Here is a 48918-nt window from a genome sequence, read left to right as displayed (position 1 = left end):
AGGAAGATCTTGGTCGATCCCCCTGAATAGCAGAGGCCCTTCGCATCCCGCCCACGCTTGACACCGCCGCTGGGCTCTTAACTTCGTGGCATTGGTCGAGCATCTGCCGATGGCAGTAGCCCTCCGGCTGCCCGCCCCGGCCCTCGATCCACGCCGGAACCGGCAGCAGCTCGCGCATCGCCGCCCACTCGGTGTCCGTCATGTCGGAAGGATACTTCGGCCTCCTGTACGGGCGATCCGCGGCGTTCCCGAACCGGTGCGCGAGACAGTCACACGACAGCGGCAGCGAGTTGGACTCCGCCGCTACCGGAACGCAAGACTGCAGCACAGGGCCTCCTGTTGCTCAATTGGATTCGACACCCATGAGCTGTGCAGGAGGCCCTGCCCTCATGCCCGGACATCCGGAAGATCGCCCGACCGAGTCGCCACACTCGGGCCGATGCTCACCATGAAGGCCGTGCGGGGCGGGGCGTACGCCCCGCCCCGCACGGCCGGATGGCCGACGACGTGCTGCGCCTGCCGTCGATCCACCATGAGCGGCACCTACGGCGTCGCCGCCGTGAAGGAGGCGGAGTCGAACTGGTTGATCGCCGACTGGGTGACGTCGTGGGACGTGGAGAAGATGCCCGCGTCCTGCTTCGCCGCCGCCGAGGCCAGCGTCACGGGCTGACCGATCGGGACGTAGTTGGCGCCGTCGTAGGAGTACGAGGCGCTGAACGAGGTGCCTGACCGGGTGAGCTTCACCCAGACGGGGCGGTAGATGTCGACGGAGGCGCGGGCGTCGGTGTCCAGGTACCCGTCGCCGTTGGCGTCCCACTCGAACACGACGCCGTTGCGGGCGGTGACCGCGACGACGGCGTACCCGGCCGAACTGCCCGCCTTGGTCATGTCGTTGCGGACCATGACCCCGGACTTGGCCCAGGCGTTGGCGTCGTTGACCGACACGACCCGGGTGGACACGCTCGAGTCGGCCGTGAACGGGGCAGGCCCGTAGACCGCGCCGAACTGGTCGTCGTGCTGACCGCCGGCGCCCCACACGTCGGCGCCCGCCGCCGCGATCCCGAACGCACCCGCGCTCTGGCCGAAGTACGAGCTGACAGCGGAGCTTCCGGCGGTGCGGAAGGCCGGTGCGACCGGTCCACCGGTCGGGCACCCGGTGAAGCCGAACTGGTTCGCGTTGAGCGAGGTCCGGTACTGCGGTGCGACACCCGCCTGGCAGATCACGTCCCGTGCGCCCGCCGGCCAGTTGGCGCCGGTGATCTTCACGTTGTTGATCAGCTGGTTGTTGTGCGCCGCGGCGTTCGGCGTCGAGGCGCCGCCCGAGTTATACCAGTTGTTCCGGATGACGTTGTCACTGGTGTTGTTGCGGAGGCTGGACGCGTTGGTGAAGAGGAAGGATCCGCCTTGGACCACGTTGTTCTCGTAGGTCATCGAGCGGCTGCCCTCGTCGAGGTAGAGGCCGACTCCCGAGATGTTGAACAGGTAGTTGTCGGAGACCACGCTTCCCGGGCTGGCGGAGAGGTTGTAGACCGATCCGCCGTCGGCGAAGCGCGCCTTCGTGTTGTGCACGAGGTTGCCCTCGACCTGGTTGTCCTTCAGCGTCGTCGGCGTCGTGTACTGGGTGTTCCACTTGTAGTAGCCGCGGTCGACGTAGTCGTTCGAGCCCCCGGCGTCGTTGATGCCCCAGCCGTAGCCGGTGTCGATGCCGTCGTAGGGGACGTTGGAGACCTCGTTGTGCAGGATGCGGGCACCCGTGACGTAGGTGCTGAGGATGCCGCTGTTGTCCTTGTAGTCCACCGACACGCGGTTGATCGTGTTGTCGGATATCAGGACGTCGTGGTTGGTCATCCGCGGATCGCTCGGGTGGTGCGCGTCGGGCAGCACGCCGCCGACCGCGACGCCGTGGCCGCTGTTCTCCGTGAACCGGTTGCCGACCACGTCGATGTCGCCGGCGCCCAGCCCGACCCCGGTCACCGTGGCGTTCGCGTCGTTTCCGATGCCCAGCGCCGACTGGCCGAGGTTGGTGAACGTGTTGCCGGTGAACGAGATGCGGCTGGCCGCGGAGACCTGCACGGCGGCCGGCTCCTGGTACCAGCTGGTGCGCGCCCGCTCGAACATCTCACAGCCGCGGGAGCAGTTGCTGAAGGCGTTGGCGGGGCGGTAGTCGTAGGCGCCCTTGATGAACAGGCCGTTCTGCTGGTCCGCGTACCCGTCGGTGGAGGGGCCGAGCCAGGAGGTTCCGGAGAACTGGATGCCCTTGAAGGCGAGTCCGGTCACCGGCTCGTCGTAGGTCCCGCCGATGCTGATCAGCGACTCCATGCGGGGCAGCTCGATGTCGAGCCGGTTGGGGTCGACCCCGTCCGCCGGCTTGTAGTAGAGCTTCCCGGCGCTCGGGGAGATGTACCACTGGCCGACCTGGGTCAGGAAGCTCAGCGAGTTGTCGAGGTACCAGCTCGGACCGGCCAGGAACGAGTTCTGGACGGTGTCCCAGCCCCAGGTGTTGTTGTCCCACGCGGGCTGCGCCATCGTGATCGCGGTGGGGCTGATGCTCTGGACCGGCGAGTAGCGGTTCGTGAAGTCGCCGAGGGACTCGAACTCGATGCGCCCCTGGTCGGGAAGCGTGGCGAGGTAGCTGAGGGCCGAGTTCTTGATGGTGAGACCGGTCGCGGTGGGAGTGACGTCCGCGTTGGCCAGCCGAATGGCGGCGCGAGGGGCGATCACGCCGTTGACGTAGAGCTGGCGGGTGTCGAGGCCGCTGGGGGTGTCGGCTTCCCAGATGCCCGAGCCCGCCGCGGACTTGGACCAGCCGTTGACCTTCGAGGCGCCGGTGACGACGGGGTGGGCGCCCGGGGCGGCGGTCCACTCGACGGTGTGGTCGCCGCCGTCGTCGTCGGGTCCGAACCGGAGGGGCTCGGCGAGGCGGTAGGTGCCGTCGGCGAGCTGAACCGTCACGTCACCGTGCTTGGTGGCCGGGCCGACAACATGCTGGGCCCGCTCCAGGGAGCACGGCTTCGACTCGCTGCAGTTTCCGGCGTCCTTGCCGTCCGGGGCAGCGAAGTACACCGTCCGGGGCGCGGCTTGCGCCTGCAGGGGAATGAGCGCTGACGCGATGACGGCGCAGGCGCCGAACGCCGCGAGGGCGCCGGCTCTGAGCCTCCGTCGTCTGCTCATCGAGCGGGTCGAGTCTGACGTCGATGTCATGTTCGATCGCTTCCTGTGATAGGGGCGTTGATGCCCGACACAGAGTTAGCATACGTATGATGTTTGCTACAAGATTCGTGTGACGTATGACTTGTAATTCCTCAGGACCGGCTCGTCCGGACCGGGTCCGGGACGAGCCCTGTGACGTGCAGTTCCTCCCACAGCGCCGCCGGGATCTCCGCCCGGTACCGCGCGGCATTGCTGCGCACGTGCTCCTCGGTGCGCATCCCCGTCACCACCGAGACGACGGCGGGATGGCGCAACGGGTACTGGAGGGCGGCCGCGGGGAGCTCCACGCCGTGCCGCTCGCAGACGGCGGCGATGCGGGCGGCACGTTCCACGACGGCCCGCGGCGCCGCCCCGTAGTCGTAGGGCGCCGAGCCGTCCACGGACCTGGTGCTCAGCAGACCGGAGTTGTAGACCGCCGCGGCGACGACACCGACACCGCGGGCGGCGGCGACGGGCAGCAGGTCGTCCAGAGCCGACTGATCGAGAAGGGTGAACCGCCCCGCGACCATCACCACGTCGACGTCGGTCCGCCGCACGAACTCGGCGAGCATCGCCGCCTGGTTCATGCCGGCGCCGACGGCACCGACGACGCCCTGGTCCCGGAGTTCGGCCAGGGCGGAGATCCCGCTCGACGATGCCGCCCCCCAGTGGTCGTCCGGATCGTGCAGATAGGCGATGTCGAGCCGGTCCGCCCCTAGCCGCTCCAGCGACTCCTCCACGGAACGGAGGATCCCGTCGCGACTGAAGTCCCAGACCCGCCGCTTCGCGGCCGGCACGACGAACCCGTCGTCGTCGAGCCGGTGACTCGTCTCCGGGCTGTCCACGAGCAGGCGCCCGGCCTTCGAGGAGAGGATCGCACCTCGCGGGGCGGCCGTGCGGAGGGCGTCCCCCAGGCGGCGTTCGGACAGCCCGAGGCCGTAGTGCGGGGCGGTGTCGAAGTAGCGGATCCCCTCCTCGGCCGCCGCTCTGACGGCGCGCCAGGACTCGTCGTCGGTCGTCTCGGTGAACAGGTTGCCGAACTGGGCGGCGCCCAGGCCCAACTCCGTGAGCTGGTGCCCGGTGCGCAGTCCCCGGGTCGGCAGCGTCGGTTCCATGGATGCGTGGTCGCGTGGCGGTGGATTGCTGGTCACGAGGAGGAGTGTAATCAGGAGAGCATACGTATGATGTTTCCTGTTAGGCTGCGCGGGCTGTGGGCCGGTGCGGCCCACGACATGGCGAGGAGGAGCCGATCGGTATGTTGGCGGCACGTTACACAGGCGCGCGCACAATGGCGGTCGAGGAGCGGGAACCGGCCGACCCGGGTCCGGGCGAGGTCCGGATCGCCGTGGCCTACGTCGGCATCTGCGGCACGGATCTCCACGTGTTCCACGGGGACATGGACGGCCGGGTCGGCGAGTCGGCGACGATCGGACACGAGATGTCGGGCACGATCGTCGCCCTCGGCCCCGGCGTGGAGGGCTGGTCGGTGGGTGATGCGGTGACGGTCATGCCGCTGGCCTGGGACGGCACGTGTCCGGCCTGCCGGGCGGGCAACGAGCACATCTGCCAGAACCTGGACTTCATCGGCATCGACAGCCCCGGAGCCCTCCAGGAGTTCTGGAACGTACCGGCGTCGACACTCGTACGGCTGCCCGCGGGGATCTCGCTGCGGGACGCCGCCCTGGTGGAGCCCGTCGCGGTGGCGGTTCACGACGTACGGCGTTCCGAACTCGGCCCGGGTGACAGGGCGGTCGTCATCGGCGCGGGCCCGATCGGCGTTCTCATCGCCACCGTCGCCTCCGCGTCCGGTGCCGAGGTCGTGATCGCCGAGATCGACCCGACCCGGCGGGCAGCCGCCGAGGAGATGGGGCTGACGACGCTGGACCCCTCGTCGGTCGACCAGGTCGCCTGGGTGGAGGAGTGGACGGACGGCGCCGGAGCGGACGTCGTGTTCGAGGTCTCCGGATCGGCCGGGGCCGTGCTCGGTGCCACCGGCTTGGCGAAGGTCCGCGGCACGCTCGTGGTGGTGGCCATCCACTCGCAACCGCGCCCCGTCGACCTGCACCGCGTGTTCTGGCGGGAGCTGAGGTTGCTCGGTGCGCGCGTCTACCAGCGCCACGATTTCGAGCGCGCCATCGAGCTCCTGGCCGAGGGCGCCATCCCGGCCGAGAAGCTCATCACGGGCATCGTGCCGCTGACCGAGATCCAGTCGGCCTTCGGCGTCCTCGAGGCCGGGCAGGCGATGAAGCTGCTCGTCGAGGTGAGCGCGTCATGAACCCGTTCGACCTGACCGGGCGCCTCGCGGTCGTGACGGGGGCCAAGCGCGGCATCGGGTTCGCCGTCGCCGAGGCCCTGGCCGCCGCCGGTGCCGACATCGTCGGAGTCTCCGCCACCCTCGATCCGGCGTCATCGGCGATCGGCGACCGCGTGCGCCGGCTCGGCCGCGCGTTCTCGGGACACCGCGTCGACTTCGCCGACCGGCAGCAGGTGACCCGGTTCGCCGAGGAACTCGCCACGGGCGAGCGCCCGGTGGACATCCTGGTCAACAACGCGGGGACCATCCGCCGCGCTCCCGCCGCCGAGCACCCCGTGGAATGGTTCGACGAAGTGCTCGAAGTGGACCTCACGAGCACGTTCGTGCTCAGCCAGGTCCTCGGGCGGCGGATGCTGGAGGCGCGGCACGGACGCATCGTCTTCACCGCCTCCCTGCTCTCGTTCCAGGGCGGGATCAACGTGCCCGGCTACGCGGCCGCCAAGTCCGGCGTGGCGGGGCTGATCCGGGCCCTGTCGAACGAGTGGGCCGGACGCGGTGTGACGGTGAACGGCATCGCCCCGGGCTACATCGCGACGGACAACACCCAGGCCCTGCAGGACGACCCCGACCGGTCCCGCGCGATCCTCGAGCGGATACCGGCGGGGCGGTGGGGAACGGCGGAGGACATCGCGGGAGCCGCTGTCTTCCTGGCGTCGGACGCCGCGCGCTACGTCTCCGGAACCGTTCTGCCGGTCGACGGTGGCTGGCTCGGCCGATGAGTGCGGTCTGACGGACGGGCACGTGCCGATCCCCTGGGTACGACGGGACCGGTTCGCGACGCGGGCGTCGGCGACCTCCACGAGGCGGCCGGCCCTCGCGGCACGACCGGTGCACGGACAGCAGCGTTGACACGGGCCCCGGGCTGCCTCGGTGTCGAGGCAGCCCGGGGCAGGACGGGTCGGAGCCGACGGCCCCCGGTCGGCGACCCGTTGCACACCACCAGCCACGAGAGCGTGGTTCCACCGCTCCGGAGGCGCCACGTCACCGGGATCCGCTCGCCCTCTTCGGCGGGGACGCGGGCCGGTTCCCCCGCGCGCAGCGGGTCCCCGGGCAACGCTGCGGTCGGCATCAGGCGGAGGAACGGGCCGGCGGCGCCTGCGCGGACCCGACCACCCAGTGGCCTCGCCGCGGAAGCGCACACAGACCCGGCAATGGCTGAAAGTCGCCGCGTGCCGCCCGCACTTGATACCGCTGTGCGGATCCCGCCCGGCATCCCCCCGTGGCACCGGGCCGCCGGCCGACCCACCCCGGCCGTGGCACCGGCCGGCCCCCACCCGCCCGCCCGAGGGGGACCGCCGAACGCGGTCCGGACGTCCGGGGCCGCGTCGCGGAACACGTGGGGCACCGAATCTCCGGTCGCTCCGGCGGAGTTGAGCTCCACCGCTGTGAGCACGTACGACGTGGCGACAGGGGCTCCCGGGTGCCGGTCGCGCGGCGCCCCCGACCGCCGACGGACCGTGCCTTCACGCCCGCGGGCGACGCCAACCACCCGCACAGGACCGCCGTTCGACGTACCCGTCAAAATCGGAACAACAACGGGCCACCCAAAGTGATGACAAACATCATACGTATGCCCTACAGTCCTGGCGCAGAGTCGTCAACGAAGTCGACAAGACAAGGACATCTCATGGCCGGAATCCACACTGCGGTGCGCTCGCGCCGTAAAACGTCGACCGCCGCCGTCATATGCGCCGCAACGGCGCTCCTCACCCTCGCCGGTTGCGGCGGCGGGGGCACCGCGGCGAACGGCGCGTACGGCTTTCCCGAGGCCAAGCAGGAGGCATCCTCGGAGATCACCGTCTGGGTGGACGCGGACCGGCAGGCCGCCGCGAAGGCGTTCCAGACGGCGAACCCGGACACCAAGATCAAGGTCGTCACCTACGACGGGTCGGCCAACGGGTCCAACTCCTTCCGGACGAAGATGCAGCTCTTCGACCGCGCCGGCAGCGGCTGGCCGGATGTCGTCTTCTCCAGCCAGAACAACGACGCTGCCTGGGCCAGCCAGAAGAGCGGCGGCAAGCAGGCGTTCGCGGCCGTGCTCGACAAGGGCCTGGTCCCGAAGGACACGCTCGGCAACTTCACCGAGGGCTCGCTCAACCCCTGCACGGTGGAAGGACGCGTGTACTGCCTGCGCAACGACCTCGCCCAGGCGGTGCTCTGGTACAACAAGTCCCTGCTGGACCAGTTCGGCTACACCCTCCCGACCACATGGGAGGAGTACCAGGCGCTCGGGGAGAAGGTCGCCAAGGAGCACCCCGGCTACATCGTCGGGACGGCCGGCGACGCCTGGACGCCCGAGGTGTTCATGTGGGGCAGCAAGTGCCAGGCCAATGACGTGACCGGCCCCAAGTCCGTCTCCGTGAAGACCGACTCGACCGAGTGCAAGCGGGCGGCCACGCTGCTCGACACCCTCCGCGGCAACGGGACGGTGCCGGTGGTCAGCGTGTTCACCCCCGAGTTCCTGAAGAAGTACACGGGCAAGGTGCTGATGATGCCGGGTCCGGCCTGGTACGCCGGCGCGATCTTCAACAACCCCCAGTCGCTCAACGTGAAGGCCGGGCAGCTCGGCGTCGCCGCGCCGCTGCCGTGGAAGGGCGAGAGTGGGGCAGCGACGGGCAACGTGGGTGGCGGAACCTGGTTTGTCTCCAGCCACTCGAAGAACCTGAAGGCCGCCGAGAAGTTCGTCCAGTTCGTCACCACGGACGACGCGTACCAGGTCGATGTCGCACCGGGGTACCCGGCGTACGCGCCCGCCGCACAGAAGTGGGTCGCCAAGCAGGAGGCGAGCAAGTACTACGCCACCCCGCTGCAGCCGGTGGTGACCGCGGCGTCGCAGGTCTGGGACGGCTGGGGCTACCCCACGTACAGCCAGGAGGCGATCTGGGCGAAGACCATCACCCCGGGCGTCACGGGCGGCAAGTCGATCGTGGACCTGCTGCCGGACTGGCAGACGGCCATCGCGAACCAGGCCAAGGTCAACGGATACAAGGTGAACTGACATGACCCTGGCTCCTCCGAGTGGCCGGCCGGCCGTCGACGCCTCGGGGCGTCGGCGGCCCGGCCGGGGCGGCGGCCGGGCGGCCGGCCGCGCGTTGGCTCGCAGTCCGATCGGCTATCTCTTCGTCTCGCCCTACGCGTTGCTCACCGTCGTCTTCGGGATCGTGCCGTCGCTCTACGCGCTGTTCCTGGCCTTCACGAACGCCGACGGCGGATTCGCGGGCTTCGACAACTTCACCACGGTCGTCGGGGACTTCCGGTTCTGGCCGGCCGTGTTCCACGTGACCGCCTACCTCGTCATCTGGCTCCTCGGGCTGGTCGTGTTCGTCGTCGGCCTGTCGCTGGTGGTCCACGCCATCGGCGTGCGGTGGGTGAGCACGACCCTGCGCTTCGTCTACTACCTGCCCGGCGCGCTCGCGGGCGCGTCCAGCGTCCTGCTGTGGCTCTTCGTCCTCGATCCGACTGCGAGCCCCGTCAGCGGCCTGCTCAAGGCGATGGGGTTCGAGAGCTTCGTGCAGGTGATCCAGCCCGGCAACCTTCCGGCGATCTTCGCGATCATCGCGTTCTGGACCGGAGCCGGCGGATGGATCCTCATCATGTACGGCGCGCTCAACAACATCAGCACCGAGGTGATCGAGGCCGCACGCATCGACGGTGCGAACGCCTTCCAGATCGCGCTGCGGATCCAGCTTCCGATGCTGCGCAAGTGGGTCGCCTACATGGGCGTCATGTCGCTCGCGGCCGGCACCCAGCTGTTCGTCGAGCCGCAGTTGCTCAGCCAGGCCAGCAACGCGGTGGTCCCCAACGACTACTCGCTCAACCAGCTGGCCTACCAGTACGCCTTCCAGCAGAACGACTTCAACGGCGCGGCCGCGATCTCGCTGATCCTGCTGGTCGTCGCACTCCTGCTGTCCTGGGTGTTCGTGACCCGCGGCGGCCTGTTCGAGAAGGAATGACCATGGCAGCACTCTCCGCCGCACGCCGCCGGCCGAGCCTCAGCGGGTGGAGCGGGCGGTCCATCGCAGGCGTCCTGCTCGCCGTCTTCGTCCTGTTCTTCGCCGTCCCGATCGTCTGGCTGCTGCTGGCGGTGACGAAGTCCTCGAAGACGCTCGTCGTCGCGGACCCGTTCTCGATCGGGTCGTGGTCGGACCTCGTCGCCAACTGGCACCAGTTGTTCGCCTTCCAGGACGGTGCGGTGACGACCTGGATCGGGAACTCCGCGCTGTACGCGATCGGCGCTCTGGTGATCACGGTCCTCGTGAGCATCCCCGCCGGCTACGCGCTCGCGCTCACGGAGTTCAGGTTCCGGCAGGCGCTGCTGGTGCTGACGCTCGTCGTCATGCTGATCCCCAACACCGCACTGGTGCTGCCCATCTTCCTCGAACTGAACAGCGTCGGCCTGATCGGGAGCCCGCTGTCGGTGATCCTGCCCATGTCGTTCTTCCCGTTCGGCGTGTATCTCACCTACATCTACTTCTCGACCAGCATCCCGCGTGACATCCTCGCCGCCGCGCGCATCGACGGCTGCAACGGGTTCCAGGTCTTCTCGCGGGTCGCCCTTCCGCTGGCCGCCCCGATCGTCGCCCTGGTGGCGTTCTTCAGCTTCGTACAGAACTGGAACAACTTCTTCCTCCCGTTCGTGATGCTGCCCTCGAGCGACGGCTATCCGATCCAGGTCGGGCTCACCTCGCTCCTGGCGTCGACCCCGGCTTTCAATCCCAGCTCCGCGGGATCCGACTCCGTCCAGCTGCCCACCTTGGCGCTGGGCACGATCGTGTCGATCCTGCCCGTCCTGGTCGTCTTCCTCTTCTCCCAGCGATTCCTGGTCGCAGGCATGACAGCTGGAGGAACCAAGGAATGACCACTCGCCCCTGCAAGGAGAACCACCGCCGATGAAGATCACCGGGTACCGCAGTCTGAACACCGTTCACGACTGGGGCAGAATCACCGGGGACGTCAACGGTGTCCAGTCCGGCCACACCACGCCGGTCCCCGTCCTCATCATCGAGACCGACAGCGGAATCGAGGGAGTGGGCCTCGGGGCCCACGCCGACATCGCCCGTGTCTTCCCCGCGATCGAGGGCGACGACCCGCGCTCGGTCACGGCGCTCTACGACCGCATGCTCGACTGGGTGTTCAAGGCCGGTCACTCAGGATCCACCTTCGGCACCATCGGGGCGGTCGACATGGCCCTATGGGACATCAAAGCCAAGGCCGCCGACGAGCCGCTCTGGCGGACCCTCGGCGCCCGCGAGCGCTTCGTCCCGGGCTATGCGTCCGGTCTCGAGTACGGCCTGACCGACGAGGAACTCGTCGTCCTCTACGGCCGGTTCGCGGACCGCGGGTTCAAGGCCGGCAAGCTCAAGGGCGGCCGCGACCTCGACCGCGACCTGCCCCGGCTGGAGATCATGCGCGACGTCCTCAGCCGCAACTCCCGCCGGCCGGCGCTCATGTTCGACGCCAACGAGGCGTGGAACCACGCCCAGGCGGCGCGGTACGTCGCGGCCATCGAAGAGCGCATGGACCTCACCTGGGTGGAGGAACCGCTGCGCCGATGGGACGCGGCCGGCATGGCCTCGCTGCGCGGGAAGGTACGCGCGGCGATCGCCAGCGGCGAGAACCTGACCGGGCTGGAGCAGTACCGCCCTCTGCTCGACGCGAACGCGGTCGACATCGTGCAGGTCGGCAACGTGTGGGGGATCACCCACTTCCTCCGCGTCGCGACGCTCGCGCACGCCCACGACCTGCCGGTGAGTCCCGTCGCGTACAACGCGAACCCGGTGGCGCACGCCGCCGCCGCCGTACCGAACCTGCTGACCTTCGAAGTCCAGGACCTTCACTTCCCCGTCGGTCTCGACGTCGACCAGCAGTTCGACGACGGAGGCATCGTCCTGGGCGATCGCCCGGGCATCGGGATCGTCGTCGACGAGTCCCGGATGTCACCGGCCGACGCCGCTCCGCCCCGGCCCGCGGCGACCGGCCCGCACATCCGGCCCGAGCGCGCCGCCCTGCGGCTGGTGGCCGAACCCGACGTGATCGACGACCCGACGCACACCGGAGGCCGAACCCGATGACCCGTCGACCCGAGCGCAGGGCCTTCGTCGTGGGTGTGCGGCCCGACAAGCGCGAGGAGTACCTGGCGCTGCACCGTGCCGTGTGGCCGAGCGTCGAGCGCAAGCTCACCGAGTGCAACGTGCGCAACTACAGCATCTTCATCTTCGGCGACATCCTGTTCGCCTACTACGAGTACGTCGGCGACGACCACGAGGCGGACATGCGGCGGATCGCCGACGACCCGGCGTCGCAGGAATGGTGGACGCACACCGACCCGTGCCAGGTGAGGATCGCGGAGGAGCGTGATCCCGGGGCGCTGTGGCAGCCCGTCGAGGAAGTGTGGCACCTCGCATGAGTGCGGGCATCGACGCCCATGTGCACCTGTGGAACCGGGCCGTGGACCCGCAGGACTGGATCGACCCGGAGACCATGGCGCCGATCGCCCGCGACTTCGGCGCCCCCGATCTGAGCGGGATGCTGGACTCGACCGGTCTCGACGGTGCCGTGGTGGTGCAGTCGAGCAACAGCCTCGACGAGAGCATCCGGCTCGCCGGGCTGGACTCGCCGGCCGTCGCCGGCCTCGTCGCGTGGGTCGACCTCGCGGCGGAGGTCGGACCTCAGCTCGACCGGATCCGCGAGAACGCCGCTGTCCCCGTCGTCGGGGTGCGGCATCTGGTCCACATCGACCCGGACCCTGAGTGGATGACGCGCGAGGAGATCGGTGCGGGCCTCGCCGTCCTCGAGCGGGAGGGCCTCTGCTTCGACCTCGTCGTGCGTGAGTGGCAGCTCCCGCAGGCGACCCGTCTGGCCGCGCGCCACAGCGGCCTCTGCTTCGTGCTCGACCATCTGGGCGGTCCGCCCGGGCCCGGGCAGGACCGGAGCATGTGGGCGGCGCGGCTGCGGGAGCTCGCGCGGCAGCCGAACGTCGTCGCGAAGGTCTCGGGACTCACGTCGGGCCTCGCCCCCGGATCATGGCGCGCGGACGATCTCGCCGCACCGGTGATGATCGCTCTGGGATACTTCGGCGCCGAGCGTCTGCTCTACGGCTCCGACTGGCCGCTGGCCGAACTCGGCGGCGGAGCGGCGCCCTGGAAGTCCGCTCTGGAGACGCTGCTGGGGGGGCTCTCCGCCTCGGAACGCGCACGGGTGTTCGGCGGCAACGCCGCCGACGTCTACTCGCTGTCCTGATCGAGCGCCCGGCCGCGCGCCCTCGGCGCGTGGTCGGGCAGCCGGCGGCGCTCCCACGAGACGTGGATGTGATCGTGCATCGCCTTCTGGGCCGCGGCGACGTCCTTCCTGGAGATGGCATCCAGGATCGCCGCGTGTTCCTGCAGCGTCAGCTCGACCGCGTCAGGGGGGTTGATGCCCTGGTAGCGGCTGGACTCCACGGCCCGCTTGTACAGATGCTTGGCGATGTTCTCCGCCAGCCGGTTGCCGGAGATCTCCATGAGCGCGTAGTGGAACACCACGTCGGCCTGCCGGAAGGAGTCCGTCTCGGACACGCTTTCACGCATCGTGACCAGCGCGTTCTCCAGCCTCCTCAGCCCGTCCGCGCTGCGTGAGGCGGCCACCGCGCCCGCCATCGCCGATTCGAGGCTCGCCCGCACGATCGTCAGCTCGTCGAGGACGCCGAGTGTCGCATCGTTGTCGATCAGCGCGGACAGCACCACCGGATCGAGCATGTTCCAGTAGCCCGGCGCCCGCACCTGGGTGCCGCGACCCTGGGAAACGATCACCAGGCCCTTCTCCTCGAGCCGCTTCACCGATTCACGCAGCACCGTGCGGCTCACGCCGAAGTGCTCGCTGAGCGGACCCTCCGGCGGCAGCAACTCGCCTTCCCTCAACCGGCCTGTCACGATGAGGTCGACGAGTTCGAAGACGACCGCGACGCCCAAGCGGCCGGCGGGCAGGCGTCGCGGGAACAGTCGGGCGGTGGGCTGCGACTCGGCTGGCATACGTATGACCTTATCGCGCAATCAATCCGCGGTCGAAGAGGTCCGTCGGCAACGGGATGCCGAGTCACGGCCTCCCCCAGCGGCCGCCGCAGTCACGGCATTTGCCCGGATCGCCCCGGTCCGCGCGATGACACCCGCCCACGGGGACTCACTCACCACGACGGCGAAGGGGCGCCGGCCGCGGCAGCGGAGGAACGGGCCGCGATCACGGCGTCCGCGACAGGCCCCACGTCTGCAGCGCGAAGGGACGGCCCTTCTCCTCCCCCTCGATCAGCGGCACGTCGAGCAGGCGGAATCCCGCCCTGGTGGCCACCGCGACACTCGCGGCGTTCTCGGCCTCCAGTTCCAGGATCACTTGCCGCACGCCCAGTTGCCCGAAGGCGTACGCGGTCATCACCCGGACCGCCCGCACCGCCAGCCCCTGGCCGCGGTGCGCGGGTCCGATCACATAGCCGACCTCCGCGCCCTCAGGGGCCCGCCGCAGCATCACCTCGCCGAGCGGCGCGCGGCCGTCGGCGGTGACGGCGAGCAGGATCGTCGTGCCGTCGGCCCGCATCTGCCGGTCCCGCTCCAGCCGCGTACGGGCGGCCGCTTCGTCGAAGGGGGAGGCGATCGGCGTCCAGTACGCGATGTCGGGATGGTCGAACAGATCCGGCATCGCGGCCAGGTCCGCTTCCGTCCAGTCGCGCAGGACGAGGCCTTCCCCGGCGAGTTCGATCCTCGAGGGAAAGGGCGACGTCGTGCTGGTCATGGTGCGGATCCTCCCTGGCATGCCGGACGAGGCAGCATAACCGGGGCCGTCCGCCGGCCCGGCGGATTTTCCGCGGGCTCGCGGCCGGTGGCGCCCTGCGTCACCGCATCCGCACTATGTGCACAAAGTGCGCAGATCCGGAGCACAAGGGAACGACTTTATTTCATAAGGGATTTGATCTGATCACAAGATGGTCACTAGGGTCATGCCTCGAACCTCTGTGCAGCGATCACCCAGTCCGGGTGGCGGCAGAGTCCCGCCGATCCGAAGTGGCGTGCGTACGACGGGGGAACGCCGACACTCGGGGCCGGAGAACCGCGGTTTCCGACGCTCGCGGCAGGCGGCTGGAGGAAGAAGGAGCCCGCCCGAGTGGCGTCCCACCGTCGACCCAAGCAGACCAGTCGCACACGTGTCACCGTGCTCACCGCGACCGCCGCCGCGGCCGTGGCGCTCTCCGCCCAGGCCGCCCAGGCCGCGCCCGCCAAGCAGTCCGTCAAGAGCGTCAAGGCCAAGGTGGACGCCCTCTACGAGCAGGCCGAGCAGGCGACCGAGAAACTCAACAGCGCGACGGAGAAGCAGCAGCGGCTGCAGCAGCAGGTCGAGGTCATCCAGGACGAGGTCGCCCGCGAGCAGGGCGAGCTCAACGATCTCCAGGACGACCTGGGCGCCCTCGCCAGCGCCCAGTACCGCAGCGGCGGCATCGACCCGACGTTGCAGCTCTTCCTCTCCGCCGACCCGGACAGCTACCTCGACAAGGCGTCCACCCTGGAAGCCCTGAGCACCAGGCAGGCCGAGGGGCTCCGGCAGATCGCGGAGAAGAAGCGCAGCCTCGACCAGCGGAAGGCGGAGGCGGCGGGCAAGCTCTCCGAGCTCGGCCGGACCCGCGCCGAACTGGGCAAGAAGAAGAAGCAGGTCCAGGGCAGACTGGCCGAGGCGCAGCGGCTGCTCAACTCGCTGACCGCCGCCCAGCGCGCCGCGGTCGCCGCCGCGGACGCCCCCGCCGCCGGTGGCAGCGAGCACGTCGACCTGGGGAACGCCACCCCGGCGTCCGGCCGTGCCGCCGCCGCCCTCGCGGCCGCGGAGACCCGGATCAACATGCCGTACGTCTTCAGCCACTCGGGCCCGACGTCCTTCGACTGCTCGGGGCTCACGATGTGGGCCTACGCCCAGGCCGACGTCAGGCTGCCCCGCACCTCGCAGGATCAGGCCAATGCCGGCACCCGCCTGTCGATGAGTCAGCTCCAGCCCGGTGACCTGGTCCTCTTCTACGGCGACCTGCACCACATCGGCCTCTACGCCGGCAACGGCATGGTCCTGCACGCACCCCACTCCGGCGCGGTCGTCCGCTACGAGTCGATCAACAACATGCCGTTCCAGTTCGGCGTCCGCGTCTGACGGAGTCCGAGGGCCCCGCGCTCACCGAGCCGGGGTCCTCGCGGCCGCAGGATGCCTCCGCGTCACACCGGGGGCGGTGTCGCCGCCTTTGCCTGCTCCAACGGCGCATGGTGGCGAAGCGTCGCGAAGGGCGTCCCGTGGACGGCGAGCGGAACGCCTCCCGCCGAGCGAGGGGACTCCCTCTCCGCCTCGTGGGCGGGGGTGACCTGCCAGCCGGTGTCCGTGGAGACGAGCGACACGGCCGACAGCGGCCGCACATCGAGATGCCAGAAGGTCCTCGCCGGCGCCGAGAGCGCGTGCACGAGCAGGGCGCGGACGACGGCGGGCTCGACGACGGCCAGGGTGGGCCGGGTACCACGCGGCAGTTTGATCAGCCAGTCGGCGGCGCGGTCGCACAGTTGCCGGACGGATTCGCCGCCGTGCGGCGCGGCCTCGGGATCGGTCAGCCACAAGGACAGGCCGTAGGGGTCGACAGCCGCGATCTCCTCGCGGGTCCGTCCCTTCCAGCGTCCGCAGTCCAGGTCCCGCAGCGCGGGTTCCACCGTCGGTTCGAGGCCGAGCGCCTCGGCGGTCCGTGCGCAGCGCTTCGAGGGTGCCCGGATGGTCAGCGGGTGGGCGACGAACGCGGGCAGGTTCACCCTGCCGGGCAACCGCTTTCCCACGGGCTCGTCAGCGAGAACCGCTTCGCGTCCACTGGTCGCGGCGGCCGCGCACAGAAGGGTCAGGTGGATCGCCATACGGTGGCCTCCTTCCTTTCCCGGCCGGGTACCGGGGGCGTCCTGTGAGGCTCCGGCAACCGTTCTCCCACACGGTCCGTGGGCTGTCTGCCGCCACTCGGGTGATCAGGCGGCGAAGGGAACCGCGTACGCCGACCGCCTGGGCCGCGGTCCGTGGACCGGTGGACTTGCGTCGGCGTACGTGGACAGGTCTTTCCTGGTTACAGCATGGCGTCCGGCATCTCCGGAATCCATCCACCGGTCGGCGGCCGTTGCCTCCACCGACCGGCGGGACGGCATCCGCCATCCGGCCGGTGGGGCGGAGTCCGGAAGGGGTACGGCCCCCGTCGGGGTAGGCATCGAAACATGGCCCCATGCCGTACGGCGCGCACGCTTCTGCCGGCCCCGGCCACCCGCGGAGCCCGGGCGGGAATCCCGCTCGTGCTCCGCCCCGGTGGCGGCGCCGGCCCCCGGCGTACCGGCGCGCGCGGCCGTCCGTGCCGGCGGGCCGACGGATGATGAGGTTCCGTACGCCGCCTCCCGTGCTGCTGGACGCGGTCCTCGTCTTCTTCGCGCTGCTGGATGTGCGCGTCAACGTCCATTTCAACGATTCCGCCAGCCTGGCCTGGGGCCTGACGGCCGCGCTCTCCTTGATGCTGCGCCGCCACCGCCCGCTGCTGACGTTCCTGCTGACCCTGCCGGCCGTGCTCGTCTCGTCCGCGGTGTTCGCTTCGCTGGCCGCCCTGTACACGCTCGCCACCTTCACGCGGCGGCGCACCCTGCTGGCGTTCTGCGGTATCGCTTTCACGCTCTGCGACGTGCCACCGTGGCCCTCGATGAGGTTCGACCTCACGGAGACGGCGACGTTCATCACCCTCGGCTACACCGCCACGACGGCGGCCGCCCCCCTCTTCCTCGGTCAGCTCGTGCAGGCCCGTCGTGACCTCTCCCTCCGGCTCCGGGAGATCTCCGAGGCACGCGACCACGAACGCCTGCTCACCGACCAGACGGTACTGGCCACGGAGCGTGCCCAGCTGGCCCGGGAAATGCACGACGTCGTCTCCCACCAGGTCAGCCTCATCGCCGTGCAGGCCGGCGCCCTGCAGGTCGGCGCACCGGACGCGGCCGTCAAGGAGACCGCGGGGACGATCCGGCGGCTGAGCGTGCAGACCCTGGACGAGTTGCGGCACATGGTGGACGTCCTTCGAGCGGCCGGCAGCCGTCCGACCGAACTCACGCCGCAGCCCTCCGTGTCGGACCTCGAACGCCTGGTCGGTGGCAGCGGCATCGAGGCCGACCTCGACATGGACCTGCCGGAGGGGCTGCCCGCGCCCGTCCAGCGCGCCGTCTACCGCACGGTCCAGGAGGCCCTGACCAACGTGCGCAAGCACGCACCCGGTGCGCGGGCCTCGGTGCGGATCCGGCGCGAGGCCGGTGTCGTCCGGGCGACGGTCACCAACGATCAGCCGACCCGCCGGCCCCTTCCGCTGCCGAGCGCGCGGTACGGCCTGGTCGGACTGCGGGAGCGTGCCGCGCTGCTGAACGGCACGTTCAGCTCGGGGCCGACGGCCGAGGGGGGTTACGAGGTCCGCCTGGAGCTGCCGGTCGAGGGCCCGACATGAACGGCGGCGGCTCCACCCGTACGGCGTATCTCCGGCGACCGCGACAGTGCCGATGGTCCGACAGTGCACTAACGGCCCTGAGGAGCCCGAGCCGCACGGCGTGCCACGGCCCCGCGGGACGTCCCCGGAGGACGGTGGGCGGCCTGCCGGCCGGGAGCCCGGCGCCGACGCGCGTCCCCTGCTGCTGCAGGTCCTCGACGAACTGTGCGCACGCGGCCTGTTGAGACTGGACCCGCAGGTCCCGCCGTCCCGGCCCGCGCCCCCGCGGGACGGGGACCGGTGAGCGGACCCGCCCCCACGGCCCCCGCTCAGGCCGGAAGCGTGGACCGCTGTTCCAGGACGGTCAGCGCCCGCTCGGCCCAGCGGATGTTCTCCTCCTCGAAGGCACGGCCGCGCATCAGGGTCAGGTACGGGCCGACCCGTTCGGCCCCCGTGAGGAACTCCTCCTCGGTGCGCCCGGCGAGCAGCCGCGCACGCTCCAGGTCGTAGCGGGCCAGCTTGGCCCGCGCCGACTCCAGATGCTCCGCGATCGCGGTACGGACGGCGGCCGGGTCGCCCGCGTCCACGGACTGCACCTTGACCAGCAATTCGTCGCGGATGGCGGTCGGCCTGGCGGGTTCCGCGGTGTAGTCGTGCAGCGCCTGGCGCCCGGCCCCGGTGAGCGAGTACAGGCGCTTGTTGGGCCGGCGCTCCTGGAGGACGACCCGGGCCTCGATCAGCCCCTGGGACTCCATGCGGTCCAGCTCCTTGTACAGCTGCTGGGGGGTGGCCATCCAGAAGTTGGCCACCGACGCGTCGAACCTCTTGGACAGGTCGTAGCCGGAGGCTTCCCCCTCCAGGAGGGCCGCCATCACCGCGTTGCGCAATGCCATACCCGGATATTACGCCTTCTTGACTAGACAAGAAGGCCATTGGTCAATCATTTGCCTGCCGTCGCGGGACCGGCACCACGCTGCCGACTCTGCAGGGAACGCAGATTCTTGCGCAAAAAAGTTACTTTCTCACGAGAATGAGCCTGGATATTGCGGCGGTGTATCCGCGACATTACGGTGCCCCTTGCGTTGGCGCTCCACCCCCCTGGTGCAGAACAGACATTCTGCGCCGAAAGGAGCATGTGATGTTGCGTATACCCCCCATCCTCCGAGGCCGGAGACGGCCGTCCCTGAGACGAGCCGTCGCCGTCATGGCCGGCACCACCCTGCTGACCACCGGCGGCGCGCTCGCGCTGACCGCCACCCCGGCCTTCGCCGCGGCCGCCACCGGCGGCAGCGGCGCGAACCTGCCCTACGTCGAGGTGCAGGCGGAGAACTCCACCACCAACGGCACCGTGATCGGGCCGAGTTGGACCTACGGCGAGCTCGCGGACGAGGCGTCGTACCGCAAGGCGGTGACCCTGCAGGGCAGCGGGAAGTTCGTCACCTTCACCACCCCCGTGGCAACCAACTCGATCGACTTCCGCTACAGCATCCCGGACACCTCCGGCGGCTCGGCCTACACCGCCCCGCTGTCCTTCGCCATCAACGGCGCCGCACAGCCCGACTTCACCCTCACCAACGCCTACAGCTGGTACTACGGCAGCTACCCGTTCACCAACACCCCGGGCAGCAACCGGCACCACTTCTACGACGAGGTCCACCGGCTGCTGCCGCAGACGTATCCTGCGGGCACCACCTTCACCCTCCAGGTGGGCGCCGGCGGCACCACGACCACCATCGACTTCGCCGACTTCGAGCAGGTCGGCGCGGCCCTCCCGCAGCCGTCCGGCTCGGTGTCGGTCACCAGCAAGGGCGCCGACCCGACCGGCGGCAGCGACGCCACAGCGGCCTTCAACGCGGCGATCAGCGCGGCCGGGGCCGGCGGCACGGTGTGGATCCCGTCCGGCACGTTCAAGATCCCCGGCCACATCACGGTCAACAACGTCACCGTGGCCGGCGCGGGCATGTGGTATTCGACGGTGACCGGTGCGGCGCCCGGCTTCTACGGCCTCGGCGAGCCCGACAGCTGTGGCGTCGGCGGCAACCGCGGCGTCAGCAGCGGTGTCCACCTGTCCAACTTCGCGATCTTCGGCCAGGTCGGCACCCGCAACGACTGCGACCAGGTCAACGGCATCGGCGGCGCGATGAGCAACTCCTCCGCGTCGAACATCTGGATCGACCACCTGAAGGTCGGCGCCTGGATGGACGGCCCGATGGACAAGCTGACCCTCAGCGGGCTGCGGATCCGCGACACCACCGCCGACGGCGTCAACTTCCACGGCGGCGTGACCAATTCGACGGTCACCAACAGCGACATCCGCAACACCGGTGACGACGGTCTGGCGATGTGGGCGGACTCCGCTCTCGGCGCCGACGCCAACGACACCTTCTCCAACAACACGGTGCAGCAGCAGATCCTCGCCAACGGCATCGCGATCTACGGCGGTCACGACAACACGGTGAGCGGCAACCTGGTAGTGGACTCCGGTCTGGCGCAGGGCGGCGGCATCCACGTCGGCCAGCGCTTCACCTCCACGCCGGTCGGTACGACCACCATCACCGACAACACCATGATCCGCGACGGCAGCCTCGACCCGAACTGGCAGTTCGGCGTGGGCGCGCTCTGGTTCGACGGCAGTCAGGGCGCCATCACGGGACCGATCAACGTGAGCAACGCGCTGATCCAGCAGAGCCCCTACGAGGCCGTGCAGTGGGTCGAGGGCACGGTGAGCGGCGTCCACCTCAGCAATGTGACGATCGCCGGCACGGGAACGTTCGCGCTCCAGGAGCAGACCGGCGGCGCGGCCACGTTCACCAACGTCACGGCGACCGGCGTCGGCGCCTCGTCGCCCGTCTACAGTTGTGAGGGCTCCAACTTCAGCGTCACCGACGGCGGCGGAAACTCCGGCATCTCCGGGACGCCCTTCTGCGGCGGCTTCCCCACGCCGGTCTTCCCGCCCTACCCGGCCACCGGTGTCACCGCCTCCCCGGGCGCGCTCAACTTCGGTTCCGTCGCAACCGGTTCCACCAGCGCCGCACAGACCGTGACGGTGTCCAACCCGACCGGCACCGCCGCCGCGGTGTCCGCGCTGGCCACCTCGGGCGACTTCGCGCAGACCAACACCTGCGGCACGTCGATCCCCGCGAACAGCTCCTGCGCCGTCAGCGTCACCTTCAGGCCGACCGCGTCCGGGGACCGCACCGGCACCCTGGCCGTCACCGCGGGCGGCAACACCAGCACCGTCACCCTGGCCGGCACCGGCATCGCGCCGGGACCGGTGCTGAACACCAACCCGGCGAATCTGTCCTTCGCCGGTACGGTGGTCGGCTCGACGGCCACACCGCAGACGGTGACCGTCACCAACTCCGGCACGAGCGCCGCCACCGTGTCGTCCGTCGCGGCGAGCGGCGACTTCACCGAGACCGACAACTGCGGCTCGCTGGCCGTCGGTTCGTCGTGCGTGGTCACCGTCGGCTTCAAGCCCACCGCGGGCGGTGCCCGCAGCGGCACCCTGACGCTGACCAGCAACGCCAACAACAGCCCGACGAAGGTCGCACTCGGCGGCACCGGCATCGACAGCGGCACGAACATCGCGGCCGGGCGTTCGGCGTCGGCGAGTTCCACCAACGGCACCTTCGGCGCGGGCAACGTCACCGACACCGACGCCTCCACGTACTGGGAGAGCGCCAACGGCAACTTCCCGCAGTGGGTGCAGGTCGACCTCGGCCAGAACTACAGCGTCGGCAAGGTCACCTTGAAGCTCCCGCCGTCCACCGCGTGGGCGACCCGGACCGAGACGCTGTCCGTGCAGGGCTCCACCAACGGCACCAGCTTCGACACCCTGGCGGCGTCCGCCGCGCAGACCTTCGACCCGAACGCCAACAACAACACGGTGACCGTGACCTTCCCGGCGGCGACGGCCCGCTACGTACGGATCAACGTGACCGGCAACACCGGCTGGAACGCGGCCCAGCTGTCCGACCTCCAGGTGTTCCCGAGCGGAGGCACCGGCAACCCGACGTCGCCGACCCTCACGGTCAGCCCGACCTCGCTCACCTTCGCCGCCCAGACGCCCGGCACCACCAGCGCCGCGCGGAACGTGACGGTGACCAACACCGGTACGGCCGCGGCGTCGATCTCCTCGGTGACCGCCTCCGGCGACTTCGCGCAGAGCAACACCTGCGGCACCTCGCTCGCCGCGGGCGCCGGCTGCACGGTCGCGGTGACCTTCACCCCGACCGCGTCCGGCACGCGGACCGGCACCCTGACGATCAACAGCAACGCGACCAACAACCCGGCCACCGTCGCCCTCTCGGGCACCGGCAGCGGCACGGTGGCCACCAACCTGGCGGCCGGCCGGACCACCAGCGAGTCCAGCCACACCGACGTCTACCCGTCCTCGAACCTCACCGACGGCAACCAGGCCACCTACTGGGAGAGCGCCAACAACGCCTTCCCGCAGTGGGCGCAGGTGGACCTCGGCTCCGCGCAGAGCGTGAGCAAGGTCGTCCTGAAGCTGCCGGCCGGCTGGGGCGCCCGCAACGAGACGCTGTCGCTCACCGGCAGCACCGACGGTTCCGCCTTCAGCACCCTCAAGTCGTCCGCGTCCTACAGCTTCACCCCGGGCGCGAACAACACGGTCACGATCACCTTCACCGCGTCCACCCAGCGCTACGTCCGGGTGACCGTCACCGCCAACGACGGCTGGCCCGCGGGTCAGCTCTCCGAGTTCCAGGTCTGGAACATCTGACCTGGCGCGACCCGCAACAGCCCCGTGCCGCCCGGTGCCCGTGCACCGGGCGGCACGGGCGTTCCGGCGACCGCCCCGGGGCCCTCTCCGGGAGCGCGGGAGGTCGTGCCGCGTCCGCCGGGTCCCGGGCGCCCGCGGGCAGCGCGGAGAGTACGGCGCACCCGGCGGGTCCGCGCGGCGGGATCCCCGGGTGGGCCGCCCGGCCCCGGAGGGTTACCCGTTCGGCCCATGCCCGGGACGCCGCCGGCGTTCCACAGTGGGGTGGAGTGCACCGCGCACGGACAGGCAGGTGATCGTCATGGGTGACGGCATGCCGCACGAGTGCCTGCGGGAGCGGACCGTGGCCGGGACCGATGTGGTGTCCCTGCACGGCGAGATCGACCTGATCAGCGCCCCGCTGGTGGCCGCGCGCCTGGACGCGCTGAGCGCCGCGCCCCGCCCGGACCTCGTGGTCGATCTGCGCGAGGTGGGCTTCATCGACTGCTCCGGGCTTCGCGTGCTGTGCCGGACCCTGCGCCGCGTACGGCAGCGCGGCGGAACCCTGCGCCTGGTCGTCGTCGACGGCCCGGTCCTCGGAGCGCTGCGACTGGCCGATCTGGAGCATGCCTTCGACCTGCGCCACGGCCTGACGGAGGGAGTCACACATGAAGGCCTGGGTCTTCCACGGACCGGGACAGGCGGCCTGGCAGGAGGTGCCTGATCCGCGGCTGACGGACGCGGCGGACGCCATCGTCCGCGTCGACACCGCCGGCGTCTGCGGCACCGACCTGCACATCCTGCGCGGCGACGTACCCGACGTCCCCGCCGGGACGGTCCTGGGTCACGAGGCGGTCGGCGAGGTCGTCGAGACGGGCCCCGCGGTCCGCACCGTGTGTCCCGGGGACCGGGTGCTGGTCTCCTGCGTCAGCGGCTGCGGGCACTGCCGCTACTGCCGCGAGCAGGCGTACGGGCAGTGCCGCGGGGGCGGCGGCTGGATGCTGGGGCACCTGATCGACGGCACGCAGGCCGAGTACGTGCGCGTCCCGTTCGCCGACGTCGGCCTGCACGCCCTGTCGCACGTGGTGGGCAGCGAGGTCGCCGTGCTGCTGGCGGACATCTTCCCCACCGGCTACGAGGTGGGCGTCCTCAACGGCGGGGTGCGCCCCGGCGACACGGTCGTCGTGGTGGGCAGCGGCCCGGTGGGGCTGGCCGCCATCGCGACCGCCCACCTCTTCTCGCCGCACGCCGTCATCGCCGTCGACCTCGTTCCGGCCCGGCTGGACGCGGCCAAGCACCTGGGCGCCGACGCGGTGGTCCGTGCCGACGAGGGCCCCGAGCAACTCGTCGACGACCTCACCGACGGACTCGGCGCCGACGTGGTGATCGAGGCGGCCGGCACACCGGAGAGCTTCGGGCTGTGCACGCGCATGGCGCGGCCCGGGGGCCACGTGGCCAACGTCGGCGTGCACGGGAAGCCGGTCACCTTCCACCTGGAGGACCTGTGGAGCCGGAACCTGACCGTCACCACCGGTCTGGTCGACACGTACTCCACCCCGACCCTGCTGCGGATGATGGAAGCGGGCCGGCTGCCCGCCGCGTCCCTGGTGACGCACGCCTTCGAGTTCCAGGACGCGGCGGCGGCCTACGACGTGTTCTCCTCGGCGGCCGACACCGGGGCCCTGAAGGTCGTGCTGGGCGGACCGCACCACGACGTCGTCGCCATCCCCGCCTGACCGCCCGGGTCCGGGCGCAGGGCGCAGGGCGCAGGGCATGATCAGCCGTTCCTTCCGACCGACGAGGGAGACCGCCGTGACCATCACCACGAGGGGCCTGCTCGGCGCGCTGCCGGCGGAGGCACAGGACCGCATGCGGGAGCTCGGCCGCGAGGTCTCCTTCCCGGCGGGCACCCGGATCTTCGAGGAGGGCCGCAGGGCCGACCGCTTCTGGGTGATCAGCTCCGGTTCCGTCGCGCTCGACCTGCATGTGCCCGGCCGCCGGGCCGCCCAGGTGGAGACGCTGGGCCCCGGCGACCTGCTCGGCTGCTCCTGGCTGTTCGCGCCCTACACCTGGCACCTCGGGGCGCAGACCCGCAACGCGGTCACCGCCGAGGAGTACGACGCGGCGGCCGTGCGGGCGCTGTGCGAGGCCGACCCCGTCCTCGGCTACGCCGTCGCCCGGCGCGTCGCCGAGATCGTCACGCACCGTCTCCAGGGCACCCGTACCCGCCTGCTCGACCTCTACGGCCCCCAGGGCAGCGGTGACCGACGGTGACCCGTTCGGCGCTTTGACGACCGGGGCGGATCGGCGACGATCGGGGGGACGGCCGGGCACACGAGGCGGCAGCCGGGAGCGCGCATGACCGAGATGCGGGAGTTCTCACCGCAGGCGCCGATCAAGGTCTTCCTGGTCGACGACCACGAGGTCGTCCGGCGGGGGCTGCACGACCTGATCGACGCGGAATCCGACATGGAGGTGGTCGGCGAGGCCGGCTCGGTCGACCACGCGGTGGCCCGCGGCCCGGCGCTGCGCCCCCATGTGGCGATCCTCGACGTGCGGCTCCCCGACGGCGACGGCATCACGGTCTGCCGCGAACTGCGCTCGGTCATGCCCGGCCTCGCCTGCCTGATGCTGACCTCGTTCGACGACGACGACGCGCTGCTGGACGCCATCATGGCCGGCGCCGCCGGTTACGTGCTGAAGCAGATCAAGGGCTCCGACCTGCTGAAGGCGGTGCGCACCGTGGCCTCCGGCCAGTCGATGCTGGACCCGGCGACGACGGCGCGGCTGATGGAGAGCCTGCGCACCCACGAGGAACCGCAGGCGCCGCCGCAGGACGACGCGCTCGCCGCCCTCTCCCCGCGGGAGCTGGAGATCCTGGACCTGGTCGGCGAGGGCCTGACCAATCGCGAGATCGCGCAGCGGCTCTTCCTGTCCGAGAAAACCGTGAAGAACCACATCTCCCGGCTGCTCGGAAAGCTCGGCGTCGAGCGGCGCATCCAGGCCGCCGTCCTCGCCACCCAGCACCATCCCGACGGCCCGCCCCCCGAGCCGCACCACTGACCACCCGGACCTGCGGAGTGGGGCCGAGCGGACCCCCGGCAGACCCCGGCGGCCCCTCCCGCGGCACGCCACCGCGGCGCAGGATGGTCCCAGGCGCCCGGCCGGGAGGTGCAGCGCGATGACGACCACCACACTCGACGGCGCGACCCTGGAGAAGCTGATCTCCGCCGCGGTCGCCGCGCCCTCCTGCCAGGCACGACGACCTTGGCGGTGCCGCCTGGACCCGGACACGGCCACCTTGCAGGTGCGCGCGGTCGGCGAGCCACGGACCCCGCGCGGGGACGGAGACCAGGCCTCGCGGGCGCTGTACGTCTCCATCGGTGCCGCCCTGTTCAACCTGCGGGTCGCCGTCACCCACTTCGGCTGGGAACCCCAGGTCCGCCTGCTGCCCTCCCCCGCCGATCCCGGCCTGTACGCCAGCGTGCGGCTGACCGCCCCGGCCCATGCCCGCGCTCCCGAGACGCGCGGCGCCGATCTGTACGGCGCACTGTGGCGGCGCCCCGATGCCGTCGCCACGTGCCCGGTACGCCGCCCGCCGGGGGCGTTCGTACTGGACCTGGTCGACGCCGCCCACAGCGAGGGGGCGGCGCTGAGCCTGCCGCACGCCGCGGAGACCCGGCGGCTGCTGCGGCTGACGGAGGACGCCGACCGGCGCGGCGCGGTGGACGGGGAGCCGGTCCCCCCGCCGACGGGCCCGGGGGGCGAGTCCTCGTACGGGCCCGGACCTGCGCCCGGCGACGACCGCTTCCCGCTCGTGGCCGTCCTGACCACGCCTCGCGACGGCCGCGCCGACTGGCTGCGGGCGGGACAGGCCCTGCAGCACGTGCTGCTGGCGGCCAGCGCGCAGCGGGTGCGCGCGTCGCTGCTGCACCAGGCGCTGGACTACCCCGACCTGCGCCGGGCGCTGCGCAGCGCGGAGTCCGGCCCCGGGCACGTGCAGATGCTGGTGCGGCTGGGATACGGGCCGCTGCGCGCGGGCACCGCGCCGCGGGGTCCACGTCACCCGGTGATCGAGGTGAACTGACGTCCCGGAGCGGGGACGGCCGGTCAGTCCCGCGGCAGCGGGACGTTCCAGACCAGACGCGTGCCTCCCCGCTCCGGAACCCCCAGGCGCAGCGCGCCGCCGAGCTTCTCCGCCCGCTCGGAGAGGTTGACCAGGCCGCTGCGGCGTCCGCCGTCGGGGATGCCCACGCCGTCGTCCGTCACGGTCAGGGTGACTTCGCCGTCGGCGACGACCAGGGACACGTCCGCGGAACGGGCTTCGGCGTGCCGGGCGGTGTTCGACAGGGCTTCGCCCAGGACGGCGACGACGTTCTCGGCGACGGGGGCCGGTACGTCGGTGTCGATCAGGCCCTCCATCCGCAGGGCGGGGGTGAAGCCGAGCGCGGGCACCGCCCGTTCCACCTCGCCCGCGATCCGCACCCGCAGGCCCTTGCGGCCCGGTCCGGCATCGTGGGCGCGCAGGCCGAAGATCGTGGACCGGATGATCTTGATGGTCTCGTCCAGGTCGTCCACCGCGCGCAGCAGCCGCTCGCTGGCCTGCGGGTGGTCGACGAAGCGCACCGCGCTCTGCAGCGTCATGCCCGTCGCGAACAGCCGCTGGATGGCCAGGTCGTGCAGGTCGCGGGCGATACGGTCACGGTCCTCCAACCGGGCCAGCTGCTCGGCGGAGCGGCGCCGCTCGGCCAGTTCCATGGCGAGCGCGGCGGAACCCGCGAAATCCGTCAGCGGCGCCGTCTCGATCCCGGTGAACTCCGGCTCCCCCTGCGCCCGGGCCAGCAGCAGCGCCCCGCGCACACCCTCGCTGGTGCTCATCGGCACGGCCACGGCCGGCCCCAGCCCGCCGAACCGGGGCGGCCCGGCCGTGATCCTCGGGTCCTGGCCCACTTCGGAGCTGATGATCGGCTCCCCCGCCGCCATCGCGGCGCCGACGAAGGAACCCCGGCGCGGCAGCACCAGCCCGGCGTGCGCGGCGGCGTCGATGCCGGTGGCGATGGCCATCCGGACGTCGCCGGTCCCCTCGACCGGCAGCGCCACCACGCCGAGGTCCGCGCCCAGGATGCGCCGGCCGTGCTCGACGATCAGCTCCAGCACCCGGGACTCCTCGGCGCCGGACAGCAAACTGGCGGTGATCTCGGCGTTCGCCTCCAGCCAGCGCTGCCGGGACCGGGCCTCCTCGTACAGCCGGGCGTTGTCGATCGCGACACCGGCCGCGACCGCGAGCGTCGACAGCACGGCCTCGTCCTCGCCGTCGAACTCCTTGCCGCCGCGCTTCTCGGTCAGGTAGAGGTTGCCGAACACCTCGTCGCGGACCCTGATCGGGACGCCCAGGAACGAGTGCATCGGCGGGTGGTCCGCCGGGAAGCCGTACGAGGCCGGGTGCTCGGAGATCTCCTCCAGCCGCAGCGGCTCGGGATGGCGGATGAGTTCACCCAGGATGCCGTGGCCGGACGGCAGCGGCCCGATCTTCTCGATGTCCGCGTCCGTGACGCCCACCGTGAGGAACTGCGACAGCCGGTCGTCGCCCCCGATGACGCCGAGCGCGCCGTACTCCGCGTCCACGAGCACGACCGCCGCCTCCACGATCCGGCGCAGCGCCTGCGACAGATCCAGCTCGCGCCCCACCGACAGCACGGCCTGCAGCAGGCTGTGCACCCGGTCCCGCGTCCCGCGCACGGCATCGATCCGGATCTGCAACTCGTCCAGCAGGTCGTCCATCTGCAGCCGCGGCAGGCGCTCCTGACCCTTGTCGGGCTCCATCCCCATGGAATCCTCCATCAGGCACGGGGGCTCCCCACAGCCATTCTCCCCACCTTCGCGTCAAGCAGCGCGGCGTCCGCCCCTGGCCCCGGGCGGGTCGGTACGGGCAGACTCACCCCATGAACGATCACCGTGCGATCGACTGGGACGAGGCCGCGTGGCTCAACCCCCCGCTGGAGGCCCGATCCGACGCCGAGGGACTGCTGGTCACCACGCGTGACCGCAGCGACTTCTGGCGCACCACCAGCTACGGATTCGTCCGCGACGACGGGCACGCGCTGCTCGCCCCGTTCCCCGGTTTCCCCGGTTCCGGCGCCGTCGAAGTCGCCTTCGTGGTGGACTTCGACACCCTGTACGACCAGGCAGGCCTCATGATCCGTGTGGACGCGCAGACGTGGATCAAGGCGGGCGTGGAGATGTCGGACGGGGTGCCGCATCTCGGGGCCGTGGTCACGCACGGCCGGTCGGACTGGTCCCTGGCCCCGGTGCCCGAGTGGAAGGGCCGCGAGGTCACCGTGCGGGCCAGCCGGGACGGCGACGCCGTGACGATCAGGGCGCGCTGCGACGCGGAGCCCTGGCGGATGGTGCGGCTGGCACCCCTCGCGCCCGGGGCCGAGGCGTCGGCGGGACCCTTCTGCTGCTCGCCCGAGCGGGCCGGACTGCGCGTGCGCTTCACCCGGTTCACCCACGGGCCGGCGGACGCGTCGCTGCACGGCGCCGTGGAGGGCTGAGCGCGGTGGGCGGCTGGGGCGCGGGGAACTTCGACGAGGACACGGCGGCGGACCATCTGGGCCTGCTCACCGGCCGGTTGACCGCCGAGGTCGCGCGCGCCATGGAGGGCGACCCGTCGGACCTGGAACCGGACGAGTACTGGGGGGTGGCGGTGCCCTGCAACCTGGAGCTGCTGCACCTGCTCGCCACGCAGGGCTGGGCGGGGGCGACGCTCCCGGCGACGGCGACGGTCCTGGCGTGGAAGGCGCGCTACCTCGCCGTGTGGGACGCCGCGGTCGACGGGCTGGAGCCGGGAGCGGAGTACCGCGCGCGGCGCCGAGAGGTGCTGGAGCGCACCTTCGACCGGCTTGCCGAGGTGGTGGAACAGCGTCCGGCGCAACACATGTGACGATGCGTCAGTGGTCTCGCCGTCGCGGACCTCGCCGCGCCGTCCCCCGGGTTCCTCGTCGGTGAGGTGACGTACCGCCGGAGGTGCCTGAAGTCCGGCCGGTGACGGCGGCCTTGGGGCCCTCCGCCCGAGGCCGGTCCGTTCGGGCCGCCCTGTGCCGTCCTGTGCCGTCCTGGCCGTGGCCTACCTCCGCCGTGCGGACGAAGCCCTCCCGGCCGACGTCTTCTTCGCGGCCGCCTTCTTGGCGCCGCCGCGGCTCGGTGCGGTCTTCTTCGAGGCGGCCTTCTTGGCGGCCGGCTTCTCCGCGGCCCGCTTGCGCGAGGGCGGCTCGGCCCTCTTGGCGGCGGACTTCCCCGCCGGTCGCGCCTTCTCGGCCGGTGCGCCCTTCTCGGGGCGGCGGTGGCGGGCACGCCCGGGCGCCCGCTCGGCCGCGGGCCTCTTCGCGGGCTCCTCCTCCGGCTCTTCTTCGTCCTCCGGCTCTTCCTCCACGTCCTCGGGTTCCTCTTCCTCGTCCTCCGCCTCCTGGTCCTCGGCTTCCTCCTCGCCCTCCGGCTCCTCCTCGTCCTCGTCCTCGTCACCCTCGGGCTCGTACTCGTCCTCCGCTTCCTCGTCCTCGTCGCGCCCGCTCCGGCCGGCCTTCTCGCCGATGCGCGAAGTGCGGTCGTGCAGCGACTCCGCCAGACCGGCCAGCCGGCGGTCCGCGGCCGCGGACAGCGCCTTGCGGCCGGCGTCCAGCAGTTCACCGCGCACCTGGTCGTTGAGGTCCTGGAACTGCGGCAGTTCCTTGAGTCTGCGAACACCCTCAGTGAGCAGCTGTTGCGGTTCGAGACCGAAGCGGCGGCCCGCGAGATACGTCGCCAGGCCGAAGGCGACCCGGCCCTTCTTGGTCCGGCCGAGCACATAACCACCGGCCACACCGGCGGCGAGGGCCATCTTGGTCGAATCCTTCATCAGTCGTTCCCTTCCGGCCGGCGATCGTGTCGCCGTACACGACTGTAGGTATATATGCTGAAATAGTACGTTTGCTTGCCGGGGTGGCGCCGCTCGGAAGTACGGCGGCGGCAACGACCGAAGGGGACGACATGACCCGACGGCCCCGCAAGCCCTCCGCCGCGTGGGCCATGCGCTCGGCGGCCGAGCAGCTCACCGAACTCCTCGGGCGGCAGCCCGAGTCGGTGTCCGCGGTGAAACCGACCGAGGACGGCTGGGAGGCCGACGTGGAGGTCCTGGAACTGGAACGTGTTCCGCCGACCACCAGCGTCATGGCGACCTATCGCGTGAGTCTCGACGAGGAGGGCGGGCTCGTCTCGTACGAGCGGACACGGCGTTACACCCGCGGGCAGATCGACCGACGCGTCTGAGCGGGCGCTGAAGGGAGGCACCATGACCGTGGTGCCACAGGGCGCCGGCGGTGTGTCGGGCGGCGGCTCGGGCAGTCTGTACGACGTCCTGGAGCTGATCCTCGACCGCGGCCTCGTCATCGACGTCTTCGTCCGGGTGTCGATCGTCGGCATCGAGATCCTCAAGATCGACGCCCGCATCGTCGTGGCCAGCGTGGACACCTACCTGCGCTTCGCGGAGGCCTGCAACCGCCTCGACCTGGAGTCCGGCCGCAAGCAACCCACCCAGCTCACCGACCTCGTGGGCGAGATCACCGAGGGCGGCGCGAAGGGCAAGTCCAAAGGCGCGCTGAGCGGCGCCGTCGAAGCCGTCACCGACACCCTGAAGGGCGGCGGGGACGACGAGGAGGAAGAGGAGGAAGAAGGCCAGGAGAAGGCCGAGTACCAGGAGGAACCCCGAGCGAGGCGGCGCCGCCCGGCCAAGCGGAGCGCCCGGCGGGAGAGGGAATGAGATGGCCGTCTACGTCTACTCCATCGTCTCCAAGGCGCACCCGGCGAACCTCGACGGCCTGCACGGCGTCGGCAAGCCCCCCGGTGAGCTGCGCACCGTGACCGCCGGGACACTGAGCGCCGTCGTCAGCGACGCGCCCGAGGACCTGCGCCCACGGCGACGCGACGTCCTGGCACATCAGGAAGTCCAGGAACGGCTGATGACCGACGGCTCGGTCCTGCCGCTGCGGTTCGGCCTCACCGCCCCCGACGACGACACCGTGCGCGCCACGCTGGACGAGCGCGCCGAGGAGTACCTCAGCCGGCTGCAGGCCCTGGAGGGATGCGCCGAGTACCACCTGAAGGTCTCCTGGGAGGAGGACGCGCTGCTGCGCCGCATCCTCGTCGAGTCGGAGGAGGCGGCCCGGCTCAACAAGCAGATCCGGGACGGCTCCGCCACCCCCGAGATGCCGCTCGCCCTCGGCGAACTCGTCAACCGCGAGGTCGAGGCACGCCAACGCGCGCTCGGCGCGGGCATCGTCGAGGCGCTGCGACCGTTCGCCCGGGAGGACGACTCCACGCCGCCCACCGGGCAGGACTTCCTCAGCGTGTCCTTCCTGGTGGAGGAGGGACAGGAGGAGATGTTCCTCGCCACGCAACTGAGCCTGGCCAATCAGCTCGGCGACGAGTGCGACTTCCGTCTGCGCGGGCCGCTGCCGCCGTACAGCTTCGTATGAGACCTCCTGCGAGGCCTCGGGGAGAGAGGGGAGTGCCATGGGACTCGTCACCGGGCTGTTGGGCCTTCCCCTGGCGCCCGTGCGCGGCGTGGTCTGGGTCGTCGAGCGCGTCAAGGACGCGGCCGAGGAGGAGTACTACGACCCCGCGCCGGTGGAGCAGGCACTCGCCGCGCTGGAGAAGGAACTGCTCGCCGGCCGGATCGACGAGGCGACCTTCGAGGAGCGCGAGGACGAACTGCTCGACCGTCTGGAGGAGATCACCGCACACCGCCGGGGTACCGGCAACTGAGCGGGAAACAGAGGTGACCGCGTGACGGACCCCGCCGACAAACTCAGCTCGTACCCCACCCGGGGACAGTCGCCGTACTCGCCCTACGGCCAGGGCGGCGGCTCCTCCGCGAACCTCGCCGACATCCTGGAACGCGTCCTCGACAAGGGCATCGTCATCGCGGGCGACATCAAGATCAACCTGCTCGACATCGAACTGCTCACCATCAAGCTCCGCTTGATCGTCGCCTCGGTCGACAAGGCCAGGGAGATGGGGATCGACTGGTGGGAGCACGATCCCTCGCTGTCCTCCCGCGCCGGCGGCGAGAGCGCGCTCGCCGAGGAGAACAAGCGCCTGCGCGCGGAGGTCGAGGCCCTGCGGGAGCAGCGGGAACTGCCCGCCGCGCCGGAGCGGAAGCCGGCGGCGCGGCCGCGCCGGACCGCCGCCCGCCCGTCATCCGACCGTCCGTCCTCCGCCCGCCGCAGGAGAGAGACCGACGATGAGTGACGCCGGGCCCGGTCGCGTGAGCTACGCGTACGCCGTCCTGCGGGAGGGCGCCGTGCCGGCGAAGGAGCTGCCGGCGGACCTGGCCGGTGTGGCGGGCGCTCCGGTACGCCTCGTCTCCGGGCCGCCCGGCACCGAACTGGCCGCGGCAGTGAGCGCGGTGCCCGCCGCCGACTTCCAGGAGGCCGCGCTGCGGCGGAACTTGGAGGACCTGGCGTGGCTGGAGGCGGTGGCCCGGGCCCACCACACCGTGATCGAGGCTCTGTCCGCACGGGCGACCGTGCTCCCGCTGCGGCTCGCCACGGTGTACCTCGACGACTCCCGCGTGCGCGCCGTGCTGGCGGACTGCCGCGCGATGTTCACGGCCTGTCTGGCCCGGCTCGAAGGACACCTGGAGTGGGGCGTCAAGATCTACGTGACGGACGTCCCCGGCGAGGCGCCCGGCGCGCCGCCTGCGCGGGACGAGGCGGACCTGAGCCCCGGGCGGGCCTATCTGCGGGCCCGCCGCGTGCAGCGCAGTTCGCGCGAGGACGCCCACCGCGACGCGCTCGAGGCCGCGGAGCGCGTCGCGGCGATCGGCCGCGAACTGGCCGTCGATCACGCGCGGCACCGCGTCCAGCAGGGCGAACTGGCCGGTGACGCGGGCGAGAACGTCGTCAACGACGCCTATCTGGTCGCCCGCGACCACGCGGAGGACTTCCGCGCCCGCGCCCAGGACGCCGCCGCCGGGCTCGTAGGGGTGCGGGTCGAGGTGACCGGGCCGTGGGCCCCGTACTCCTTCGCCGCCGTCCCCGAGGGCGCGCCGTCATGAGCGTTCCCGCGCGGGGCGGCGACCCGCTGCCGCAGCGGCAGGTGGCGCTGATCGACCTGCTGGACCGGCTGCTGAGCGGGGGCGTCGTGCTCACTGGGGACGTGGTGCTGTCCATCGCCGACATCGACCTGGTCCGTGTCTCGCTGCGCGCGCTGATCGTGTCCGTCAGCGCGCGGAACCCGTCGCCCTGGGGCCCGTCCGCGCCACCGTCCTCCGGGGGGCGGCCGTGACTTCCGGGCCCGGCCCCTCCGACCGGCTCGGAGAGGTCGCCGACGCGGCCGCCCGCGCCTTCCGCCTGCTGCCCGCGCTGCCGGAGGACGCTCCCCCGCCGCCGGCACCGGGCGCCCCGCCCCGCCCCGCCCGCCGGATCCGTGCGGACCCCGACACCGTCGAGCGGGACCTCGTGCGTCTCGTACTCACCCTCGTCGAGCTGTTGCGCCAGCTCATGGAGCGCCAGGCGCTGCGCCGGGTCGACTCGGGCGACCTCACCGAGGACGAGGAGGAGCGCCTGGGCGCCACGCTCATGATCCTGCACGACCGGATGACCGGGCTGTGCGCGCAGTACGGCCTGACGATGGGCGACCTCAACCTGGACCTCGGACCGCTCGGCACACTGCTGCCGCCGGACGCGGAGGAGTGATCAGCCGGGACACGTCAGCCGGAGCGCCGCGCCAGGTCCGCCAGCAGCGCGACCGCCTCGTCCAGGCGGTCGTACGGCACGAAGAGATGGTCGTGGTGGAAGCCCGCGACGACGTTGCAGCTCAGGCCTGCGTCGGCGAGTTCCATGGCGACGGCCGCCGTGAGCCCGACCGCGGCGAGCGCCGAGTGCACGCGCAGGGTGATCCGGCCCGCCACGTAGTCGTAGCCGAGCCCGGCCGCGTCCGCCTGCTCCTGGGGCAGTACGAGGGTCGTGCCCTCCTCCTCGACGACGGTGACGACCGGCGTCACGCCGTCCGGCACGCCGGCACCGACGGGGAGGGTGGTGAAGACATGGCGTCCCCGGCCGGCCTCCGGGCGCATGCCGCTCAGCAGTTTCCGCAGATCCGTCTCGCCGCTCATGATCACACCCTATGCCGGACGGGTGATCACACCGGCTGGTCCGCGCGCCGCGCCCCCGGGCCCGGGCGCTGCCCGGGTTTGGATGAGGGGGGCCGCCGCCCGGCGGCCGGACGGACACCGTGGAGGGCCGCTGTGCGCAGAAGTCGGGTCGCTGGGACTGTCGTGTCGGTCGTGTCGGTGGCGCTGCTCGCACTGGCGCCGGCCGCCGGGGCCGCCGACGGATGGCAGTCGCGGTCGGGCGGCGGGGGCACCGCCCGCCTGGAACTGACCGAGCCGGACCGGGTCGGGTTCGCCGACATCACCGTCCACCCGCAGGGCGGCGGCTGGGACGTGGACGCCCTCGTGACGAAGACGACGGACGAGCCGGGCTGCGTGTTCCTCCAGGCCGACGACGCCCCCACCCGCACCCGGGAGACGGCGCTGGCGCCCGGGCAGCAGATCGGTGCGCAGTGCGGCTCGGCGGGGACGCGCACGCAGATGCTGACGCACACCGAGCACCGGCGCCTGGTACTGGGCTGGACGGACGGGGACGGGGTACCGGTCTCCTGGCGGACCGTCACCGTCTAGGCAGCCGCGCTGCCCCGCCCGCTGTTCGCGCCGCCGAGCGGACCGGGAGTCGCCGTGCTGATATGGGTGCACGCGCCCGGTGGGCACCGCCGTCGTGGGTCCCGCGGCGGCGGCCGCGGGCGACGGTGCGCACGACGGGGAGCCGCAGGAGAAGCCGAGCCAGCCGAAGGAGTGCGGGATGCCGGTGAGCCGGGTCGGCATGATCGTCCACGAAGGGCGTCCGGAGGCCGTCGAGGCGGCCGCCACGGTGCACCGCTGGTGCGCCGAGCGCGACATCCCCGCCGTCGAGATCGACATCTGGCGGCAGGACCGGCCGCGCCGCAGCGGCCGGGAGGAGGCGCAGTCCGCGGGCTATCCGGACCTCATCGTCACGCTCGGCGGCGACGGCACCTTCCTGCGCGGCGCCCGGGTCGCGGCGGCCTGCGGGGCGCCGGTGCTCGGCGTGGACCTGGGCCGGGTCGGCTTCCTCACCGAGGTCTGCGTGCAGGACGTCACGAAGGCGCTGGACGCGGTCGCCGACGACCGGGCCACCGTCGAGGACCGGATGACGCTCACGCTCCGCGCGTCACGCCCGCTGGAGGTCCCCGAGGGCATCGAGTCCCTGCTGCGGTACGGCCGCGGGCCGACGCTGCCCGCGCCGAGCGTGCGGCCGGGCGACCCGGCGGACGTCGGGTGGGGCGTGCCCATGAACGTCAACGCGGTCAACGACATCGTCTTCGAGAAGCTCGCCCGCGACCGGCAGGCGAGCCTGGCCGTGTACCTGGCCGGGCGGCTGTTCGCCTCGTACTCCGCCGACGCGATCATCGCGGCGACACCCACCGGCTCCACCGCGTACAGCTTCGCCGCCGGCGGTCCCGTCGTGTCCCCGCACATGGACGCCGTGGTCTTCACGCCGGTGGCACCCCACATGGCCTTCGACCGCACCCTGGTGGCGGCACCGGACGAGCCCGTCGCGGTCCGGGTGCTCGCCCACTCGGGGCGTGTAGCGGTCAGCATCGACGGTCAGTTGCGCGGCGTGATCGACCCCGGTGACTGGGTCGCCGTCTACCGCGGCCGGCACCGGCTGCGCCTGATCCGGCTCGGCCCCACCGACTTCTACCGCCGGGTCCGCGACCGCTTCCGGCTCAGCGACGCGCCCGCCGCGGTCGCCGACGGCATGGCGGCCCCCCTCATCCGGCCGGACTCCCCCGTACCCCCGGACCTGGCCGGGCTCCGTCTGCCGCCGCCGGAGGAGAGCGCGGACGCCGGCGCCGCGCACTGACGGCCGGTCCCGGTCCTCCGGCGGGCCCACCACTCCGGCGGCCTACCCCCGGTTGTCCGCCATCGCGGGCCTCCGCAGGCTGTCCTGGGGGACGCGACCACAACCGGGAGACCGACATGACCTGTCCTCGACACCCGTCCACGGCGCGTCGGAGCCGCTGGGCCCTGGCCGCCGCGCTCGCGGCCGCCACTGCGCTCAGCGGCGGCTGCGCCGGGCGGACCGGCCACTCCGCCGGTGCGCACGACGCGGCGGCCACGAGGGTGGCGGTGACCGACGGGGCGCCGGCGAAGTACGTGCCCTGCGGCGATCCGCCGGTGAAGCTCGAGACGATCGACCAGGACTTCCTCGACGGGCTCGCGGCGGCGGGCGGCCCGCCGCTGTACAAGATGTCGTACAGCGACGCCCGCGAGGTGCTGAACAAGCTGCAGGCCGGGCCCGTGGACATGCTGCCCGCGACAGTCGAGCGCAGGGACGTGCCCGGCGGTCCGACCGGGCCGGTCTCGATCCACGTCGTGCGGCCCGAGGGAGCGAAGGGCGCGCTGCCCGCCGTCGTCTACATCCACGGCGGCGGCTGGGTGCTCGGCAACTTCAAGACCCATGAGCGGCTGGTCCGTGAACTCGCCGACGGGGCGAAGGCCGCGGTGGTGTTCGTCGACTACACCCCGTCGCCCGAGGCCAAGTTCCCGGTGCCCATCGAGCAGGCGTACACCGTCGCCAAGTGGGTCGCGGCGAACGGCGCCGAGATCGGCGTGGACTCCTCCCGCCTCGCCGTCGCCGGCGACTCGGTGGGCGGCGACATGACCGCGGCCGTCACGATGATGGCCAAGCAGCGCGGCGGCCCGCACTTCCGTCAGCAGGTCATGCTCTACCCGGTGACCAACGCGGACTTCGACACGCCGTCGTACCACCGCTTCGCGGAGAACTGCTGGCTCACCCGTCCCGCCATGCAGTGGTTCTGGGACGCGTACGCCCCCGACGTGAAGGACCGGTCCAACCCGCTCGCGTCGCCGCTGCGCGCCACCACCGAGCAACTGCGCGGCCTGCCGCCGGCGTTGATGATCACGGACTCGGACGTGCTCTTCTCCGAGGCCACCGCGTACGCGCAGAAGCTGCGCGGCGCCGGGGTCCCGGTGACCCTCTCGCACTACGAGAAGATCACCCACGACTTCATGATGCTCAACGCCCTGAAGGACACCGAGTCCAACAAGGCGGCCGTCGCGGAGGCGACCGCGGCGCTCCGCGACGCCCTGCACGGCTCGGGCGAGGGCGGCGCCGGCAAGTAGCCCGCACACCATGACGAGGGGCGGCCGGCGAACCGGCCGCCCCTCGTCCCGTGGCCGCCCGCGGGCGCGTGCCGGTGGCGGGGATGACAACGTGCTGACCGGCACGGCGCAGGAGGTGCCGGGCACCGCGCGCCGGCGGCGGCGTCGATGACGACGGTCCGCCGCACGGTACGGCCGGGCACCACGGCCCCGTCGGCGGTGGGCCGCAACCGCCGTGTAGGCGCGTCGTGTCACGCCCGGTGGCCCCCTCCGTCCGCGACCGCGCCAGCGGAACGCGTGCACAGCGCAGAGCGGCCTCCCAGGACCGGCGCGCTGGACGGCGAGCTGATCGAGAGCGGGCGGTCCGGCCCGACGTACACCGTGGCCGACGGCACCGCGCGCTGGGCGGTCCGGCGGCCGCCGCTGGGACACGTCCTGGCGACCGCGCACGACATGGGCCGCGAGCACCGGGTGATCAGCGCCCTGCGCGACACCTCCCCGGCCCGCCACGGGCCCGCCGTCAGCGCAAGGTCGGCACCGTCCGCCGTCGACATGAGCGAAGTGCACGCCTGGACACCGACGCTCGGCGCAACCGAGCACCCAGCCGCCGCATCCCGCGCCACGACCACCGAACGCGCTCCGGCACCGCCGCATCCGACCGAGGGACACCACGCACGCCCCCGGCCCGCCACGGGCCCGCCGTCAGCGCAGGGTGGGCACCGCTCCGCCGTCGAGGTGGGTGAGCGTCACGCCGGGGACGGTACGGAGCCAGCGCTCGGCGGTGCGGGCGAGGGCGTCGGGCGCCGGCGGGGTGCGGCCGAGGCCGATGGCCCATCGTGCCTGCCGGGGGTCCGCGGTGAAGGGGCGCGGCCACGCGTGGGCGTCCACGACGCCCGCGGCCTCCAGTGCGGTCAGCAGGCCGCGCACGCGACCCCGGAAGCGGCCCACGGACCGGACGAGGTCCTCGCCCGGGGCGGGGCGCACCGTGGCCACGGCCCAGGCGGCGTGCCGCCGGTGCAGGGGCGGGGGCGCGAGCAGCGCCACCGTGTCGGCGCCCTCGTCGGCCAACTCCCAGGCACGGTAGAGCTCCTGGGTCAGCAGGTCGCGAAAGCCCGGCCCGGCCTGCTCGGTGCACGGGCGGACGGGTGCGCTCGGCGTGGCGACGGACACCGCCAGGGCGGTCGGCCCGGGAGCGCCGACGGGGGTACGCCAGTCCCAGGCGGCCCACGTCGCGAAGAACTCGCGTGCCAGCCCGGATCCGGGCGTGTCCGGGTGCTCCCCCACCGTGCGGGCCGCCAGCACCGCCCACGCGAGGCCGGGCAGTCCCCCGAAGGGTGCCGCGTCGAGCCCGCGCGCCCGGGCCCAGGCCTTCACGTGGCGGGCCAGCGCGGCGAACCGGTCGTGCGCGCCGCCGGCCAGGGCGAGCACCGCGTCCGCGTCGCTGACGGCGCTCAGCGCGACGGCGGCGGCCTCGCCCAGTTCCAGACGGCGGTCCACCGCCTCGGCGGGAGCCAGCGGGCCGGTGGACACGACCACCAGGTCGACGTCCAGCGTGCCCACGGTGAAACGCAGTCCCGGCACACGGGCCCCGGTGACCTGGCGCAGCCGTACGGCGCCGGGCACCGCGGCGGCGACGCGGGCCGCCACCTCGTCCATGGCGGCCGTGTCGGCCGAGCCGGGCAGCGCGGCCACCAGGTCGAGGTCGGCGCCGGGCAGATGGCACCCCATGCGGCGTGACCCGGCCAGGTGCACCGCTCCGGGCCGCAGCGCCTGCGTCAACTGCCGCAGGACGCGGTCCGCCTCGGCGTCCCCGGCGGCCGGCGCGCGGCTGCCGTCCGGCGCCGGCTCGTCGTCCAGCCAGCGCAACGTTCCCGTTCCGAGGGCGACTTCGGCGCGCGGCCGCATCGGTTCGTCCCCGCGCCGCGACAGCAGGACGAGCGTCCCGACGCGGACCGCCATCGGAGCGAGGCGGGCGGCCGTCGCGGAGGCGACGGGCAGTGGATCGGGGGTGCGGCCCAGGGTGAGGTGCGGGGTGTACCCCTCGGCCCGGCCCCGGCAGCGCGGGAACCGCTCGGCGAGGTTGTGGTGGAGCGCGGCCCAGGGTGCCGCGCCGGCCCCGGCCGGGTCGAGCCAGACGGTGGCGTCCTCGCGGTGGCCGAAGGTGTGGATGCCGTCCAGCCGCGCCGTGAATCCCGGCGTGGCCGCGGCGGCCGCGGCGAGCAGGGGCGCGGCGCGCTCGAAGGCGTGCTCGGGGACGAAGCCGAAGAGCAGATTGACGTGCGGGGGCCAGCGGTGGATCTGCGGGTCGTGCTCCCGGCGGACGTCCTGGAGGGCGGGGCGCAGTTCCTCGGGCGGGAGCCACGCCACGGCGGTGCGCGCGGTGGGCGCCTCGTCCAGGGTTTCGGTGCCCGGGGCGTCCGCCGGGGTGAGCACGGCCTCCACGGCGTAGTGGTCGGAGGCGAACAGCCCATCGGGAGCGGGGGTGTCGCCCCGCAGCCTCGCGGCGGTCGCACGGAACCCCCCGGCGTCGCGCAGCAGTACGCGGTCCAGGCGGGAGGCGCGGCCGGTGAGGGAGGCCACGGCGGCCAGTGGGTTCGCCGCGGGGTCGAAGGTGGGGGTGGCGTCGGCGGCGCCGTGGACGTCGGTCCAGGCGTCGCGGAGCCCGAGGGCGCGGGCCGGTGTGTCGCCGCCGTCGTTGAAGTCGCCGAGCACCACCAGGCCGGGGGTGTCGACGCCGGCCAGTCCCTCGGCCAGCCGGGCCAGTTCGCCGTCGCGCCGGGCCGCGCCGTCCTCGGAGTGGTCGCTGGTCAGATGGGTCGCTGCGACGACGAGCGGGCCCCGCGCGGTCTCCACGGTGATCGCGGCGACGGCCTTGTGCGGACCGAGGGCGTGCACCGCGGACTCGCGCACTGGCAGCCGGCTCATCAGCAGCAGCCCGTGCTCCGCCACGTCGTGCGCCTCAGGGCCGTCCGGCGCGGCGCCCAGGACGTAGTGCTCGCGCACCCAGGGCTCGGCGGTGATCATCGCGAGAAGGCGGGGTTCGACCTCCTGCAGCGCGATGACGTCGGCGCCGGACCGCTCCAGCACGCGCAGCAGCAGGGGCCGGCGGCGGGCGGTGTCGACGAGGTGGCCGTCGTAGCGGTCCCACAGGGTGTTCCAGGTCAGGACGCGCACCTCCGCCCCTCCGGCCGCCCCACCGGCCGCGGTGCCGCCGGGACGCCAACCGGTGGCCGGGTCCCAGGCGTGCGGGGTCCGGGCGGTGAAGAACGGGGCGCGCAGCAGCCGCGGTTCACGGACGCGGCCCGCGTCGGTGGCGTCGATGCGGTCGACGCCGGTGGCGCGGTCCCAGACGAGCTCACCGTCGGCCTCGACGAACAGCACGCGGTGCCAGGGGATCTCCCCGCCGGGCACGAAGGCCGGCAACGGGACGCGCTGGGGCGCCGCGCCGCGCTGGAGGACGCCGAACACGAAGCGGGCCGGATCGAAGCGGGCGTCCCAGCGGACCCGGTGGTAGATCTCCTCGCTGGTGCGCATCTCACGCCTCCTGTCCGGGCGCCACGACGCCGAGCGTGCCGTCGGTGTCCTCGACGGTGCCGCCCGGCCCGAGGTACCACGTGCGGTGCGCGTGGCCCGGGTACGGCGGGTCGAAGCGGCGGGTCTGCGCGGTGAGCACGGCGTCGGGCACCGGGTGGTCGCGGACCGCGTTGCGGCGCGCCAACTCGTCCTCTCCCACCAGCGCCACCACGTGCGTGACGAGGGCGTCGCGGCGGCGTGCCACGGCGTGCACCAGGGACCGCTGGTGCCGGTTGAGGGACGTGGCGTCCCACACCACCGTCGCACGGCCGGTCAGGGCGCTGTCCAGCCGTCGCAGTCCGTCGCGCAGCACGTCCTGGTTGGCCCGCTGATCGGCCCGGGACCCGCGGGCACCCCGCAGCTCGTCCAGGGACACGCGGGTGCCGGCCCCGTCCAGGCCGGCGGCGAAGGTGCTCTTGCCGCTGCCCGCCGGCCCCACGAGGTGGATCAGCCGGGGGAAGTCGCCCGAGCGGTGCCGCCAGGTCGCCGCGACGGCCTCCTCCGCGGTGCCGAGGCGCCCGTCGGCGTACGCCTGCCGGGCCTCGGTCCAGCAGCGGTCGGCGGCGTCGCGGCCGAGTCCGGCGAGGGCGTCCCTCAGTCCGCCGCGCAGGGGCGCGAACGGCTCATCGGCGAGCAGTCCCGCCTCGTCGGCGTGGAGCGCCGACCACTCGGCCTGCTCGCGGGCGGTGCCGTCGGTCGCGACCGCGGCCGCGACGGCGTGCAGGGCGCCCAGGTCGGCGGCGACGGAGAGACGGGCGAGCCCGGCGCGGCGGTCCTGGTCCGGGTACGGCAGGTGGAGTGCGGAGTGCAGTCCGACCAGGTCGGCGACGCGACGGGCGGTCGCCATGCCGAGGGGTCCGGCGAGCCGCGGCGCCAGCGAGGCGCGGCGCGCACCGTGCAGCAGGGCGGCGAGCACGCCCGCCAGCCGGGCGTCCCCGGTCCGCCCGAGACCGTCGAGCCGGGCGGCCGCGTCCACCGCGGCGGTGGCGGCGTGCGCGCCCTGCGCAGGCAGGCCGAGCGCCGCCTCCAGGGCCGCCGGGCCGGGCGCCGCGCCGGAACGGACCGCCCACAGCGCGGCGGCCGGGCCGAGCCCGTTCTCCACGACGGCGGCGTGCATCCAGTGCGTGTCGGTCCGCACGTGGTCGGGCCGTACCCACTTCGCCACGCGCCGACCGAACTCCTCGCGCCGGAAGCCCTCGGTGGTGCGGACGACCCAGCCCTCCTGGCGGGTGGTGTCCACGCGCAGCGCCCGCAGCGCCCGTTCGTCGAACGTGCCGCGCCACAGCACGGGTGGCACGGGGACGCCGAGGCGGTGCAGGAAGCGGGTGGTGGAGTCCCAGTCCAGGCAGTCGTCGCCGTCCCAGACGGAGAAGCCGTAGAACCAGCTGTCCAGGGCCTCGTAGGCGAGCGAGTGCCGGGCGAAGAGGTTCTCCCCGCACACCCGCCGGCCGGCGGGGATGCCGGGCCCGATCCGGCCCTGGAGTGCCTTCACCCAGGCCCGTGACGGGTGGTGCACCGAGTCCGGCGACCGCGCGTGCAGGCCGTCGGTGTAGAGGGTGGTGTTCTCCCCGTCGAGCTTCTCGGTGACGACGACCTCGCGACCGCGCAGCCCGTCCAGGTCCCGGGCCCGCACATCGTCCGACGCGGCCCCCGGCGACCAGGGCAGATGCGGGGTGCGCGGATAGTGCGTACGCATGATGGCGGTGCTCCCCCGTGATCCTTTGGTGCCCGGCCACTGTAGGAGCCGTGCGGACGCCCGTTCCATCGATTTAGCGAGGACGACGGCGGGCAGCGGCCGGGGCCGTTCGGCACCGGCGGCACCACGTGGCGGAGGCCGTGCGGGGGGGCGCGCCCGGGCGCTGCGGACTCCTGCGCCGGTCACTCCGACGGCGGCACCGGTCGCGCCCCGTGACCGCCGTCCGCGCAGACTCGTCACCAACGTCCTGCCTGTCCCGAGGCGAAGAGAGTGACGATGGCTGCGAATCCGCTCGCGATATCCCGCCACGCCCGTTGGCTGGCCGTGCTCGTGCCGGCGGCCGCCCTGGCGATCTCCTGCCCGGTGGCGGCGTCACCCGCGGGCGGCAGCGGCACCGGGCGCGGTACCAGGCCGACGATCGTGCTGGTGCACGGGGCGTGGTCGGACGCGTCGGGCTGGCTCCCGGTCATCCGCGGACTGCAGAAGAACGGCTACACGGTCCTGGCGCCCTCGAACCCGCTGCGCGGGCTCGGCGCGGACTCCGCGTACCTGACGGCGGTCCTCAAGACGGTCAAGGGCCCCATCGTGCTGGTCGGCCACTCCTACGGCGGCGCGGTGATCACCAACGCGGCGGCGGGCAACCGCAACGTGAAGTCCCTGGTCTACATAGCGGCCTTCGCGCCGGATGCCGGGGAGAACGCCCGCCGGCTGATCGCCAAGTACCCCGGCAGCCACCTGGCCGACGCGTCGGCCCTGCTGCCCGCCGCGCTCCGCACGCTCCCGGTGCCGGACGAGGACGGCGGGGACGGTGGGCTCGAACTGTGGATCAGGCCCGAGCGGTACAACGAGATCATGCTGAGCGACCGTGTCCCCGCCGCCACCGCCGCTTCGCTCGCGGCCGCGCAACGCCCCGCCGCCACCGGGATCGTGACCGAGCCGGCCCGGTCCGCGGCCTGGCGGACCATCCCCTCCTGGTACCTGGTCGCCACCGCCGACCAGGCCATCGGCGCCGCCAACGAGCGCTTCATGGCCCTCCGGGCCGGCGCCCACGTCGTCGAGGTGGACGCACCGCACGCCGTCCATGTCACGGCGCCGCGGGCCGTCACCGACCTGGTCCTCGAGGCCGCCCGCGCGGCCGGCCCCCGCCTCGCCCCCGCCGCGAACTCCCGGCCCGTCGCGATGATGGCCGCGGCGGCGAGCATCTCCGTGGCCACCGGGACGGCGCTGTACGCCCTGACCCGCAGGCGCGAGACCCGAGGCCGCTGACCGTGCGCCGGGCTCAGCCCGCGGGACGGGCGAGCACGGTGGCGAACGTCACGTCGATGAACGCGTCGAGCGGCTGCCGGTCGCGGACGAGCCTGGCCCGGGACATCGCCCCCTCGAAACCGCTCACCAGGTAGTCGGCCAGCGCCTCGGCCGGCACCGTCCGGGCGACCTCCCCCGCGTCCTGCGCCTCCCTCAGCGTCTCCGCGAGCGCTGCCTGCCAGCGCTGGAGGTGCCCGTGCACCGCATCGCCGAGGGCCTGGCTGTGCGCCGGGACCTCGGCGGCCAGATTGGCGAGCAGGCAGCCGCGCGCGAAGTCGTTGCGCCCCGCGAGCGCCACGCGGTGCCGCAGGTTCTCCTCGATCCGGGCCACCGGCGAGCCGGTCGGGCCGGCCAGGGTCTCCAGGGCCAGAGAGCCGGAGAAGCGGTCGACGGCATCGAGGCCGAGCGTCTCCTTGCTGCTGAAGTGGTTGTAGAAGGACCCCTTGGGCACTCCGGCCGCGACCACGATGTCCTGCACGCTCGTGCCGTTGTAGCCGCGCTCGTGGAACAGCCTGAGGCCGGCCTCGGCGATCCGCTCTTTTGTCGTCACGCTCACAGTATGACCGGTCGTCTCAGCGCCGGGATCCGGGAATGTCCCCGGACGGCGGAGTGCTTATCCTGTCCAAGACGACCGGTCACATTAGGCCGCCACGTCCAGTACCGGCAGCGTCGCCGGCCCCTCGACCTCACCGCCGGAACCTGGAGACCCATTCGTGCACCCCAACCCCCACGAGGCCGCGCACCGCAGGAGCCCTGTGCCGGTCCGGGCCTGGCTGCAGCCCGCCCTGATCGGCCTCGTCATCGTCTCGGCCTTCATCAGCTGCTACATCGGGGTGCAGCGGGACCCCCAGCCGCACCGGCTGCCGATCTCCGTCTCCGGCCACCTGCTGTCCGGCGAGTTGCAGCAGGCGCTCGGCGACACGGTCGACGTCCGCCCGGCGGCATCGACCGCCGACGCCCGCCTCGCGCTGGAGCGGCACGACGTGGTCGCGGCGCTCAGCGCCACCGACCACGGCGAGAAGCTGCGGCTCGACGTCGCCGGGGCCAACGGCCTGTCCACCACCAACGCGGTGAAGAACCTGGTCTCGGCCTACGGCCACGGGGCAGGGAAGCACGTCGCCGTGCGCGACGTCGTGCCGCTCGACCGGTACGACGCCCGCGGCCTCGCCGGCTTCTACGTGTCCTTCGGCGTGTCGCTCGCGGGCTTCGTCCTCGCCCAGAACGCGCTGGGGCTCGGCCAGTTCCTCCACCTGCGGCACAGGCTGACCCTCATCGCGGGCTTCTCCGCGGTCTCGGGCCTGCTCGCCGCCGTCATCGCCGGTCCCGTCCTGGGCGCCGTACCCGCGCCCTTCCTGCCGCTCGCGTTCACCCTGGCCCTGCTGTCGGCGGCCGCGGCGTTCACGACGAAACTGCTGGGCACCTACCTCGGGCCGCTGGGCGTGCCGGTCGCGACGCTCCTGCTGCTCACCATCGGCAACTCCACCAGCGGGGCGACGATCGGCACGGACCTGCTGCCCGGCGTGGGACGCGCCCTCTCGACGGCCCTGCCCCCGGGCGCGGCGGTACGGGCGGTCACCGAGATCACGTACTTCGACGGGGCCCACGCCCTCACCCCGCTCGCCACACTCGCCCTGTGGGCGGGCGGCGCCGCGCTGCTCGTGGTGGCGCGCCCCCGCCTGGGTTCCGCCGTCCGGCGGCTCCCGCTGCGGAGGACCGCCGCGGCGGTCTGAGGCGGCACGGGTGGGCTCCCGGCGCGTACCCCCACGACGCGAGGGAGCCGCCCGTGCCCGCCGACGCCCATGCCCATCTGCGCATCGCCCGCCCGGTGCGCGACCTCGCCGCCGCCGAGCGGTTCTGGGTCGACGGCCTCGGCCTCGGCGTGCTGTTCCGGCACGAGGGGGACGGCACACCGGGTGAGCACTCGCTCCTCATGGCCGGCTGGCCCGATGCCCCATGGCACCTCGAACTCGTGCAGGGACCCGGCGTCCCCGACCCCTCGCCGACCGTCGGGGACCTCCTCGTCGTCCACCTCGACGAGGAGGTCCCCGAGGAGCTCGTGGGCCGCCTCGAAGCGTGTGGCGGTGTGCGGGTCGCCGCGCACAATCCGTATTGGGACACGTGGGGGGTGACCCTTCGCGACCCGGACGGGTACCGCCTCGTCCTCTCCTCCCACGGCTGGCACTGACGCGCCCGTCAGGTGAGGAGGTCGCGCAGTTGCGCGTTCGACGAGGCCCTTGGCGGTGTGGCGGAATGACGTTCCCGACTGGTCGTCCAGGCCGTGGCGCAGGATCAGCGCGCCGGCCTGACGCGGTCGATCCGGGCCGGGGCGGCGCGTGCCGCACTGGTGAAGACCGCCGCGATCACGGCGTGTTCGAATGGGCGTGCCGCGATGGTCGCCGGTGAGACGCCCAGGCACGCGGCCGGGAGGTTCAGGCTGTCCGCGTTCTCATCGAAGGCGCGGCGCGGGGTCACGGTCCGGCCGATGAGATCGGTGGGAGCGTATGCGCCGAAGGGCGCCTCGTACCGGGGGTCGAAGCGGGCGGCGGCGAGAGGTTACCCCGCCCTCCCCCAACCTTCGGCCGGAGGTGCCCCCAACTCCCCTGCCCCCTCCGTTGTGTCTGCCGTGGTGGTCGTCTGCGCCGGGAAGGGGAAGGTCGACCTCTCGCTGGGTTCGCGTCCCCCGGTCCGTCAGACCCTGCCGTGTGACGGCGCTCCTGTCACCCGTCGCATCGAGCACGCTCCGGGGACCCTGCAGATCGACGCCACCGGGGTGCCCGGCTCCGCCGGGATGGTGGCCTGGCGCATCAGCACGATTGCGGGGTGATCCTTTGCCCCACCCGGCCACGCTGCGCCAACGGATGCTCCAGGCACGGTCCGCTTCCACCCCCCACCGGGGATCAGGCGCGACAACCTACGGAGGGGGCGGGGTCGTAGGGGTGGGTGTTCTGGACTGTGGAGCATATTTGGGTGCATGACCCGGGGTGATCAGTTGAGGGTGCCGGAGGCACCTAAATGTGCTGTCCAGAATGGCCAGCCCCGGAGGCCCCGACCCCGGCGCCCAAGGAAACGGGCGCCGGGGTGCGTGACTTCACGGGGCACTCGGGCGGGCGGGCGGGGAAAAACCCCACGGTGGGCGGCCCGCTACTTGGGGTCGCGCCGGAAGGATGCCGTCGACCAGCGATAGCCCAGCACCGTGAGCACCGCGCACCAGCCGACCGCGAGCCACCCGTTGGAGCCGATCTCCGTCCCCAGCAGCAACCCCCGCAGCGTCTCGATGGCCGGCGTGAACGGCTGGTACTGGGCGATCGGCTGGAACCAGCCCGGCATCGCGTCGATCGGGACGAACGCACTCGAGATCAGCGGCAGGACGATCAGCGGCAGCGCATTGTTGCTGGCGGCCTCCGCGTTGGGGCTGACCATGCCCATCCCGACCGCGATCCAGGTGAGCGCCAAGGCGAAGAGGGCGAGCAGGCCGAACGCGGCGAGCCATTCCAGGGCCGTGGCGTCGGTGGAGCGGAAGCCGATGGCGACGGCGACCGCGCCGACCAGGACGACGCTGGCGACGGACTGCAGGACGCTGCCGACGACGTGCCCGACGAGCACGGACCCGCGGTGGATCGCCATCGTGCGGAAGCGGGCGATGATCCCCTCCGTCATGTCGTTGGAGACCGACACCGCGGTCCCGACGACCGTGCCACCGATGGTCATCATCAAGATGCCCGGCACGATGTACGCGATGTACGCGGAGCGGTCGGCGCCACCACCCATGCCGGCGCTCATGACGTTGCCGAAGATGTAGACGAAGAGCAGCAGCAGCATGACCGGGGTGAGCAAGAGGTTCAGGGTCAGGGAGGGGTAGCGCCGGGCGTGCAGGAGGTTGCGGCGGAGCATGGTGGTGGAGTCGCGGACGGCGAGGGTGAGGGTGAGGGTGCTCATCGGACGGTCTCCTTGATGGCTGCGGTGGTGTCGGTGAGGGCGAAGAAGACGTCGTCGAGGTCGGGGGTGTGGACGGTGAGTTCGTCGGCGTGGATGCCGGCGGTGTCGAGGGTGTCGAGGAGGGTGCGCAGGGCGTGCTGGCTGCCGTCGCTGGGGAGTTGGAGGGTGAGGGCTTCGGTGTCGTGGGTGGCGGTGGGCAGTGCGGTGGTGGCGTGGTGGTAGGCCGCGGGGTCGGTGAAGCGGAGGCGGACGTGGCCGCCGGGGATGAGGCGTTTGAGTTCTTCGGCGGTGCCTTCGGCGGCGATGGTGCCGTTGTGGAGGACCGCGATGCGGTCGGCGAGTTCGTCGGCTTCCTCGAGGTACTGGGTGGTGAGGAGGACGGTGACGCCGCTGGTGACGAGTTCGCGGATGATCTGCCACATGTTGTGGCGGGAGCGGGGGTCCAGGCCGGTGGTGGGTTCGTCGAGGAAGA

At 72.3% G+C, this 48918-nt stretch carries 46 protein-coding genes and 3 pseudogenes; 33 read left to right on the top strand and 16 right to left on the bottom strand.

From position 1 onward, the window contains the following. The 3 genes and pseudogenes from ACIP98_RS36750 to ACIP98_RS36740 all read right to left on the bottom strand — a co-directional run. A pseudogene (locus ACIP98_RS36750) lies at window positions 1-202 on the bottom strand (hypothetical protein); the annotation flags it as partial. Window positions 203-543: 341 nt separating this feature from the next. After that, window positions 544-3201 (bottom strand): right-handed parallel beta-helix repeat-containing protein, encoded by a 2658-nt coding sequence (locus ACIP98_RS36745; RefSeq protein ID WP_401980514.1) that lies wholly within the window; start codon window positions 3199-3201, stop codon window positions 544-546. A 101-nt stretch (window positions 3202-3302) separates the two neighbouring features. After that, window positions 3303-4304 (bottom strand): aldo/keto reductase, encoded by a 1002-nt coding sequence (locus ACIP98_RS36740; RefSeq protein WP_401980521.1) that lies wholly within the window; start codon window positions 4302-4304, stop codon window positions 3303-3305. A 140-nt stretch (window positions 4305-4444) separates the two neighbouring features. On the opposite strand from ACIP98_RS36740, the gene ACIP98_RS36735 reads away from it, so the two are divergent. From ACIP98_RS36735 to ACIP98_RS36700, 8 genes are all read left to right on the top strand, one after another. Next, window positions 4445-5464, top strand: coding sequence for an alcohol dehydrogenase catalytic domain-containing protein (locus tag ACIP98_RS36735; protein ID WP_319663249.1), 1020 nt, complete (start codon window positions 4445-4447; stop codon window positions 5462-5464). Then, window positions 5461-6222, top strand: coding sequence for an SDR family oxidoreductase (locus ACIP98_RS36730; RefSeq protein ID WP_319663248.1), 762 nt, complete (start codon window positions 5461-5463; stop codon window positions 6220-6222). Before ACIP98_RS36735 ends, ACIP98_RS36730 begins: the two co-directional genes overlap by 4 nt. 908 nt (window positions 6223-7130) lie before the next feature. Then, a complete protein-coding gene (locus ACIP98_RS36725; protein WP_319663247.1) occupies window positions 7131-8501 on the top strand; it encodes an extracellular solute-binding protein in 1371 nt (456 codons plus the stop codon). Between the two features lies 1 nt (window position 8502). Beyond that, entirely contained in the window at window positions 8503-9456 is a 954-nt protein-coding gene (locus ACIP98_RS36720; protein ID WP_319663246.1) for a sugar ABC transporter permease, read from the top strand. Window positions 9457-9458: 2 nt separating this feature from the next. Then, a complete protein-coding gene (locus ACIP98_RS36715) occupies window positions 9459-10361 on the top strand; it encodes a carbohydrate ABC transporter permease (protein ID WP_401980510.1) in 903 nt (300 codons plus the stop codon). 31 nt (window positions 10362-10392) lie between these two features. Next, window positions 10393-11574, top strand: a complete 1182-nt coding sequence (locus tag ACIP98_RS36710; RefSeq protein WP_319663244.1) for a mandelate racemase/muconate lactonizing enzyme family protein — start codon at window positions 10393-10395, stop codon at window positions 11572-11574. Further along, a complete protein-coding gene (locus ACIP98_RS36705) occupies window positions 11571-11909 on the top strand; it encodes an L-rhamnose mutarotase (RefSeq protein WP_384273579.1) in 339 nt (112 codons plus the stop codon). The genes ACIP98_RS36710 and ACIP98_RS36705 overlap by 4 nt, the downstream gene beginning before the upstream one ends. Beyond that, the gene (locus tag ACIP98_RS36700; RefSeq protein ID WP_319663242.1) at window positions 11906-12742 is read left to right on the top strand and encodes an amidohydrolase family protein; all 837 of its coding nucleotides are present in this window, start codon (window positions 11906-11908) and stop codon (window positions 12740-12742) included. Before ACIP98_RS36705 ends, ACIP98_RS36700 begins: the two co-directional genes overlap by 4 nt. Here the strand turns inward: ACIP98_RS36700 and ACIP98_RS36695 are convergent. Together ACIP98_RS36695 and ACIP98_RS36690 are read right to left on the bottom strand one after the other, a co-directional pair. Further along, entirely contained in the window at window positions 12727-13509 is a 783-nt protein-coding gene (locus ACIP98_RS36695; RefSeq protein WP_319663240.1) for a FadR/GntR family transcriptional regulator, read from the bottom strand. The two genes, ACIP98_RS36700 and ACIP98_RS36695, sit on opposite strands and share 16 nt — an antisense overlap. 205 nt (window positions 13510-13714) lie before the next feature. After that, entirely contained in the window at window positions 13715-14260 is a 546-nt protein-coding gene (locus tag ACIP98_RS36690; RefSeq protein ID WP_319663239.1) for a GNAT family N-acetyltransferase, read from the bottom strand. Window positions 14261-14629: 369 nt separating this feature from the next. Here ACIP98_RS36690 and ACIP98_RS36685 point away from each other — a divergent pair, with 369 nt between their 5' ends. Beyond that, window positions 14630-15655, top strand: coding sequence for an NlpC/P60 family protein (locus ACIP98_RS36685; protein WP_401980504.1), 1026 nt, complete (start codon window positions 14630-14632; stop codon window positions 15653-15655). Window positions 15656-15717: 62 nt separating this feature from the next. On the opposite strand, the gene ACIP98_RS36680 is transcribed toward ACIP98_RS36685, so the two are convergent. After that, the gene (locus tag ACIP98_RS36680; protein WP_401980502.1) at window positions 15718-16392 is read right to left on the bottom strand and encodes a histidine phosphatase family protein; all 675 of its coding nucleotides are present in this window, start codon (window positions 16390-16392) and stop codon (window positions 15718-15720) included. A 497-nt stretch (window positions 16393-16889) separates the two neighbouring features. On the opposite strand from ACIP98_RS36680, the gene ACIP98_RS36675 reads away from it, so the two are divergent. Then, on the top strand, window positions 16890-17993 hold the full coding sequence (locus ACIP98_RS36675) for a histidine kinase (protein WP_319663236.1): 1104 nt from the start codon (window positions 16890-16892) through the stop codon (window positions 17991-17993). 308 nt (window positions 17994-18301) lie between these two features. Here ACIP98_RS36675 and ACIP98_RS36670 read toward each other — a convergent pair whose 3' ends face one another. Continuing rightward, window positions 18302-18865, bottom strand: coding sequence for a PadR family transcriptional regulator (locus tag ACIP98_RS36670; RefSeq protein WP_319663235.1), 564 nt, complete (start codon window positions 18863-18865; stop codon window positions 18302-18304). 311 nt (window positions 18866-19176) lie between these two features. Between ACIP98_RS36670 and ACIP98_RS36665 the strand changes: the two genes are divergently transcribed. The 6 genes from ACIP98_RS36665 (at window position 19177) to ACIP98_RS36640 (ending at window position 26782) form a co-directional block, all read left to right on the top strand. Then, window positions 19177-22719 carry a choice-of-anchor D domain-containing protein gene (locus ACIP98_RS36665; RefSeq protein ID WP_319663233.1) on the top strand — a complete coding sequence of 1181 codons (3543 nt, stop codon included), beginning with the start codon at window positions 19177-19179 and terminating at the stop codon, window positions 22717-22719. A gap of 298 nt (window positions 22720-23017) precedes the next feature. Next, entirely contained in the window at window positions 23018-23419 is a 402-nt protein-coding gene (locus ACIP98_RS36660; RefSeq protein WP_319663232.1) for an STAS domain-containing protein, read from the top strand. After that, window positions 23364-24431, top strand: coding sequence for an alcohol dehydrogenase catalytic domain-containing protein (locus tag ACIP98_RS36655; protein WP_319663231.1), 1068 nt, complete (start codon window positions 23364-23366; stop codon window positions 24429-24431). Before ACIP98_RS36660 ends, ACIP98_RS36655 begins: the two co-directional genes overlap by 56 nt. A 133-nt stretch (window positions 24432-24564) precedes the next feature. Continuing rightward, entirely contained in the window at window positions 24565-24969 is a 405-nt protein-coding gene (locus ACIP98_RS36650) for a cyclic nucleotide-binding domain-containing protein (RefSeq protein ID WP_319663276.1), read from the top strand. Window positions 24970-25053: 84 nt separating this feature from the next. After that, window positions 25054-25758, top strand: a complete 705-nt coding sequence (locus ACIP98_RS36645; protein ID WP_319663229.1) for a response regulator transcription factor — start codon at window positions 25054-25056, stop codon at window positions 25756-25758. 118 nt (window positions 25759-25876) lie between these two features. After that, the gene (locus ACIP98_RS36640; protein WP_319663228.1) at window positions 25877-26782 is read left to right on the top strand and encodes a hypothetical protein; all 906 of its coding nucleotides are present in this window, start codon (window positions 25877-25879) and stop codon (window positions 26780-26782) included. Window positions 26783-26805: 23 nt separating this feature from the next. Here ACIP98_RS36640 and ACIP98_RS36635 read toward each other — a convergent pair whose 3' ends face one another. After that, window positions 26806-28518 carry a GAF domain-containing protein gene (locus ACIP98_RS36635; RefSeq protein ID WP_401980518.1) on the bottom strand — a complete coding sequence of 571 codons (1713 nt, stop codon included), beginning with the start codon at window positions 28516-28518 and terminating at the stop codon, window positions 26806-26808. Window positions 28519-28637: 119 nt separating this feature from the next. On the opposite strand from ACIP98_RS36635, the gene ACIP98_RS36630 reads away from it, so the two are divergent. Together ACIP98_RS36630 and ACIP98_RS36625 are read left to right on the top strand one after the other, a co-directional pair. After that, a complete protein-coding gene (locus ACIP98_RS36630) occupies window positions 28638-29249 on the top strand; it encodes a DUF1349 domain-containing protein (protein ID WP_319663227.1) in 612 nt (203 codons plus the stop codon). 5 nt (window positions 29250-29254) lie between these two features. Then, window positions 29255-29638 carry a DUF4259 domain-containing protein gene (locus tag ACIP98_RS36625; protein WP_319663226.1) on the top strand — a complete coding sequence of 128 codons (384 nt, stop codon included), beginning with the start codon at window positions 29255-29257 and terminating at the stop codon, window positions 29636-29638. A 183-nt stretch (window positions 29639-29821) separates the two neighbouring features. On the opposite strand, the gene ACIP98_RS36620 is transcribed toward ACIP98_RS36625, so the two are convergent. Continuing rightward, window positions 29822-30589 carry a histone protein gene (locus ACIP98_RS36620; RefSeq protein ID WP_401980496.1) on the bottom strand — a complete coding sequence of 256 codons (768 nt, stop codon included), beginning with the start codon at window positions 30587-30589 and terminating at the stop codon, window positions 29822-29824. Between the two features lie 131 nt (window positions 30590-30720). Here ACIP98_RS36620 and ACIP98_RS36615 point away from each other — a divergent pair, with 131 nt between their 5' ends. The 8 genes from ACIP98_RS36615 to ACIP98_RS36580 are packed head-to-tail and all read left to right on the top strand — an operon-like array spanning window position 30721 to window position 34427. Beyond that, complete coding sequence (locus tag ACIP98_RS36615; RefSeq protein WP_319663223.1) at window positions 30721-30999, top strand: gas vesicle protein; 279 nt, start codon at window positions 30721-30723, stop codon at window positions 30997-30999. Window positions 31000-31021: 22 nt separating this feature from the next. Continuing rightward, a complete protein-coding gene (locus tag ACIP98_RS36610; protein WP_401980493.1) occupies window positions 31022-31489 on the top strand; it encodes a gas vesicle structural protein GvpA in 468 nt (155 codons plus the stop codon). 1 nt (window position 31490) lies between these two features. Beyond that, window positions 31491-32204 (top strand): GvpL/GvpF family gas vesicle protein, encoded by a 714-nt coding sequence (locus ACIP98_RS36605; RefSeq protein WP_319663221.1) that lies wholly within the window; start codon window positions 31491-31493, stop codon window positions 32202-32204. A 37-nt stretch (window positions 32205-32241) separates the two neighbouring features. Beyond that, on the top strand, window positions 32242-32493 hold the full coding sequence (locus ACIP98_RS36600; protein WP_319663220.1) for a gas vesicle protein GvpG: 252 nt from the start codon (window positions 32242-32244) through the stop codon (window positions 32491-32493). A 21-nt stretch (window positions 32494-32514) separates the two neighbouring features. Next, a complete protein-coding gene (locus ACIP98_RS36595) occupies window positions 32515-32979 on the top strand; it encodes a gas vesicle protein (protein WP_401980491.1) in 465 nt (154 codons plus the stop codon). Then, on the top strand, window positions 32972-33787 hold the full coding sequence (locus tag ACIP98_RS36590; RefSeq protein ID WP_401980488.1) for a GvpL/GvpF family gas vesicle protein: 816 nt from the start codon (window positions 32972-32974) through the stop codon (window positions 33785-33787). Before ACIP98_RS36595 ends, ACIP98_RS36590 begins: the two co-directional genes overlap by 8 nt. Next, window positions 33784-34017 (top strand): gas vesicle protein, encoded by a 234-nt coding sequence (locus ACIP98_RS36585; RefSeq protein ID WP_319663217.1) that lies wholly within the window; start codon window positions 33784-33786, stop codon window positions 34015-34017. The genes ACIP98_RS36590 and ACIP98_RS36585 overlap by 4 nt, the downstream gene beginning before the upstream one ends. Beyond that, window positions 34014-34427 carry a gas vesicle protein K gene (locus ACIP98_RS36580; RefSeq protein ID WP_319663216.1) on the top strand — a complete coding sequence of 138 codons (414 nt, stop codon included), beginning with the start codon at window positions 34014-34016 and terminating at the stop codon, window positions 34425-34427. Before ACIP98_RS36585 ends, ACIP98_RS36580 begins: the two co-directional genes overlap by 4 nt. Before the next feature lie 14 nt (window positions 34428-34441). On the opposite strand, the gene ACIP98_RS36575 is transcribed toward ACIP98_RS36580, so the two are convergent. Further along, entirely contained in the window at window positions 34442-34846 is a 405-nt protein-coding gene (locus ACIP98_RS36575) for an ACT domain-containing protein (protein ID WP_401980486.1), read from the bottom strand. A 162-nt stretch (window positions 34847-35008) separates the two neighbouring features. On the opposite strand from ACIP98_RS36575, the gene ACIP98_RS36570 reads away from it, so the two are divergent. The 4 genes and pseudogenes from ACIP98_RS36570 to ACIP98_RS36555 all read left to right on the top strand — a co-directional run. After that, the gene (locus ACIP98_RS36570; RefSeq protein ID WP_401980484.1) at window positions 35009-35413 is read left to right on the top strand and encodes a hypothetical protein; all 405 of its coding nucleotides are present in this window, start codon (window positions 35009-35011) and stop codon (window positions 35411-35413) included. A gap of 178 nt (window positions 35414-35591) precedes the next feature. Continuing rightward, a complete protein-coding gene (locus tag ACIP98_RS36565) occupies window positions 35592-36674 on the top strand; it encodes an NAD(+)/NADH kinase (protein ID WP_401980516.1) in 1083 nt (360 codons plus the stop codon). A 116-nt stretch (window positions 36675-36790) separates the two neighbouring features. After that, window positions 36791-37957 carry an alpha/beta hydrolase gene (locus ACIP98_RS36560; RefSeq protein ID WP_401980482.1) on the top strand — a complete coding sequence of 389 codons (1167 nt, stop codon included), beginning with the start codon at window positions 36791-36793 and terminating at the stop codon, window positions 37955-37957. A 147-nt stretch (window positions 37958-38104) separates the two neighbouring features. Then, window positions 38105-38431, top strand: a pseudogene (locus tag ACIP98_RS36555) (hypothetical protein); the annotation flags it as partial. A gap of 207 nt (window positions 38432-38638) precedes the next feature. Here the strand turns inward: ACIP98_RS36555 and ACIP98_RS36550 are convergent. Both ACIP98_RS36550 and ACIP98_RS36545 read right to left on the bottom strand, forming a co-directional pair. Then, window positions 38639-41470: a poly(A) polymerase gene (locus ACIP98_RS36550; RefSeq protein ID WP_401980479.1), complete on the bottom strand. Its 2832-nt coding sequence runs from the start codon at window positions 41468-41470 to the stop codon at window positions 38639-38641. Window position 41471: 1 nt separating this feature from the next. After that, window positions 41472-43205, bottom strand: coding sequence for an RNA ligase family protein (locus tag ACIP98_RS36545; RefSeq protein WP_401980477.1), 1734 nt, complete (start codon window positions 43203-43205; stop codon window positions 41472-41474). A 276-nt stretch (window positions 43206-43481) separates the two neighbouring features. Here ACIP98_RS36545 and ACIP98_RS36540 point away from each other — a divergent pair, with 276 nt between their 5' ends. Then, window positions 43482-44471, top strand: a complete 990-nt coding sequence (locus ACIP98_RS36540; RefSeq protein ID WP_319663210.1) for an alpha/beta hydrolase — start codon at window positions 43482-43484, stop codon at window positions 44469-44471. Window positions 44472-44484: 13 nt separating this feature from the next. Here ACIP98_RS36540 and ACIP98_RS36535 read toward each other — a convergent pair whose 3' ends face one another. Continuing rightward, window positions 44485-45060 (bottom strand): TetR family transcriptional regulator C-terminal domain-containing protein, encoded by a 576-nt coding sequence (locus ACIP98_RS36535; protein WP_319663209.1) that lies wholly within the window; start codon window positions 45058-45060, stop codon window positions 44485-44487. Between the two features lie 163 nt (window positions 45061-45223). On the opposite strand from ACIP98_RS36535, the gene ACIP98_RS36530 reads away from it, so the two are divergent. Further along, window positions 45224-46240, top strand: a complete 1017-nt coding sequence (locus tag ACIP98_RS36530; protein WP_319663208.1) for a hypothetical protein — start codon at window positions 45224-45226, stop codon at window positions 46238-46240. A gap of 53 nt (window positions 46241-46293) precedes the next feature. After that, a complete protein-coding gene (locus ACIP98_RS36525; protein ID WP_319663207.1) occupies window positions 46294-46695 on the top strand; it encodes a VOC family protein in 402 nt (133 codons plus the stop codon). A 104-nt stretch (window positions 46696-46799) separates the two neighbouring features. On the opposite strand, the gene ACIP98_RS36520 is transcribed toward ACIP98_RS36525, so the two are convergent. The 3 genes and pseudogenes from ACIP98_RS36520 to ACIP98_RS36510 form a co-directional block, all read right to left on the bottom strand. Beyond that, window positions 46800-46982 carry a hypothetical protein gene (locus ACIP98_RS36520; RefSeq protein ID WP_319663206.1) on the bottom strand — a complete coding sequence of 61 codons (183 nt, stop codon included), beginning with the start codon at window positions 46980-46982 and terminating at the stop codon, window positions 46800-46802. A gap of 669 nt (window positions 46983-47651) precedes the next feature. Beyond that, window positions 47652-48446: an ABC transporter permease gene (locus tag ACIP98_RS36515; protein WP_401980474.1), complete on the bottom strand. Its 795-nt coding sequence runs from the start codon at window positions 48444-48446 to the stop codon at window positions 47652-47654. After that, window positions 48443-48918 (bottom strand): annotated as a pseudogene (locus ACIP98_RS36510) (ABC transporter); the annotation flags it as partial. The gene ACIP98_RS36515 and the pseudogene ACIP98_RS36510, both read right to left, overlap by 4 nt.

This window comes from Streptomyces sp. NPDC088354, from assembly GCF_044753585.1.
Lineage (GTDB): Bacteria > Actinomycetota > Actinomycetes > Streptomycetales > Streptomycetaceae > Actinacidiphila.
This window is presented reverse-complemented; position numbering and strand designations above follow the sequence as displayed.

Coding starts and splice junctions, on each gene's coding strand:
- ACIP98_RS36710 (WP_319663244.1), top strand. CDS start 10,393: ATGAAGATCACCGGGTACCGCAGTCTGAACACCGTTCACGACTGGGGC.
- ACIP98_RS36620 (WP_401980496.1), bottom strand. CDS start 30,589: ATGAAGGATTCGACCAAGATGGCCCTCGCCGCCGGTGTGGCCGGTGGT.
- ACIP98_RS36705 (WP_384273579.1), top strand. CDS start 11,571: ATGACCCGTCGACCCGAGCGCAGGGCCTTCGTCGTGGGTGTGCGGCCC.
- ACIP98_RS36675 (WP_319663236.1), top strand. CDS start 16,890: ATGAGGTTCCGTACGCCGCCTCCCGTGCTGCTGGACGCGGTCCTCGTC.
- ACIP98_RS36720 (WP_319663246.1), top strand. CDS start 8,503: ATGACCCTGGCTCCTCCGAGTGGCCGGCCGGCCGTCGACGCCTCGGGG.
- ACIP98_RS36615 (WP_319663223.1), top strand. CDS start 30,721: ATGACCCGACGGCCCCGCAAGCCCTCCGCCGCGTGGGCCATGCGCTCG.
- ACIP98_RS36660 (WP_319663232.1), top strand. CDS start 23,018: ATGGGTGACGGCATGCCGCACGAGTGCCTGCGGGAGCGGACCGTGGCC.
- ACIP98_RS36550 (WP_401980479.1), bottom strand. CDS start 41,470: ATGCGCACCAGCGAGGAGATCTACCACCGGGTCCGCTGGGACGCCCGC.
- ACIP98_RS36740 (WP_401980521.1), bottom strand. CDS start 4,304: ATGGAACCGACGCTGCCGACCCGGGGACTGCGCACCGGGCACCAGCTC.
- ACIP98_RS36600 (WP_319663220.1), top strand. CDS start 32,242: ATGGGACTCGTCACCGGGCTGTTGGGCCTTCCCCTGGCGCCCGTGCGC.
- ACIP98_RS36640 (WP_319663228.1), top strand. CDS start 25,877: ATGACGACCACCACACTCGACGGCGCGACCCTGGAGAAGCTGATCTCC.
- ACIP98_RS36700 (WP_319663242.1), top strand. CDS start 11,906: ATGAGTGCGGGCATCGACGCCCATGTGCACCTGTGGAACCGGGCCGTG.
- ACIP98_RS36560 (WP_401980482.1), top strand. CDS start 36,791: ATGACCTGTCCTCGACACCCGTCCACGGCGCGTCGGAGCCGCTGGGCC.
- ACIP98_RS36545 (WP_401980477.1), bottom strand. CDS start 43,205: ATGCGTACGCACTATCCGCGCACCCCGCATCTGCCCTGGTCGCCGGGG.
- ACIP98_RS36695 (WP_319663240.1), bottom strand. CDS start 13,509: ATGCCAGCCGAGTCGCAGCCCACCGCCCGACTGTTCCCGCGACGCCTG.
- ACIP98_RS36590 (WP_401980488.1), top strand. CDS start 32,972: ATGAGTGACGCCGGGCCCGGTCGCGTGAGCTACGCGTACGCCGTCCTG.
- ACIP98_RS36540 (WP_319663210.1), top strand. CDS start 43,482: ATGGCTGCGAATCCGCTCGCGATATCCCGCCACGCCCGTTGGCTGGCC.
- ACIP98_RS36515 (WP_401980474.1), bottom strand. CDS start 48,446: ATGAGCACCCTCACCCTCACCCTCGCCGTCCGCGACTCCACCACCATG.
- ACIP98_RS36715 (WP_401980510.1), top strand. CDS start 9,459: ATGGCAGCACTCTCCGCCGCACGCCGCCGGCCGAGCCTCAGCGGGTGG.
- ACIP98_RS36585 (WP_319663217.1), top strand. CDS start 33,784: ATGAGCGTTCCCGCGCGGGGCGGCGACCCGCTGCCGCAGCGGCAGGTG.
- ACIP98_RS36565 (WP_401980516.1), top strand. CDS start 35,592: ATGCCGGTGAGCCGGGTCGGCATGATCGTCCACGAAGGGCGTCCGGAG.
- ACIP98_RS36735 (WP_319663249.1), top strand. CDS start 4,445: ATGTTGGCGGCACGTTACACAGGCGCGCGCACAATGGCGGTCGAGGAG.
- ACIP98_RS36655 (WP_319663231.1), top strand. CDS start 23,364: ATGAAGGCCTGGGTCTTCCACGGACCGGGACAGGCGGCCTGGCAGGAG.
- ACIP98_RS36635 (WP_401980518.1), bottom strand. CDS start 28,518: ATGGAGCCCGACAAGGGTCAGGAGCGCCTGCCGCGGCTGCAGATGGAC.
- ACIP98_RS36575 (WP_401980486.1), bottom strand. CDS start 34,846: ATGAGCGGCGAGACGGATCTGCGGAAACTGCTGAGCGGCATGCGCCCG.
- ACIP98_RS36690 (WP_319663239.1), bottom strand. CDS start 14,260: ATGACCAGCACGACGTCGCCCTTTCCCTCGAGGATCGAACTCGCCGGG.
- ACIP98_RS36650 (WP_319663276.1), top strand. CDS start 24,565: ATGCGGGAGCTCGGCCGCGAGGTCTCCTTCCCGGCGGGCACCCGGATC.
- ACIP98_RS36680 (WP_401980502.1), bottom strand. CDS start 16,392: ATGGCGATCCACCTGACCCTTCTGTGCGCGGCCGCCGCGACCAGTGGA.
- ACIP98_RS36605 (WP_319663221.1), top strand. CDS start 31,491: ATGGCCGTCTACGTCTACTCCATCGTCTCCAAGGCGCACCCGGCGAAC.
- ACIP98_RS36745 (WP_401980514.1), bottom strand. CDS start 3,201: ATGACATCGACGTCAGACTCGACCCGCTCGATGAGCAGACGACGGAGG.
- ACIP98_RS36610 (WP_401980493.1), top strand. CDS start 31,022: ATGACCGTGGTGCCACAGGGCGCCGGCGGTGTGTCGGGCGGCGGCTCG.
- ACIP98_RS36665 (WP_319663233.1), top strand. CDS start 19,177: ATGGCCGGCACCACCCTGCTGACCACCGGCGGCGCGCTCGCGCTGACC.
- ACIP98_RS36730 (WP_319663248.1), top strand. CDS start 5,461: ATGAACCCGTTCGACCTGACCGGGCGCCTCGCGGTCGTGACGGGGGCC.
- ACIP98_RS36645 (WP_319663229.1), top strand. CDS start 25,054: ATGACCGAGATGCGGGAGTTCTCACCGCAGGCGCCGATCAAGGTCTTC.
- ACIP98_RS36670 (WP_319663235.1), bottom strand. CDS start 18,865: ATGGCATTGCGCAACGCGGTGATGGCGGCCCTCCTGGAGGGGGAAGCC.
- ACIP98_RS36725 (WP_319663247.1), top strand. CDS start 7,131: ATGGCCGGAATCCACACTGCGGTGCGCTCGCGCCGTAAAACGTCGACC.
- ACIP98_RS36630 (WP_319663227.1), top strand. CDS start 28,638: ATGAACGATCACCGTGCGATCGACTGGGACGAGGCCGCGTGGCTCAAC.